Raw genomic sequence first — 57,671 nt, forward strand, 5'->3', positions numbered from 1 at the left:
TGCGCCAAGCCGGACGTGGCGTTCAAGATCATCAGCTGGATCCTCTCCCCGGAGAACCAGGCCCGCGGCTTCACCGACTCGGCGCTGTTCCCCTCCACCCCCGCGACGTACACGGCGCCCGCGCTGACCGCGCCCGACCCGTTCTTCGGCGGGCAGATCACCACCGAGGTCTTCGGGCCGTCCGCGGAGAAGATCCCGGTCCAGTACGAGAGCCCCAACGACCAGGCGGTCTCGGCGCCGTTCCAGACGGAGTTGACCAACGTGGAGTCCAGCGGGAAGGACCCGAACGCCGCGTGGGCCGACGCCGTCGCCGAGGCCAAGAAAATCGGCCAGCGCCTCGGGCTGAGCTGAATTGGCGACGTTGCGGGCGGCCAGGCCGGTGCGGAAACCGGCGGTGGACCCGGACACGGATGTTCGTCGTGTCCCGGGTTCCCGCCGGATCCGGTCGTACTGGCCGCAATACCTGGCGATCTCGCCGTTCTTCCTGATCTTCGCGGTGTTCGGGCTGTTCCCGGTGCTGTTCTCGCTGTACCTGGCGTTCCACCGGTGGGACGGCTTCGGCGAGATGGAGTTCGTCGGGCTTCAGCAGTTCCGCTACGTGCTGGACGACGGCACGTTCTGGCTGTCCATGCGCAACACGTTCATCATCTGGGTCATCTCGACCGTCCCGATGCTGGCCATGGCGCTGGTGATCGCCGCGATGCTGAACTCGACCAAGCGGTTCAGCGCCTTCTACCGAGTCGCCTACTTCATCCCCAACATCACCTCGCTGGTCGCGGTGGCGATCTTCTTCGGTGCCGTGTTCAGCACGAACTTCGGGCTCGTCAACGCGGTCCTGCAGGCGGTGGGCCTGCCGACGGGCCGGTGGCTCACCGACCCGCTCGGCATGAAGATCGCGGTCGCGACCGTGATGACCTGGCAGTGGACCGGCTACAACGCGATCATCTACCTCGCGGGCATGCAGACGATCCCGTCGGACGTGTACGAGGCGGCGAAGATCGACGGCGCCGGCCCCGTGCAAACCTTCTTCCGCATCACGATCCCCATGCTGCGCCCGATCATCCTGTTCACGGTGATCGTCTCGACCGTGAGCGGGTTGCAGAGCTTCACCGAACCCCAGGTCCTGTTCGGCACCAACACCACGCTGAACCCCAACACCGGCGGCCCCGGTCAGGGCGCCCTGACCATGGTCCTCTACTTCTACCACCAGGCCTTCGACAACCGCGACTTCGGCTACGGCGCCGCGATCGCCTGGGTGGTCTTCGCGGTCATCGCGCTCTTCGCGGCCATCAACTGGCGCCTCGTCCAACGGCGTGAGAAATGAGAGGGGCGGCCGTGCGTACCAGGCCCATCGTGGGAGCCAAGCGGCCCCGGGGACTCCTGCGCCACCTGTTCCTGCTCGCCGGCGTGGTCGTCTCGCTGTTCCCGTTCTACTGGATGATCGTGATGGCGACCAACACGACCAGCGCGATCTACCGGTACCCGCCGACGCTGACCATCGGCTCCGAACTGTGGACGAACATCGCGCACGTGTTCGAGAAGATCCCGTTCTTCGCCGCGATGGGCAACACCATCGTGGTCGCGGTCTCCACCACCGTGTTGGTGCTCTTCTTCGACTCGCTGGCGGCGTTCACCTTCGCCAAGTTCGAGTTCCCCGGCCGCCGCGCGCTGTTCGGCCTGCTGATCGCCATGTTCATGCTGCCGGCGCAGCTCTCGCTGATCCCGCAGTTCCTGGTGATGGTGCAGTTCGGGTGGGCGGGGCAGTTGCAGGCGTTGATCGTGCCGGCGGCGGCCAACGCCTTCGGCATCTTCTGGATGCGCCAGTACATCACCGGAGCGGTGCCGGACGAACTGCTCGACGCCGCCCGTCTCGACGGGTGCGGCTTCTTCCGCCAGTACTGGCACGTCGCGCTGCCGGTAATCCGACCGGGACTCGCGTTCCTGGGCATCTACACGTTCATCATGGCGTGGAACGATTACGTATGGCCACTGATCGTGCTGGTCGACCCGGACCGACTCACCCTCCAGGTTGCACTGTCCCAGCTCAACAGGTCCTACGGCCAGGACTACAGCATGATCATGGCGGGTGCGCTGCTCTCGGTGCTGCCGCTGGTGATCATGTTCACGGTGTTCGCCCGTGGTTTCATCGCCGACGCGGTCAAGGGAGCGGTGCGTGGCTGACGTGTCGGACGAAAGGGTGCCCTGGATGAGCGCGTTACCGTATTACGAGCAGCCCACACCCGGCGCGCGCCGCTGCCGGCCGCGTGCGGCGTTCGGCTCGGACGCGGCGTCGCTGTCATTGGACGGGGACTGGAAGTTCCGCCTGCTGCCGCGGGCGGACGTGGCCGACGGCTTCGAGAAGGCCGCCTTCGACGACACGTCGTGGACGGAACTGCCGGTGCCGTCGTCCTGGCCCATGCACGGGCACGGCCTCCCGGCGTACACCAACGACAGGTTCCCCTTCCCGGTCGACCCGCCGCGCGTGCCGACCGAGAACCCGACCGGCGACCACCGCCGCGAGTTCGACCTGCCCCCCGACTGGCCGGACGGGCCCACGTCGTTGCGCTTCGAGGGCGTGGACTCCTGTTTCAAGGTCTGGCTGAACGACCAGCCGCTCGGCCACGGCAAGGGCAGCCGGCTGCCGACCGAGTTCGAGGTCGGCAACCGCCTGCGGCCCGGCCGCAACGTGCTGGTCGTGCGGGTGCACCAGTGGTCGTCCGGCAGCTACCTGGAGGACCAGGACATGTGGTGGCTGCCCGGGATCTTCCGGGAGGTCACCCTGCTCGCCCGACCGGTGGACGGGGTGCGGGACTTCTTCGTGCACGCCGACTACGACCACACCACCGGCCGGGGCGCGCTCCGCGTCGAGACCGATGCCGCTGATGCCTGGCTGACGGTGCCCGAACTGGCGATCGACGGTCCGGCGACGCACGAGCACACCGCGGACGTCGAGCCGTGGAGCGCGGAATCACCCCGTCTTTACGACGGCGTGCTGGCCACCCCGGGCGAACGCGTGCCGCTGCGCATCGGTTTCCGCACCGTGTCCATTGCGGACGACCAATTGCGGGTGAACGGCCGGCCGATCCTGTTGCGCGGCGTGAACCGGCACGAGTTCCACCCGGATCTCGGCCGGGTCGTGCCGGTCGAGGCGATGCGGACCGACCTGGAGTTGATGAAGCGGCACAACGTGAACGCGGTTCGCACCAGCCACTACCCGCCGCACCCCGCCTTCCTCGACCTGTGCGACGAGCTGGGACTTTGGGTCGTCGACGAATGCGATGTGGAGACGCACGGGTTCGGCGAAGTGGACTGGCGGGCCAACCCCAGTGACGACCTCCAGTGGCGGGGCGCCTTCCTGGACCGGATGCGGCGGATGGTGGAACGGGACAAGAACCACCCGAGCATCATCATGTGGTCGCTGGGCAACGAGAGCCACACCGGCCGGAACCTGGCCGCCATGGCGGACTGGGCGCGCGAGCGGGACCCGGGTCGGCCCATCCACTACGAAGGCGACCAGACGTGCCGGTACGTCGACGTGTTCAGCCGGATGTACGCCTCGCACGCTGAGGTGGAGGCCATCGGGATGCGCGCCGAACCGCCGCACTCCGACGCGGCGGACGACCCGGAGCTGGACGCCAGGCGGCGTTCGATGCCGTTCATCCTGTGCGAGTACGGGCACGCGATGGGCAACGGGCCGGGCGGCCTGGCCGAGTACCAGGCGTTGTTCGAGGCCTATCCGCGGTGCCAGGGCGGGTTCATCTGGGAGTGGCAGGACCACGGCATCCGGCAGCGCACCGCGGACGGGCGGGAGTTCTTCGCCTACGGCGGCGATTTCGGTGAGGAGCTGCATGACGGCAACTTCGTCATCGACGGTCTCGTGTTCCCCGATCGGGTGCCGTCGCCCGGACTGATCGAGTTCGGCAAGGTGATCGAGCCGGTCCGGATCGTCCCGGCAGTAGATGCGGACACGGCTGCGGTGACGGCTGCGGTGACGATCGCCAACCGGCACGACTTCGTCGACACCTCGCACCTGGCGTTCTCCTGGCTGCTCCAGCACGACGGCGTCACCGTCGCGTCGGATGGGCTGGACGTGCCCCCGATCGCGGCCGGTGAGACCGTCCGGGTCGCGCTGCCCGAGTCGAGCCGACGTGCGTCGGACACCGGTGAGCTGTGGCTGACGGTGCGCGCCGTGCTCGCCGCCGATCAGCCTTGGGCGCCGGCCGGGCACGAAGTCGCCTGGGGACAGGTGCAGGTGGCGCGCGCGACCCCCGCTGCGGTGGTGGGCGGTCCTGTTGACGTCACCCGCCGCACCCTCGGTTCGGGCACGTTCGACGCGGACGGCCGACTGACCTCGTTGGGCGGGCTCGACGTCGTCGGCCCACGTCTGGACGTGTGGCGCGCGCTGACGGACAACGATCTCCGGGGCGCGGGCTTCAGCGATCGGCCGTTGGGTGATGTCTGGCGTGAGATCGGCCTGCACCGGATGTCGCACCGCATCGACGACGTGAGCTTCGTGGGCACCGAGCTCGTCGTGCGCACGCGGGTAGCGCCGGCGGCCACCGACCTCGGCATCACCACGACGTACCGGTGGGCCGCGGAGGGCGACGGGGTGCGGCTGACCGTGGAGGCGGTCCCCGAGGGCCGGTGGCCCTGCCCGCTGCCGCGGTTGGGCCTGCGGATGGCCGTGCCCGCCGAGCTGGACCGCGTCACGTGGTTCGGCCTCGGTCCCGGTGAGGCGTACGCCGACACCCGACTGGCGGCGAGGGTCGGCAGGTTCCACCACGACGTAGACCAGCTGCAAACCCCCTACATCTTCCCCCAGGAAAACGGCAACCGCGCCGAAGTCCGCTGGGCGACCCTCCTGGACGCCGCCGGCACCGGACTGCGGTTCACCGGCAGCCCCACGTTCGACTTCACCGCCCGCCGCTGGACCAGCGAAGCCCTCGACACCGCAAGGCACACCACCGACCTGGTGCCGGACAACCGAATCCACGTCAACCTCGACCACGCCCAACAGGGCATCGGCAGCGCCGCGTGCGGCCCCGGCGTACTCCCCCAATACCAACTCGACGCCAAACCCGTCACCTTCACCGTGACGCTTCACCCGGTCGGGTCACCAACGGCGTGATGGGCGATCGTCGGTGCCACCGCGCTCGTACGGCGGCACCGACGATCGGTAGCGGGCGTCCGGGCCGTCACCAGCCCAGGTAGACGCCGTTCAGCCAGTCCGGGGGCTCCAGCTTGAAGCCGTCCTGGAGGACCTTCTCCGCGGTGGTCAGTGCGCCCTCGACCCAGCCTTGGACGCCCGAGTACGCCTCACCCGCGATGTAGAGGTTGGCCTCCGGTAGCGGGCGGCGTACGGCGGGCATGACTTCCTGGGGGTTGGCCTGCGGTTCCCAGAAGTTCCAGCCGCCGCCGAACGGGTCGAGGCTCCAGTCGGCATAGGCGCCGAACAGCGGCTGCGGCACCTGCTCGACCGGGATTCCGTGCAGCCTCGCGAGCTGCCGCCGGGCGTGGTCGATCATCGCCTCCGGGGCCTCGTGCAGGACCGGTGGCGGGTCGAACGGCGGGGCCTCCGCCGAGTCGAGGGCGAGCCCGGTGAAGCCGGCGAACACCTGGGCCATCTTGGCAGCCATCCCAGCGTCGTTCCTGGCCACCTCGCTGTCGGGCTGTTCGAGGCCTCGCCAGAAGTCGACCGCGGTCGAGTCGTCGTAGGAGGCCATCACCAGGCCGTACTCCGGACACGTGCCCTGTTCGCATGCGTCGGGCCGCAGGTAGTAGGTCTGCCGGATCGGCATGTCGGTGACCGAGCGGCCGTGCTCGATCCGCACGCCGTTGAAACCGTACTGCTCCCACCAGCGCTGTTCGTGCAGCAGGAACAGCTTGAACGCCGGGTACGGCCGCACCGACGACACGAGTGCGCGCAGCCGCTCGTCGGTGTGCAGGTCGAAGCTCTCGCTGGGGTCCAGCAGTTCCAGCGAACGGCGCGGCAGGCAGAGCACCACGTTGCGGGCGTGCACGTCGCCGGCCGGGCCGCACTTGAGCAGCACCGAGCCGTCGGACTGCGCCTCGAAGCCCCGCACCGGGGTGTCCGTGCGAATATCGCCGTCCAGGCCGCGGACCTTCTCCGCGAGCGTGCGCGGGATCTGGTCGAAGCCCTTGGCCAGGGTCTCGTACGCGGGGTCGGTGGTGAAGTCCAGCGACAGGGCCTGGAACGCCTCGGCCGCGTTCCAGTTCAGCGAGGTCGTGTAGTACCCGAAGGCGTCCACGATGTACCGGTACGCCTCGGGTGACAGCTTGTCGTACAGCAGGTTCCAGTAGCCCACCGTCCACAGCGGACGGCCGCGGTAAGTGAGCTTCGGCTTGAGCTCGTCCCAGCCCTTGCGGGTCGTGGGCACCTCGGTCACGCCGTTGTCCTTCAGCACCGCCTCGATCACGCCGTTCACCAGGTCGGCGGGCGACTTGTCCCGCTCGCCGTCCTCCAGCGCGTAGCGGCTGGACGCGCATTCGATGTCGCCCGCGGCGCAGCGGTTGCCGCGCAGGCTCCAGATCAGGCCCGGACCGGTGGTGTAGAAGGGAATCCGCTGGGCGGTCAGGCCGATCCGGTTGATCACCGCGGTGACCATCTCCTGCTGCGGGAAGAACCGCATACCGCCGAGTTCGGCGCGCAGGCCCGCGTTCTCGCCCGCCGGGTTCCAGGTCAGCAGTCGGCCCCCGATCCGGTCGGACGCTTCGAGTACGACCACCGTCCTGGTGGGGTCGTCGTCCAGCAGCCGCCACGCGGTGTACAGGCCGGAGACCCCTCCGCCGACGATGGCGTAGTCCACTGATTCGGTCATGGGTGCGCTCCTCGTTGCGGGGGGTCAGGGCACGACGACGACTTCGTCGAACCAGGTCCGGGCTTCGCGCGGCGGCAGGTCGGCGGTGGTCGCCACTTCGATGACGTACGACCGGGGCCGGCTGCCGCGCACCTGCTCCAGCCCTCTGGTCAGCGCGGCTTCGAGCTGGTCGGCGGCGGTGACGTGCTCGCCGTCGATCCCGTACCCGGCTGCCAGCTGCACGAAGTCGAGGTCCGGTGGCGGCGGGAGCCGGAGGTAGCCGGCGTTTCCGGTCGGGTACCAGCCGTACGAGTCGCCGATCTCGTCGAGGCCGATGAGCAGCGTCTTGTACGCCTGGTTGTTCAGCACCACGAACAGGATCGCCAGGTCCAGCTTGTCCGCGGTCCACCAGCACTGCGGGTAGAACAGCGCGGACCCGTCGCCGACGACGTTGACGACGGTGCGGTCGCCGTCCGCGAGCGCGGTGCCCAGGGCGGCCGGCATCGAGTAGCCGAGCGATCCGCCCTGGCCGACGAAGTAGCCGGTCGGCCGGTCGAACCGCAGGTGCTTCTGGAAGGCCCCGGAGTCCGACACGGCCTCGTTGACCAGGGTGAGGTTGGGTGCGAGGCCCTTGTCCTGCACCTTCCGCAGCGCCACCGCGACCGCTTCGCCGGGTATCCGGCCGTCCGTGCTCCGGGACGCGGCCTCGGTGACGGCGAGGGCGCGCTGCTCCCGTTCCCGCCGCCGGGTGTCGTCGGCCTCGGCGCGGGCATCGTCGAGGGTCGGTGGCTCGGGCATCAGGGCGGTGATCCGCGGCAGGGTGGCCTTGATGTCGCCGAGGATCGCGGCCTCGCCGTAGAAGTTCTTGCCCAGCTGCCACGGGTCGTTGTGCAGGTAGACCAGTGGCACGCCCGGTGGGATGAGCTGGCCGCGCGCCCAGTTGAACACCACGAGCTGGGCCTGGGCGTTGAACCCGCACAGGAACGCCACGCCGCAACCCTCGAACACCTCCCGCATGCGGTCCTGGAACGGGGGCAGCTCACCCTTCCAGCGCTCGTCGGCGTTGTTGTAGTTCATGAAGCTGCTCAACGGTTCGCTGTAGATGCGCGGGTTGACGAGCTTGTCCGCCAACGCGGACACCTCGGCCCACGCGTCGGCCGCGCCCACCCCGTCACCGACGATGATCACCGGGTTGGGCGCGCCGGAGAGGAGCCGAGCGGCCTTCTCCACCTCGGCCGGGTCGCCGATGAAACCGGGCGCGATGCGCGTGACCCGGCCCTCGCCCTCGTCCCGGGCGGGTTGGATGGTGAACTCCCACGGGATCGACAGGAACACCGGCCCCTGCGGCGGCGCGAGGGCGACCTTGAGCGCGCGTTGCATCGCCGGGCCGATCTCGTCGGGGCCGCGCACCTCGTAGGACCACTTGGTGTACTGCTCGGCGGTGCGGACCAGGTCGGAGGCCAGCAGCGGCTCCTGGATCAGCAGCTCGCTGTGCTGCTGGCCGCACAGCACCACCACGGGGATGTGCGATTTGGAGGCGTTGTAAAGGTTGCCGATCGCGTGCCCGGCGCCGGGCGTGACGTGCAGCTCGACCACACCGGGTTTGCCGGTGAGCCGGGCATAGCCCATGGCCGCGCCGAGCGCGATGTTCTCGTGCAGGCACGGCACGTACGAGACCAGGTTGGACGTCACGTCGGTGCCGTCGATGATCGGCACCTCGTTCGTGCCCGGCACGCCGAACATCTGGTCCACACCAGCGTTGCGCAGGTAGTCGAAGATGACGTCACGACCCAGTCCGGCCGCTGCCACCGTCTCCACATCCTGTTGTTGGGGCAACTTCGTGGTCGTCACGACGGTCCTCTCTCGGTATTCGCGGTGTTCGCGGTGACGCGCTGTTCGCGCTGTTCGGCTAGGACTCGACCGCGCCCAGCACGGTGCGCAGCGCGGTGATGGACGGCGCGAAGAAGTAGCCGCCGCCGGTGGGTGGGTGGCGCGGACAGCGGCACGGTGGTGCCGTCGGCGCGCACGACGGCCGCCGAGCGGGCCCGGTGTTCGCCCGGTTGGCCGTTCTGGCCGATCAGCAGGTGCTGCTCGTGGTACTGGATGATTTCGTCGAACCAGCCGGACACCGTGGTGTTCCACTGCGCGCGCTGGTCGGCGATGTGGTCGAAGTCGGTCATGTTCCCGGGCGGGTCGAACCGCCGTCCATCGGTCATGTCACACCCCTCTCGATCGGCTCGTCCGGCACCGATTCCGACGTCGGCGGCACAGTGGAAGCCGTTTCCGGGCGCGGGTCATCGACGGCTCCTGTCGTGATCGACCGAAAGCGTCGTGCATAATCCGGAGAAAGGCGCGCAGCGCGCTGATGGAGCGCGATCACATTGCGCGGCAGTTCTTCAGCAGCACCATTTCCGATTCGACGCCCCGCGTTTTCCATCGTGGCCACGCCGGAGCGCACTGACAAGGAAGCCGGCGATTAACCACCGAATAGTGGTGGCGAGCCACCCATAATCGCGGTGGCCGCTACGAGGAGCAGCGCTTCCCCGACGACGCCGCCACCTCCCGTCACCTCCGGGAGTGACACGTGCTCCCGCCCATACGGCAGTGGCACGCCTGGTCAGGGTTCAACAGGCCTCGTCGTTCACGGGCAGGACTACGGCGTGATGATCCGTACCGCGTCGGCGACGACGTATCCGTCGGCCGCGTCGGAGAGGGTGACGGTGGCGGTCTGGCCGGCGGTGAGCCAGAAGGAGCCCAACACGACCCATTGACCGCCGCGGTTGCGTTGGTCGACGCGGACGGTGGTGGAGCCGTTGGCGTGGTTCACGACGTACGGCGCATTCGACGCGCGATTGGTGTGCGCCGTGTACCAGACGGCCACCTGGTACATGCCGCTCGTCGGCACGTCCGGTCGCCAACGCGCTACCGCGCTGCCGGTGCCCGCCGGGTGAGTGCGGTAGTTGTGCCCGTAGTAGCCGTCGACTCCGGTCGCCGGGTTCCACTCCCCCGACACCACCTCATAGCCGGCCGCGTCGTTGTCCGTGACGGCACCCCGGTGGGCGAGGCGGATCGCATCGGCGACGACCAGGCCGTCGGCGGCGTCCGAGAGTTCGATCGTGCCCCCACCACCACCGGAGAACGCGAACTCGCCGAGCCGCACCCATCGTCCCCCGCCGGACCGCTGATCCACCCTGGTCGTCACCTGACCCTCAGCGTGGCGGATCGTGAAGGAGGCGTTGGACGCCTGGTTCGCGGCCGCCCGGTACCAGACCGAGACCTCGTACACGCCGCTCATCGGCACATCGGGCCGGAACCGGGCTTGGGCGCTGCCGGTCCCGGCAGGATGTGTGTGGTGGCTTTGGCCGTAGTAGCCCGTGACGCCCGTGACGCGTGTCCAGGAGCCGGAAACCGCCTCGAAGCTCGCGATGGAGTCGTTGTCCGCCACCACGCTCGGCGCGTCGGCCGGGTGCCCACCGGAGGTCAACGTCAGCTGGTCGGCGGCGATGACGCTGCCGCCGCCGCGTCCCCGGTCCGCCAGGGTGAACCGGATCGAGTGCCGCCCACCGGTCAGCGGGATCGTGCCCAGCCGGTAGACCTGGTAGCCCTCGCCGACCGTCATCGTCGGATCGAGCAGGCCTTGGGTCAGGTTCGTGCCGTCGACGCTCACCCGCACCCGTCCCCGGTCGGCACGGCGGTGCAGCCGCACGGCCACCTCGTACTCGCCCGCCTGCGTGACGTCGAACGGGACGTCGACGTGGTCCCCCACAGCGGGAGCCGGGTAGCGCAGCGCCTTGCCGCCACGGGCGTTGGCGTCGGACACGATCGGCACCGACGCCCCCGTGCCGGTACGGGCTTCTGCGGTGGCCAGTTCGTACTCGTGCTGGGAGAGCCCGGGACCGGCGGCGAAGCTGTCCCGTCCCCTGGTCAACCACTCCAGATCGAACCGGGCGATCGCGATCCGCTCGGGGAAGCTCGGCACGTCACCGTCCCGGCCGTAGGCCAGCAGGATCGTGCCGTCGGACAACCGGGCGAGGTCGGAGTAGTAGGACGCGCCGGGGTTGACCACCCTGCTGTACCGGTAGCTCGCGCCGTCGTCGTAGGAGATCGAGACGGTCATGTTCTCCCGGTCCGACGAATCCGGCCGGCTGAACAGCAGCCGGTCGACCGGGCCGCGGCTGTACTGGAGCATGCCCGCGTCGACCGAGACGAACTGCCCGGTGGAGCCGTCGACCACCGGTGCCGACCAGGTCTGGCCGCCGTCGAGGCTGCTCGTGGTGATGCGGTAGCGGGTACCGCCCGCGCCCCACCTGCCGTTGATCACGACCGCTCCGTCGCGGCGTTCGTACGCGCGGCTTTCGTTGATCGGGTAGCCGACGGCGAGCGGCGCCGGAGCACTTCGCCGCCACGACCCGGGTGCGCCGTGGGCGTCGCTGTAGACCGCGTCGATGCCGTAGTTCGGGTCGGGATCGGGCGCGCGGTGGTTGAGGGGCATCAGCAGCCGGCCGTTGCGCAACTGGATTCCGTGGCCGGGGGTGGGGCTGTTGCGGGTCCACCCGTGCGGGTTCGAGGCGAACAACGGGGTCAGGTCCTCGGCGGCGGTCCAACTGGCCCCGGCGTCGTCGCTCCGCTTGACGAAGAGCGATCCGTTGGAGCCCTTGTAGAACAGGCACACCCGGCCCGTCTGCTCGTCCACCACGGGTGTGGCGTTGCCCCAGCTGTGCGCCGGGTCGGACGGCACCACGGGTGCACTGGGCGACCAGGTGCGCCCGCCGTCCACGCTGCGGCGGACGAGCAGGTCCTTCGGTCCGGCGTCGGAGACGGCGAACCGGCCCTCGGTGAACGTGAGCACGACGTCGTCGGGCAGCGGCTGGCCATCCCCGGCCGGTGGCACGGTCCCCTTGGGGATCACCGCCAGACCCTGCACGTGGAAGTTGGCGTACGCGTCGTCGTCGGTCGAGTCCCACAGCTCGGATTCGGCGAACGAACCGACATCGGCAGCGGCCTGGACCGAACCCCCGGCCGGTGCCGCTTCCGCTTCCCGCACCGCCGTGGTCGGCGCGGCCAGGAGCAGCGCGACGATCAAGCACATCGCCGGCGTCCGCAGGGGAATTCCCGGTGAACTTCGGCGATACATCGCGCACCCCTTCACGGAAAACCGTCACCGCATCCGTCCACAGAGGATGGACGCGGACCCGTGACGATCTTACGCAAGCGAACGGCTCGTAACCGGGCACCGGCCAGGTGGTCAGCCGACGGACGCCTCGGCGGACAGGTCGACGTAGACCGGGTAGCCGGGGTTGCGGGCGGTCACGAGGGCGTCGTAGGCGTCGGTGTCGGCGGCGCTGTAGTTCTCGCCTTCGTCCTCGGCCAACAAACCGGCCTCCAGCGCCTCGACGTAGGTGCCCAGCCAGGCTTCGAAGGACGCGTTGGTGATCGGGCGGACGGAGTCGTCGTGCCGGAACTCCACAACCTGACCCGGCTGCCCGCCGATCGCCGCGCCGAGGTCGACGCAGACGTTGTCGCCCCCGGCGCCCGCCAGGAACGGCACCCAGTCCGGGCACCACCAGTTCGCCAGGTCGAACTCGCCACCGGCCGCCATCCCGGTCATGTCGTCCATGGTCTGCCGGATCCGCTGGACCGACATGTAGGTCCGGTTGTCCAGGAAAGCCTCGTCGTCGTTGCCGTTGCGCCACGCGAGCATCTCTCGCAACAGCGGCGGCACCGATTCGCCGATGAGGTGGTCGATCGTCTCCAGGGATGCACCGGGGGCGAGTCCGGCGTAGTAGTCGGCGCGGTTCTCGCGAATCCAACGGTCCAACCTGGCGACGAGCGGGTGCATGGTGAACCCTTCGATCTGATGATCAACGCACGAACTCGGCTTGATCAGGTCGGAGGCAATCACATCATGATCCGGCGAGTCGCCTCCCGGGCCCTCGCGGGTCTGACGCCTGATCGCGCCGGCCCGATCCCGACGACGGCCGGCGGCAGCTGATCTCGCTGAGCCCGGCCGGCCGCGCGGTGTTCGAGGACACCCGGCGCGTGGGCGAGGAGTGGCTGACCCGCGCGATGCAGGAGCACTACTCCGAGGCCGAACAGCAGACCCCGATCGAGGCGATCGCCCTGCTGGAACGGGTGACCGAGCCCTGACCCAGTTCTGACCCGGGTCCGCCACGGCGGGCCCGTCACCGTCGTCGACCCGGAACTGACCGGCGAGGGGCTGGTATCGGCGCTCGTCGGGTATCTCGTCATACAGGTCGTGACGACCGGACTATCACGCAGGGTGAAGAAAGGTTTGTAGATCGTTGCCGATAGCGTGGTCCGGGACCGTCTCGCTGACGATCTGTGACATAGGCCCGGAATAGCACATCGGCATGTCGTCACGGTTGCGGTCTAGGCCGAACGGCCGCACGATGGGGGACAATGACTGCGGTGATTGACGACGAACGTGTGATGCGATGAGGGGCATGCGGAAGTTCGGCATGCCCGCGCGACTACTCTCCGTAGGAATAGGCGCGGTGCTCGTCGCGGTGTTGTACGGCGTGAGCGTGGATGGCACGGCCTTGACCTCGGCCGCACCCCCGCCGGGCGCTTCCGGCCCGGAATCGTCGGGGTCCGGGTCGTCCGTTCCCGAGTCCTCCGTTCCCGGATCTTCCGTCACGGAGTCGGCGGCGCCCGCCCCGCCGGTGGACGCCTGTGCGGGCACGATCGCCGCACTGCCGCCGCGGGCGAGGCTCGCCCAGCTGCTCATGGTCGGGGTCAACCCGCGCGGGCCCGACGAGGCGTTGGGGCTCGTGCAGGGCGAGCAGGCGGGCGGCATCTTCATCGGCGGGGACGACGTCGGGCTGCTGTCCGGTGGGGCGTTGGAGCAGGTGCGCGCCGCCGCGGCCGTGCCGCTGACCGTCGCGGTCGACGACGAGGGCGGGCGCGTCCAGCGGATCGAGGCACTGGACGGTGACATGCCGAGCGCGCGGGAGATGGCCCAGGGCATGTCACCTGACCAGGTGCGGGCGGTGGCTCGGGAACGCGGTGAGGCGATGCGGGCCAGGGGTGTGACCACCGACCTCGCGCCGGTCGTCGACACCGCCAACGGCCCGGACCGCACGGTGATCGGCGACCGGTCGTTCAGCGCCGACCCGCAGGTGGCCGCCGCCTACGCGGTCGCGTTCGCGCAGGGCCTGCACGACGCGGGGGTGACCCCGGTGATCAAGCACTTCCCCGGCCACGGCAACACCACCGGCGACTCCCACCTGGGCGCGGTGCGGTCACCGTCGCTGGCGGAGTTGCGCGGCAACGATCTTGTGCCGTACCAGGACATCGCGCGGTATGGCGAGGCAGTGGTCATGCTGGGCCACATCGACGTTCCGGGGCTGACCGAAGGGCAGCCGGCCAGCCTCAGCCCGGCGGCGTACTCCCTGTTGCGCGACGAGTACGCGTTCGACGGCCCCGCGATGACCGACGACCTGGGCGCGATGCGGGCCGTGACCGACCGGTTCGCCCTGCCCGACGCCGTGGTCGTCGCCCTGAAGGCCGGGGCCGATATCGCACTGTGGACCTCGGGCGGCCGACTGACCGAGGTGCTCGACCGCCTGGAGAGCGCCGTGGCGACCGGCGAACTCCCCGCCGCACGGGTCGACCAGGCCCTGCGCAGAGTGCTCGCCGCCAAGGACGCCTGCTGACCGCCTGCTCTCCCGGCACCCGGCCCGGTCATGGGGGCGAGTCCGGTCAAGAGGTCCCGCGGGCCCGACGCCGGTCGGACGTCTAGTCCGGGTGCAGCCGACGGGAGCCTTCCACGAAGTGGACGTCCGGGTCGTCCGCCGCCGCCGCGAGGGCGGACTCGGCGGCCTCGGCGGTGAACAGGGTGTCGTCGATCCTCTTGCGCACAGTGAAGCCCGGCGGCACGTAACCGGGCTTCCGCACCTTGACGATCACCCGCCGCGGCGCGGAAGCCCGTTGCGGCTCACCCGCGGGTTCGAACCGCAGTGGTTGACGCCATGCTCGTCCCGGACTTGGACGCCACGCCGGCCGTGGTCCGCGAGTCGGCCGCGAGGACACCTTCGCGATGACCGCGACCCTCCCGCCCGTCGCGTCGGCCGCTTCGGCCGTGCCATGCCGCCTGCCGGCGAGGACGTGCTGGAGCCGGGGGTCCATCGCGACGGGGTTGTCGTCCTCGGAACCCGCGATGTCGAAGGAGTAGCGGGGATCAGGCATGTTCCACCTCCAGGGGGGAGCGTCTTACCCCTGGAGGTCGATGCCCGGGTGAAACGGTCAGCCCGAATGGCAACACACGGACAGGTGACCCACCTCAAGTGCCCGGGCGGCTACACGGGGTTGCTGTTCACAAACGTCCGGCTACGACAGGGCGCGCCAGGCGTCGGTCAGCAGTGATCGGAACTGGTCCACCTGCTGCGGCGACAGTTCGCTGATCATGCGGCGCTCCACGGCCGCGACGGCCTCGGCTTGGTCGGCGAGCAGTTTCCGGCCCTCGTCGGTCAGGTGGATCAACAGTTCGCGGCGGTTGGCGGGGTTTCGTTCGCGCTCGATGAGGCCGCGCTTCTCCAGCGCGTACACCATGTCCGCCATGGACTGGGCGGTCACGAACGAGTCCCGGGCCAGGCGTGCGGCGGGCAGGCCGTCGTGTCGTTCGAGCACGGTCAGCGCCGTGTACTGCGCTACCGTGATGCCCGAGGGGCGCAGCAACTCGTCGAGGTGTGAGCGCACCACCAACTCCACGCGCTTGACCGCGTAGAGCAACGAGGTCGCGTGCCGTCCCTCGTGGTGCTCCTCTTGGGCCGTAATGGTCATCCCCAACTCCCCCTCCGTCACCAAGCACAGTAAGCCATTGACAGGAAACCTGCTGATGTTAATACTTCGGCCATCAGGTTTCCTGTCGATTACGGACGGACGGTGGCCATGAGCAGCACGCGCAACGACGACGGCCTGCTCTTCATCGGTGGACAGTGGCGGGACGCGGCCTCCGGTGGCCGGATCGACGTCCTGGACCCGTCCACCGGCAGCGTGATCGGCACGGTCGCCGACGGCGGCGCGGCCGACATCGACGCGGCGGTGACCGCGGCCCGCGAGGCGTTCGGCCCGTGGGCCGCCCTCAGTGGACGGGAACGCGCCCGCGTGCTCAACCGGATCGCCGAGCTGATCCGGGAGAACGCCGACGAGCTCGTACGCCTGGAAAGCCTCGACGTCGGCAAGCCGGTGACGCTGGCCCGGGTCGTGGACGTGGCGACCGCCGTCGAGCAGTACGAGTACTGCGCGGGTCTGGCGCAGGGCATCGACGGCGCCACTCGCAAGACCCCGCTCAACGCCTTCGCCTACACCCGCCGGGAACCGCTCGGCGTGGTCGCGGCCATCACGCCGTTCAACTTCCCGCTGATCCTGTCCAGCACGAAGATCGCGCCCGCGCTGGCCGCGGGCAACGTGGTGGTCCACAAGCCGGCCGACGACACGCCGCTGAGCGCGCTGTTCATGGCCAAGCTGTTCCAGCAGGCCGGTGTGCCCGACGGCGTGGTGAACGTGGTGACCGGCACCGGGTCCGTCGCGGGCGACGCGCTGCTGCGCCACCCCGGCGTGGACAAGGTGGCCTTCACCGGCTCCACCGCCATCGGCAAGCACGCCGCGAGCGTCGCGGGTGAGGCGTTGAAGTCGGTCACCATGGAACTCGGCGGCAACGCCGCGCACATCGTCTTCGAGGACGCCGACCTGGACAAGGCCATCGGCTCCATCATCAAGGGATTCGTCTTCAACACCGGCCAGTTCTGCATGGCCGGCCCCCGGCTGCTCGTCGCCCGGCCGCTGTACGACACGGTGGTGGACATCCTCGCCAACGCCGTACCCGGTGTCCCCGTCGGCGACCCGCGCGACCCGGAGACCGTCATCGGGCCGATGGCCGCCGACCGGCACCTGAAGAAGGTGGAGGAGTACGTCGCCCTCGCCCGGCAGGAAGGCGGTCGCGTGGTCTGCGGCGGTCAGCGCCTGGAACTGAACGGCGGCTACTACTACCGGCCCACCGTCATCGCCGACCTGCCGAACGACTCGCGGGTCGTGCAGGAAGAGGTCTTCGGGCCGGTCCTCACGGTGCAGCCGTTCGACTCCGAGGACGAGGCCGTCGAACTCGCGAACAGCACCCAGTACGGCCTGGCCGCGGGTCTCGCGACGACGAACCTGGCCCGTGCGCACCGGGTCGCGGACCGGTTGCAGGCCGGGATCGTGTGGATCAACGACTGGGCGATGCTCGACCCGGCCGTCCCGTTCGGAGGGGTGAAGAACTCCGGTTTCGGCCGCGAGTACGGCCCCGAGGCGCTCGACTCGTACACCAAGGTCAAGTCCGTCGTCATCTCCCTCGACTGAACCCTCCGCTCGACTGAATCCTCCGATTGGGGAATCCCGCTCATGACCACCACCACAGCGGCGATCGTCGAGTCCGGCGGCGCACCGTTCACCCTGACCCAGATCGAACTCGACGAGCCGCGCGCGGGGGAGGTCGTGGTCCGGATGGTCGCGGCCGGCCTGTGCCACACGGATCTCGGTGTGGCGAGCGGCGGGCTGCCGTTCCCCCTGCCGGGGGTGCTCGGCCACGAGGGCGCGGGCGTCGTCGAGCACGTCGGCCCGGGCGTCACCGAGGTCGTGCCGGGTGACCACGTCATCCTGTCGTTCACCTCCTGCGGGCACTGCCGCAACTGCCGTGACGGCCACCCCGCCTACTGCGGATCCTGGCTCCCGCTCAACCTGCTCGGCGGCACGCGCGCCGACGGCTCCGCCACCATCACCCGTGACGGCACGCCGGTCGGCGGCCACTTCTTCGGCCAGTCCTCGTTCAGCAAGCTCGCCATCGTCGACGAGCGCAGCCTGATCAAGGTGGACCCGGAGATCCCGCTGGAATCGCTGGCGCCGCTGGGCTGCGGCGTGCAGACCGGGGCGGGCGCGGTCTGGCACGTCCTGCAACCACGACCGGGCAGCACGGTCGTCGTGCTCGGCGCCGGCGCGGTGGGCCTGTCCGCGGTCATGGCCGCGACCCTCACCCCCGCGACCACCATCATCGCGGTGGACAAGGTCGGTGAACGGCTCGACCTCGCCCTCGAACTCGGCGCGACGCACGTGGTGGACGGCGGCTCGGCCGATATCGCCGAGGCCATCGCGGAGATCACCGGTGGCGCGGGCGCCGACGGCATCGTGGAGACCACGGGCAGCACCGCGGTGCTGCGCAAGGGCGCCGACGCACTCGCCGCACGCGGCACGCTCGTGATCGTCGGCGCTCCCCCGTTCGGCTCCGAGGTCGGGCTCGACGTCAACGCGATGCTGGGCGGCAAGAAGGTCGTCGGCCTCACCCTCGGCGACGGCGAGACCAGGGCGTTCATCCCGGCCCTGGTGGAACTCGTCCGCACCGGCCGGATGCCGATCGGCAAGCTCATCAACCACTACGCGTTCGAGGACATCTCGTCCGCCGTCCGGGACATGTCCTCGGGCAAGACGGTCAAGCCGGTCCTGACCTTCTGAGCGCGCCGGTCACTCCGGTCGAAGCGAGGTTCTCCCCGCGATGATCAGCCCGTAGCATGCGGGCTGATCATCGCGGTTTGCGGACGGCGCAGTCCTGGCGTCGCACGGGCGCAGGCCGCGTCGGCGAGGACCGAGGTTGCCAGTGGGATTTGTCGACCGGCCCCGGAGGGTCGTCATCGTCGGGGCGGGCCTGGGTGGCACCGCCACCGCCATCCGATTACTCCGCTTCGCCCGAGACCCGTTGCAGGTCGTGCTCGTCGAGCGCCGACCCGAATACCGGAACTCGGGTGTGGCGTACCAGCGGGACAGCAACCACTGGCACCACATCTTCAACATCCAGGCGGGCCGGATGTCGGCGTTCCGGGAAGACGTGGACGACTTCGTGAACTGGGCCAACCACGAGGCGGACCGGACCGGCTGGCCCCCGGAGTGGTGTGACTTCACGTTCCACGAGTCCGGCCCGGCGCCCCGTCGGATCTACCCCGACTACCTCGCGAACCGCCTGGCCGAGGCCGCCCGCGAAGCGTGCGACGGGGTGAGGCTGATCGAGGCCGACGGTGAAGTGGTCGACCTGGAAGTCGGCACGGACGTCGTGCGCGTGATCGTCAGCGGTCCCGGTCTGCCGACCGGCGAGGTCGACACCGACGGGTCGGTCGTCGAAGCCAACGCGTCGGTCGTCGAAGCCGACCACGTCGTGCTCGCCACCGGCCTCGAACAGCGGTACCCGGCGTTCGCCGCCGAGGTGGCCGACCACCCCGCGTTCGTGCGCAACGCGTACTCGCAGGCCGGTATCGAGCGGGTCCTCGGTGTTCGGCCGGACGGCGTCGTCGCCATCATCGGCACGTTGCTCACCGCCTACGACGCGGCGACGGTCCTGCTGCGCCGCGGTCACACCGGCAGGATCCACATGATCTCGCGCTCCGGTCTGACGCCGCGGACCTATCCCGCGGACCACCGGCACCGCGTCATCGACCTGCCGCGCCCTCGACTCCTGGACGACGACACCTACGACGGGCAAAAGGCTTTCGTCCGCCGTTTCACCGAGGAATGGGGACGGGCCCGCGCCGTCATCGCCCGCGACCACCCGGAAGTGTCGCCGGACGTGGTGACCGAACGCATCGCCAAGGCGTGGGAGCCCTACTTACCCGAGGTCCTGGCGAAAATCCCGTCGGCCGAACTCCGCGGCCTCCTCAACCGCTACGGGAGCCTGTTGGCGGTGCTGCGGGTCAGCGCCATGGCGTACACCACCGAAGTAGTCGACGCCGCCATGGGCGAAGGCGGCCAGGTGGTGATCACCACCGGCGGCGTCGAGGAGATCCGCGCCACCGAGACCGGCAGGCTGGTCCTGTCCATCGCGTCGGAACAGGCGACGCAGACCATCGAAGCGGACCTGGTGATCTCGAACTTCGGCCGCGAATCGGATTACCGACGCGTCGACTCGCCGCTCTGGTCGAACCTCCTGCGGAAGAAGATCGCCGTCGCGCACGAGCGCACCGGTCGGGGCGTCGAGGTGGACGTCCGCGGAAACCTCCTCGGGCCGGGTGGCATCCCGTCCGGGCCGATCTCGGTGATCGGCAGTCCGCGTGAGGGCGACGAGATCGTTCGAATCGGCCGGACCGGCGCGTTCACGTTCAACCTCGCGGCGATCAAGAACCATTCCGTGGTCGTCGCCGCCACCGCGCTGCACCGGCTCGAACGCCGCTACGACGAACAGGCCGCCGATGTCGTCGCGATGTCGGCCGATCCGCCGGACGGGGAATTGGCCGACGCGGTGGCGCATTCCGTCGCACTCGACGTGCGGCGCATGGCCACCCGGCGTCGCGACGACCGCGAGGCGCTGGGAACCCGCGTCGAAGAGAGCATCCGGGCGATCCGCGAAATCACGACCCGCGATGACATGACCCCGGTGTCGGATCGCGCGTTGCGGTACGCGGTGAACGCGGCCGCCACGACGAAGTTGACCGATCTGTCCGTGACGCCGCGCGAACTCCGTTCCGTTCTCGGGCTCGACGAACCGGCGGAGTAGTCCGAGCGCATTGCACCGTCCACAGCGGGCACAACGGGATTCCCGCGAGCCCGCACTCGGGAAGATGCACGGTCCGTCGAACGGGTGCGAGGCTCGCCTCATGATCGGCTCCGACTCGGTAGGAGACGCCGTGCACCTTCGGGAAATCACCGGGGTACTGCTCGTCGGTTCGCCGTCGACCAGCGTCAGCGGTCTCTGCAACCACACCGGGAGACCCGTCGAGGGTTCCGTGCTGGTGGTCGAAGCGCTCGGCCCGGAACTCTACGACACCATCGTCGCCTCGGCCGCCGTGATCTGCTCCAGCGGAGGCCGGACCGGCCACATGGAGTCCCTGTGCCGCTCGCGGGGTATCCCGGTGCTCCGGGTGGCGCAGTCCGAACTCGCCGGCATGACCGGTCTGGTCACCGTACGGACCGACCGCCAGTCGGTCACGCTCGGCGAGGCCGACACCCTCGTCCGGGCCGCGCAACTCCCGGCGGTCGCCATCGGCGACCTCGGGTCGATCTGCGTGGTCATCGCCGACGCGACCGACATCCAGTCGACCAACGCGATCGCTCCCCGCGTCGAGCAGGTGACCTCCTTCTTCATCCGCGAGGAGTTCGTGTGCCTGTCGACCGGTCTGAGGCCGCTCGACCTGCTCCGGGAGGGGGTCGAGGGCGCCGAGGGCTACGGGGTCGCCATCGCGGCGGAGCTGTGCTCCTTCGTCAAGGAACTCCTCCCCGGCCAACGCCTGGTCATGAGGCTGCTCGACCTGCGATCGGACGACGCCGCACGGATCACCGACGTGGTCGACGTGGACCACGAGCCCAACCCCGAACTCGGGCTGCACGGCGCGCGGTGGCTGCTGCAAGAGCCCCACTACCCGCGGGCGTTCCAAGCCCTCCGCGCCCACGTGCGGGAACGCCTGGGCCCGGAAGCGGACCGGGTGAGCTTCGCGGTGCCGTTCATCAACGACCTGGACGAGTACCTTGGCCTGCGACAGCGCCTCGGACTGTCCGACGACGAGCCCCTGTCCGTCTTCGTCGAGACCCCGGCCGCCGTGCACTCCACGGCCGAGTTCTGCGCCGCCGGAGCCAGTGAGATCTTCGTCGGGACCAAGGACCTGACCCAGTTCTACCTCGCCGCGGACCGGGGCAACCACCTGGTCGCCGACTCCTACCAGACCCGGCACCCGGCGGTCATGGCCGGACTGCGCCAGGCGGTCGTGGCCGGCCGCAGCGCGGGCGTCCCGGTCCACGTCTTCACGCTCGGCGGCGACGCGGCCCACTACCTCGGGCAGCTCCCGGCGGACCGGTTCATGATGTGCACCGCCGAACTGGCGCAACTCGCCCAGCAGGGCGGACGACTCGCGGATCACCAGGACCGGGGCGAGCACGGTGCCTGCTGCTGCGGACCGCACGCCGGCTGAGCCCGTTCGGGGAGCCCCGATCGAACCGGGCTCCCCGAACCGGTCGGCGATCACGCGCAGGTGAGCTTGGGACTGCCCCAGTCGGCGTGGTCGGAGTCGATGCCGTTGCCGGCGTCGGTCACGACGAGCCGCAGCACGTCCGCGCCGGACACGGCGGCCGACAGCGATTTCGGCGCCGCCGCCCCCGTCAACGTCCCGCTGTCGGCGGTGGTGCGCGGCGGTGGTGCGTTCAGGCGGGCAGGCCCCAGCGGGCGCCCGGTGCGGAGATCGGCACGGGCTTGACGGCGAGATCGGGCGTGACGCCCTGCGGGTGCACGAGCACTTCACCGCCGCGCGCCAGGTCGATCTCCAGCGTCCCGTCACCGCGGTCACGGTGGGGAACGGGATCGCCGGCGGGGGTGCGCACGGTCACCGCACCCGTGATGCCGTGCCGCAGGCCAGCGGCTCGCCCGCCCGGCTGCGCACCAGGACGAACCGCGTGCGCCCGCCACGGCGGACCGCCGTCACCTCGAACGCGCCCTCGGCCAGGTGCCGGTCCAGCGCGACGTCGGCCCACGCGGTCGGCACGGCCGGGAACACCCGCACGATCCCGCCCCAGCTCTGCAACACCATGTCGTGCAACGTCTGCGCGGCCGACAGCGGGGTCTCCACCACCGGGCCGCCTCGGTGTACATGGTGTTCTCCAGCACCGGGTACCGGGTCGAGGTGTCGAACATCTGCACCAGGTACGCCAGGGCGTCGTCACCGCAGAACATTCGCGCGGCGATCGAGCCGGACCCGGAGTAGCTGTAGCCGCGGTGCGCGCCTTCCAGACCCATCCAGTGCTCCAGCGACGTCTCGATCAACGCGCGGTTCTGCGGCTGGTCCCAGTTCACCGTCGCCAACGGGAACACCGCGAGCATGTGCGAGTAGTGCCGGTGCGACTTCTCGAACGGCACGCCGGTGCCCACCATGAACCCGTTGGCGTCCACCGGATACGGCACCAGGGTGTCCAGGACCTCCTGCCACCGCTCGGCGAGCGGGTCGTTGATCTTGAGCAGCTTGGCGGAGTCGATCAGGGTCTGGCAGCCCCACCGGATGAGTTGCAGGTCGTAGTTGCAGTCCGGGGCGTTGCCGTAACAACCTCGTCCAGCGCGAGCCGGGCCGCGCCTAGGGCCACCGACTCGGCGCCGAGGGTCGAGATGATCACCTCGATCGGGAACAACGTCAGCCTGGCCAACTCACGCCGGAACGGCTCAACGATCACGTCACCACCCCTGGACATACCGCCGCCGAGCACCACGGCCTCCGGATCAACGGCCAGCGCGAGTATCGCCGCGCCCCGGGCCAGCACGGTCGCGAACTCGGTCAGCACGGCAATGCTCTCGGGGTCACCGGCAGCGGCCGACGCGATCACCAACTCACCCTCCCGGCCACCTTCCCGACCACCACCGCCGCTGCCGCCCTCACCGCTGCCGGCGGCGGCTAGTTCGGCGCCGCGCGCGTGCAGTCGGGCCACCGCCGCTTCCCATCCGAGTGCGGGCAGCGCGCCGATCTCGCCCGCCGCGCCGTGCCGACCCTCGTGCACCCGGCCGCCGAACAGCACACCTGCACCGGCGCGGTGCCCGGCGAACATGTAGACGAGGTCGGCGTGGCTCTGCGCGGCGCCCTTCCAGTGCTCGGCCAGGGCGGCGAGCTTGACGTCGTTGGCGACGGTGACCGGGCGGCCGGTGCCGGCCGACAGCGTCGCGGCGACGTCGACCTCGGTGAACCCGGGCAGCGAGTAGGTCGCGAGCCCGCCACCGGACCGGCCCGCCGACACGTCCCGTGCGCCGTGCTCGGCGCGCAACGCCCCCGTCACCCCGCACGCGACCGCGGTGACGTCCTCCGGGCGCAGCCCCGCGTCGGCCCAGCACGCCAGCGCGTTGTCGACCGCGTCCCGCAGCCGGCTCGGCGCGTCCTGGTCCGGGTCGAGTTCGCGGCGCCGCAGGGCCAGCGTCTCCCCGCGCAGGTCGGTGACCACGGCCATCGTCTTGTGCGCGCCGATGTCGATGCCACCGACGTAGCCGGACGTCGCGCGGAACCGGAAGTGCCGGGGCGGTCGGCCGGACCCGCGTGCCGCCGCCGGGGGCCCCACCTCCTCGATCCAGCCGCCGTCGAGCAGTTCGGCGAGCAGGTTCTCCGCGGTCGGCCGCGACACCCCGACGGCGGCCCGCAACTCACGCAGCGTCAGGACCGGCGCGTCGAGGAACGCGCTCAACGCCGCGGCGACGTTCAGCCGCCGCAACAGCGACGGGTCACCCGACCGGCCACCCGTCTCCTCGTCCCGACTCATCCGACCATTCCATCCCAAGTCGCGTCGGACGAGAAGTCGGGACACGCCGGAGGAACACACCGGAGGGACACACCACCGGTCTCGCGGCCCTGTCTACCGGGGAAACCTGTTCGCGAACTCGGCTGTCACCCCGTCGGGTGTCGTGGCGCGCGCCGACTACTGGACGGCCTCCTGGAGGTGCCCTACGGTGGGTGCTTGGTAAGCGCTTTCCAGAATCATCGCACCGGCACCGTGTCGCCGCCGCCCGCACGGCCGGTCGCCCTTTGGGCACCGACGCGGGAGGGTTGGCTTCGTGCCGCACAAAGAGTCGAACGGGTGGACACGCAGGTCGTTGTTGCGCGGAATGGCGGTCGCGGGGGTGGCCCCGTTGCTCCCCGGCCTCATGCCGGCGGCGGCCGGAGACCCGGGGCCCGATCGGGGCGCGTTCACCCTGGTGCGCAACGGCGTCGCCGTGGACCTGTTCGTGGACCAGGCGGACGATGCCGCCGTCGCGCGCACCGGAGGCGACCTCGCGGCCGACCTGGAACGGGTCAGCGGCGTGCGGCCGAGACTCCTGCGCACCACGTCAGGACTGTCCAAGCAGGCAGTACTGATCGGCACCATCGGTGCGAGCCCGCTCATCGACCGCCTGATCGCCGACGGCCGTCTGGACGCCTCGGGGGTGACCGGTCGTTGGGAGGCATCGGTCACGCAGGTGGTGGACCACCCACTACCGGGGGTGGAACGCGCCCTCGTGATCGCGGGCAGTGACCGGCGCGGCACGGTCTACGGCATCTACGACACGTCCGAACGGATCGGCGTGTCACCGTGGTACTGGTGGGCCGACGTTCCCGTCGAGCACCACGACACCGTGACGGTTCCGGCGAGCACGTTCAAGCGGCACGAACCGTCGGTCCGCTACCGGGGCATCTTCATCAACGACGAGCAGAACCTCACCACCTGGTCCAACCGCACCCAGGAGACCGACAAGCACATCGGACCCGAGACCTACAAGAGGGTCTTCGAGCTCCTGCTCCGGCTGAAGGCCAACTACCTGTGGCCCGCCATGCACCCGTACACCGACCACTTCAACAAGCACTCGGAGAACGCCCGACTCGCGGACACCTACGGCATCGTGGTCGGCTCCAGCCACCCCGAGGCACTGCTGCGCAACGGCGTGCACGAGTGGGCGCCGTGGGCGGAGGAGCACCGCAACGCCGACGGCAGCCTGCCGGCGTACGACTACACGGTGAACCCCGAGGTCATCGCCGACTACTGGAGAGCACGCGCGCGGCAGAACGCCGCGTTCGAGAGCAGTTGGACCCTCGGCATGCGCGGCCTGCACGACTCCGCCCTGGAGACCCGGTACGCCACCACCATCCCGGAGAAGGTCGTGGTGATGAACCGGATCATCTCCGACCAGCGCCGCATCCTGTCCGAGGAGGTCGGCGCCAACGCCACGCCGCAGATCTTCATCCCGTACAAGGAAGTCCTGGAGCTGTACAACAACGGCGTCCAAGTGCCCGACGACGTCACCCTGATCTGGCCGGACGACAACCACGGCAACATGCGGCAGCTACCCAACGACGCCGAACGCGGCCGCGCGGGCGGCAACGGCATCTACTACCACATCTCGTACTGGGGCCGTCCCAAGAGCTACCTCTGGCTGGACACCACGCAGCTGGCCAAGATCTGGCAGGAGCTGCGCCGGGCCTACGACCACCGGGTCGACCGGATGTGGATCATCAACGTGGGTGACATCAAGTCGCAGGAGACCGGCCTGTCCTTCTGCATGGACATGGCCTGGGACGTGAACCGGTGGGGACCGGACGACGTCGACGAGTTCCTGGTCGAGTGGGCCGGTCGCCAGTTCGGGCGCCGGCACGGCCGGGACATCGCCGCCATCCGCACGGAGTACTACCGCCTGGCCACCGAACGACGCCCGGAGTTCATCGACCGCGGCACGTTCTCGCTGGTCCACCACGGTGACGAGGCGGGTCGTCGGATGGCCGCCTACCGGCGTCTGCTGGACCGGACCGAGACGCTCGGCCGCACGTTGCCCCCCGTCTACCAGGACGCTTTCTACGAACTGGTGCAGTACCCCGTGCACGGGGCGTACCTGATGAACCTCAAGTTCCACTGGGCGGATCGCAACGCCCTCGCCGTCCGCCAGGGCAGAGGGGCGGGGGTGAACCGGTACGCGGAACTGTCCGACGCGGCGCACGCGGAGGAGGAGGCGATCACCCGGCGGTACAACACCGAGATCGCGGGCGGCAAGTGGAACGGGATCGTCAACCCGTACCCGTCGCAGATCCCGAAGGCACCCGGCCGGCCGCAGGTGGTCCGGGTGACACCGCAGGAGACCTCGGGCCTCGGGGTGGCCGCCGAGGGGAACGAGGTCGGGGTGGATCGACCGCTCGCCTTCTCCTCCTACCCGCGTGATCGCCGTTTCGTGGACGTGTTCAACACCGGCTTCCTCCCGTTCGAGTGGACGGCGTCGGCCAGTCATCCGTGGGTGCGGTTGAGTTCGACATCCGGCACGATCACCGACCACACCCGGGTGTGGGTGGGGATCGACTGGCAACGGGTGCCGGAGGGGCGGCACGACGCGACGGTGACGTTTGTCGGCACCGGGCAGAGCGTTTCCGTGCCGCTGCACGTGGTCAACGACGGGGAGCGGGCGCGGAACCGGTCCCGTGGGTACGTCGAGGCCAACGGCTACGTCTCGATCGACGCGGCGCACTTCGACGGCCGCGTGGCGCGCGGTGGCGCCGACTGGCGGAAGGTGCGCGGCTTGGGCCGGCGTGGGGCCGCCGTCGAGGCCGTCCCCTCTACTGCGGCTCCCATCACCACCGATCTGACGACCCGCGCGCCGGAACTGCGATACCGGGTGCGCTTCACCACCGCGGGCACGTTCCCGGTGAAGGTCTTCCGGCTGCCGTCACTGGACGAGCGCGGGAGTCGCCGGGTCGCCATCGCCCTCGACGACGGACCGGCCACCGTCCTGACCGGCCAGGCGATCGCCACCGGCAACCGGGGCGACGCCTGGGCGCGCAACGTCGAGGACGGCATCGAGAAAATGGCCGGCTCGGTGGTCGTCACCGCACCCGGCGATCACGTCTTCCGGTTGCTGATGGTGGACGCAGGCATGGCCGTGGACCAGATCGTCATCGACACCGGCGGACTCCCCGCCACCTACCTCGCTCCCCCGGAGAGCTACCACCCGTCCTTCGCCTCCCAGCCCGGCGCGAACAGCGACACACCGGACTGGGACGCACCAGCCTGGGACGCACCGGACTGGCAGGTGCCGGACTGGGAGATGCCCGACAAGCAGGCGGCGTCAGAGGGCAGCTAAGGCGACGTCCGACCCACCAGCATCACGGCAACCGGCCCGCTGTCTCGTCCGCTGTCTCGTCCGGCAGGGCGTACTGCAACGCGCCCGAGGGGCAACGGCGAACCACCTCGACGACGGCATCGGGCGCGGCAGCGTCCGGCCGCACCCACGGCCGAGCCTTCGGCTCGAAAACTTCCGGCAGGCCACGGATGCACTCCGTGGCGTGCCGGCACAGTGCCGCGTCGAACGAGACGGACACTCGTGCGCCGTGGTACGCCTTCGCCCCCGGTGGCGGGAACTGGCTGTCCATTGGCCGTTCCTCTCGGCTGGTCGTTCCTCGCGCCCGCCCGGCACTCAGTCCACGACCTCGCCGCCCGCCCGGCCCTCCGGGGCCGCGTACTCCGGGGCCGCGTACTCCGGGGCCGCGTACTCCGGGGCTGGGGTCGGGGTCGGTCGGGGGGGGTGGGGTCGGTCGGGGGGTCGGTCGGGGTCCTCGTTGTTTCAACCGACGTTTCAACCGCTTGATAACAGGGTTTTATTAGGTGGTCGGGTCATGATCACCCGATCGTGTATCCGGTCGCCGAGTGAGAACGCCTCGGTTGGCGGTGCGGGGTTGTGGGGCTCGGTGATCAGGTGGTGGGTCCTCCGGGGAGGTCGGTGTGCGGGAGGCGGGTGGCGGGGATGACTCCTAGCCGACCGGCCTGGTAGTCCTCGAAGGCTTGGACCAGTTCCTCGCGGCTGTTCATCACGAACGGGCCGTGGTGGGCTACTGGCTCGCGGATCGGCTGGCCGCCCATGACGTACAGGTCCAGCGTTGGTGTGTGCGAGTCCTGGCGGTGGTTGGCGGTGAAGCGCAGGGCGTCGCCTTCTCCGTGGACGGCTAGTTGGCCCAGTTGCACGGGTCGGGCGTCGGGGCCGATTGTGCCGCTGCCCGCTAGCACGTAGACCAGTGCGTTGTAGCCGGGCTGCCAGGGCAGATCCACCTGGGCACCGGGCTCGACGGTGATGTGGGCGAGGGTGATCGGGGTCTGCGTCGTTCCTGGCCCGTGGTGGCCGGCGACGTCACCGGCGATGACGCGGATCAGCGCGCCACCGTCCGGCGAGGTCAGCAGCGCCGACTGGGCACCGCGGATGTCCTGGTAGCGGGGCGGGGTCATCTTCTTCGCCCGTGGCAGGTTCACCCACAGTTGCGTGCCGTGGAACAGTCCTCCGCTCATGACCAGGCTCTCCGGCGGGGCCTCGACGTGCAGGATGCCCGCTCCCGCAGTCATCCACTGGGTGTCCCCGTTGGTGATGCGGCCACCGCCGCCGTTGGAGTCCCGGTGGTCGATGGTGCCGTCGATCATGTAGGTGACGGTTTCGAAGCCGCGGTGCGGGTGCCACGGCGTGCCCATCGGCTCACCCGGCCCGTACTCGATCTCGCCCAGCTGATCGAGGTGGATGAACGGGTCGAGTTCCGCCAGCGGCACCCCGGCGAACGCCCGGCGGACCGGGAAGCCCTCGCCCTCGTAGCCGGTCGGTGCGGTGATCATGCGGCGCACCGGCCGGTAGGCGGTCGCCACCGGGTCGAGTCGAGGCAGTCCGGGCAGGACGAGCACATCGTCGACGGTGATGGCGGGCATGGCGTTCCTTCGTCCGTGCGGGTTGAGGGTTGCGGGTCGCGGTCCTGGCGGTGAGGTCAGGCGCCGGTCAACGCGCCCTTGTTGTTCTCCAGCCACTGCTGGAACGTCTGGAGCTCCGGGTTGAGCCCACGCGCGAAGTCGACGTCACGCGCGGCGTTGAACTCCGGCACCTCGGCGTAGTACTGGAACATGTTCCCGAACTCCACCGCGGCGGGGAACGGCTGCGCGCGCAGCGTGTCGAACGGCACCGCCACGTAGACCACGTCCTCACCCAGCGCGTCGCTCAGGGTGGCGGCCATCTCCGCACCGGTCAGGTGCTCACCGGCCAGGCTCACCGTCTGCCCGATGAGTTCGCCGCCGCGCTTGAAGATGCCGTAGGCGGTCTTGCCGATGTCCTCCGACGCGACGCCGGCGAGCTTGCTGTCGGCCATCGCCATCGCCAGGACCAGCTTGCCGTCCTCACCGCGCTGCGGCGCGAGCAGGCTGAGCAGGTTCTCCCAGTAGAACGTCGTGCGCAGGAAGGTCGTCGGCACGCCGGCGTCGACGAAGACCTGGTCGGCCTCGGCCTTGGCGTCGAAGTGCGGCACCTTGTACGTGCCCATCAACGTCGGCATGCGGTCGTCGTCGAGCGGGATGTGGTCGCGGGTGTCCTCCAGCGTCGACCAGATCGCGTGATCGACGCCGGCGGCCTTCGCGGCCCGCGCCATGGTGGCCGCGTCCTGCTTCTCCTGCTCCGGCGACTGGTGCTCCCAGAAGTTGGTCATCAGGAACGCGCCGTGCGCCCCGTCGAGCGCCTTGGTCAGGGCCGCCTCGTCGCGGATGTCCACCTCGACCAACTCGGCGCCCAGGGCGGCGAGCTCCTGCGCCCGAGCCGAGGTGACGTCGCGGGTCAGCGCCCGGATCCCGAACTCGCCGCTCTGGTCGGCCAAGGCCGCGCGGGCCAGCCCGCCGCCCTGGGAACCGGTCGCACCGACCACAGCGATGATCTTCTTCTCCACAGCTCTCCACCTCACGATCGAACGTGCATGACATATCATGTACTACACCGATATACATGACACGTCAACTTCTCCGCTAGACTGGAACGCATATGGACGAGATGTCGCAGTGGCTCAGCCCGGCAGAGCAGCACGCCTGGCGCAGCTTCCTCCGGATGCAGGAGAAGCTGGCCGCCCGACTGGGCCGCGAGCTGCTGACGCAGTCCAAGCTGTCCCCCGCCGACTACGGCGTGCTCGTCGAACTCACCGACACGCCCGACGGCCGACGACGCCTCCAGGACCTGGCCAAGGCGCTGGAGCGGGAGCAGAGCCGGATGTCCCACCACATCGCCCGGATGACCAAACGCGGCCTGGTCACTCGGGAGGAGTGCGCCGACGACGGACGCGGGGTCCTCGTGGTCATCACGCCCGCCGGCCGCGCGGCCATCGAGGCCGCCGCACCCCACCACGTCGACACCGTCCGGCGACTGTTCATCGACCGGCTCACCCCGGAGGAGCTCGGCACGCTCACCCGGATCTCGGACCGCATCGTCGCCGAACTGGAGCGGGAACCCGCCGATCAAGCGGACCCCTCGGTGAACGGCTCAGCGGCAGCTCAGGCCGCCGGCCGGCAGCGTGCGCCACGGCGGCCGAAGCCCTGAGCACGGGCGACCGAGCTGCCGGGCCGCCGATAAATGGCGAACCCGACCGCTCGACGAACCACAGAAAACGCACAACCGACCAATTCCGGACGTTCCGCTCAACTCGAAGGTCCGAATAGTCCCGGAAATACCTCTTCCTGTTCACCCCGTGATAGGCGTGCAGGTCCGCGACCAGCTCGGCCACCTCCGACACCAGGCGGTCGTCACCGAGGACGCCGGTCTCGGCAAACCTGTTATCCGGGGCACCCGCCGGCCGTCTCCTGGGGGAAGGCAGGATGAGGTAGGCGAGGAGCGACGCAGTGGGCAACGGACAACCCGGGGCCGCCACGGTGGTGGCGGCACAGGCAGGCGACCAGAACGCGCTGGACGAGTTGGTGGCGGCCTACCTGCCGCTGGTCTACAACGTCGTCGGGCGGGCGCTGGCCGGCCACAGCGATGTGGACGACGTCGTCCAGGAGACGATGCTGCGCGTCGTCGACGGGCTGGCCCAGCTGCGCGACCCCGAGAGCTTCCGGTCGTGGCTGGTCGCGATCGCGCTGCGGCAGGTCCACGACCGGGGACGGCGGGTGGCGCGCTCCCCGCAGGACGAGCTGGCGCACGACGTCGCCGACCCCGGCGCCGATTTCGTCGACCTGACCCTGCTGCGGCTGGAGCTGTCCGGCCAGCGGCGCGAGGTCGCGGAGGCCACCCGTTGGCTGGACGACGGCGACCGTGAGCTGCTGTCGCTGTGGTGGCTGGAGGTGTCCGGCGAGTTGACCCGGGCGGAGCTGGCGGTCGGCCTGGGCATCACGACGGCGCACGCGGCTGTGCGGGTGCAGCGGGTGAAGGCGTCTCTTGCCGCCGCACGGGCGGTCGTGCGGTCGTTGCGGGCGGAGCCGCGCTGCGTCGACCTGAACGTGGTCGTGCGCGACTGGGACGGCCGCCCCTCCGCCACCTGGCGCAAGCGGATCGCGCGGCACACCAGGGACTGCCTGTGGTGCATGGCGGCGTGGCAGGAGCAGGTGCCCGCGGAACGCCTCCTCGCCGGGCTGGCACTGGTCCCCGTGCCGGTCGCGCTGCTGCCGGGCGTGCTGGGCGCGATCCGGCCGGACTTGCTGGGCACGTCGTCGGGCGTGTCGTCGGGCACGTCGGGCACGTCGGGCACGTCGGGCACGTCCGGTTCGTCGTCGGGTATGTCGTCGGGTATGTCGTGGAGCGGCCTGCTCGCGAAGCCGGTGGCCGTCGGTGTCGCGGCCATTGTCGCCGCGGCGAGCGCGATCGTCGTCTACACCTCCAACCAGGCGGAACCGACCCCGCAGGCGAACCTGGCCGAGCTGACCACAACCACGACCTCGGCCGTCACCACCACCCCGTCGTCACCGCCGCCGTCCTCGTCGATCGCGCCCACCACCACAACGACCACGACGACCACCACCACCACGAAGCCTGTTCCGACCGGGCCGCGCTACGGCAGCGTCGTGGACACCGTGGACGCCAAACCCGACCCGCGCACCCCGCCCGCACCCCTGCCCGTCCGACCCGCGGGTGAGGTCACCGCCGTCGGCGGCGTATACGAGAACGCCAAGCGCGGCTACATCGGCGGCAAGTACGTGATGATGCGCCGGGGCGAGCACGTGGTGCTCAGCGGACGCGGGTACTTCCGGGTCCGCTACGAGATCGCCTGGTTCAACCGGCCCGGCGGCATGGTGATGCCGACGTGGACGGGGCTGAAGGGCAAGCTGTTCCACGTCGCGTCCGGTGGTGGGCACAGGATGGACGACTCGGCGCCCGGCACCCCGCCGGAGAACACGTGGATGGGGTCGCCGACCGTGGGCCCCAACGGTCCGGCGTCCGGCTACGTCGGGCTGCCGCCGGGCGCCCAGCAGATGTGGCAGAACGAGTTCTTCTACCTCGACGGCGAGGTCACGCTCGGCAACAACGAGCGGGGCGCGGACTACAACATCACCGCGACGCCAGTGACGTGGGACGAGGTGACCAAGGACATCACCGCCCCGCCGCCGTCCGAACCGGGCGGCAGGGGCCCGATCCGCTATGGGCTGACCCGCGACACCGGCGACGACGGCGCACCCGTCCCCCAGTACCTCACGCGCGAGACCCCGGCCGATCGTGCCGCGGTCCCGCAGCAGTCCGCGGTGAGCTGAACGCCACAGCGCTCCCCCGTCCAGAGCTGTTTCCAGGAGTCATTCAGTGGGTGCATTCCGCTTGATCAGAGCGACGGCGGTGATGGCGGCCGTCGTGGCGTTGGTCGTTCCGCCGACCGCTTCCGCGCAACCCGGGGGCAAGGACGTCACGGCCGACATCAAGGCGAACCGGAACGTGGTCCTCACCGGCGACGCCGTCGTGCGGCTGACCGGTGGCACGACCACCTACACCGGGGTGATCTCCGGTGTAGGCACGTTCACCGTCGAGGGAACCGGCACGCTGGTGGTGGTCAAGAACAGCGACTTCACCCTGCCGGCCGACCGCAGGCGGCAGAAGATCGTCACCGTGGGCGGGAACCACCCGGTGACCACGATCGAGAACCCCGATCCACCCGGCGTGATCGTGCGACGCGGCGCGACGCTCCAGTACGGGCCGGGGACGGGCGGCGACGGTGTGATCGGGCACTTCACCCAGGCGCCCGAGGTGCAGATCAACAACCTCAACCACCAGGTCGACGGCACCCTGGACGTGGCCGTGCACCGGCTGGTGAACCTCGGCATCCTCACTGGCACCGGCCTGGTCAAGCAGCGCAGGTCGACGTGGCCCGGCATCGACCTGCCGGGCGCGCACCCGTTCTCCGGAATCCTGTACGTCGGCACCGGCGCGGGTTACGGCAGCCTGCACTTCGTCACCTCGACGCCGAATCTGCGCAAGGTGCTCAACCTCGGCTCGTTCATCCACCACGCGGCCGACAAGCAAGTGACCGCCAACCGCGCCGACGTGTACTCGCAGGTGTGGGGCAGCGATATCAACTTCCACACCTGGGGCTCGGGCGTGGTGCTCATGTCCGGCGTCTACAGCTGGTCGGACAACGGCTCGGACACCGACCCCGCGCTCGGCGACCCGGCCCGCAACTTCGCCGTGGTGCCGCACAACGACAACAAGCGCGGCATCAACATCGAGGGCGCGACGGTGCAGTGGGGCGACGGCACCCACAACCGGTTCTTCCTGCCGGGCAACGAGAAAACCGTCTACATCAACATGCACGCCGAGCGCAACGGCACCAGGAGCAGGCTGACGCTGGACTACAACGGCCCGGTCACCCTCGATGCCCCCATCTCCGGCGGCATCTACCACGACACCCTCAAGGACGTCGGCCGCGGCGACGTCGTCATCGCGGCCACCCCCGGCAACGCCGTCACCTTCACCGCACCGCAGAACTACGACGGCAGCACGACCATCGGCGCGGGCGCGTCGCTGCGCCTGGGTGACGGCACACCGCAGGGCGACAGTTCGTTGCTCGGTGGCGGGATCGTCGTGGACGGCGAGCTGATCCTCCAGAACGCCGCGCAGGGCGTGCAGCTGTCCGGCGTCGGCGGCGGGGGTTCGCTGACCCAGGCCGGTCCCGCCACCACCACACTGACCGGCGGAATCACCTACCAGGGCAAGACCACTGTCAAAGCCGGGACGCTCGCCGTCACCGGGGGCACTCTCGCGGGCAGCGGCGCGATCGACCTGACCGCGCCGGGCGCGACGCTGGACCTGGCGAAGGCGGGCGACCAGACCATCAACAACCTCGGAGGCTCCGACGGCAGCACCGTTCTGGCGGGCACCGCCCTGACCGTCCACGCCACCGCGGCGACGACCTTCGCGGGCGCGATCACCGCACCGGGCGAGACCGCGGTGGTGAAGACCGGCCCCGAAACTCTCACTCTCACCGGCGCGAACACCACACCGAACGGCCTGTGGACCGTCCGGGAGGGCGTGCTCGGACTCTCCGCGTCACTGCAAGCGCGCAGCCTGACCGTGGAACCCGGCGGGGCCCTGAACGCCGGCGGCACGGTCGAGGGCGCGGTGGAGAACTCCGGGACGGTCACCGCCGACGGCCTGACCGTGCAAGGCCCCTACACCCAGCGGCCGGGCGCCAAGATCGTCGCGGGCCGCATGACAGTCAGCGGCCCGGTGGTGCTCGCGGGCGCGTTCGAACCGGGTCCGGGGGCGTCGGGCGTCGTCATCGACAACACCGGCGCCGACGCGGTGACCGGCACGTTCGACGGACTGCCCGAAGGTGCGCAGGTCGGCGCGCTCCGGATCACCTACCGGGGCGGCGACGGCAACGACGTCGAGCTGACCGACAAGTCCGCCACGGCCGACGAGCTCGCCCAGAGCATCGGCGGATCGCAATCGCTCACGACACCGACGAGCGGGAACGTCCTGCTGTGGTCTGCGATCGCCGGGGTGTCCGCGTTGCTGTGCGGTGTCCTGCTGCTCCTGTTCCGCCGTCGCCGTCGCCGCCGACGTCACTGACGCCATCGGCGTTCCACGGATTCCGGAAGATCTTCCGCCATGTGTCGGGGGGGCCGCTGCCGCTGTGGCTGCCCACTTAGGCTTCGTGGCATGACCGTCGCGATCTTGGGCAGCCGGACGAAGGTCCTCCTCCAGCCCGGCGGGTGGTTCCTCAACAACGCGGGCTGGGTCGTCGGCGACGAGCGCGCCCTGCTGGTGGACACCCAGGCCACCGAGGACCGCAGCCGCCGCCTGCTCGACGCCGTCCGGACCGACACCGGAGCGCGACCGCTGACCGCCGTGCTGACGCACGCGCACGGCGACCACGCCAACGGCGCGCGACTGGTGGTCGAGCAGGGCGGGACGGTGCTCGCCACACCGCAGACCGCCACGACCGTCCACGCCGGTCCGCACACGTACCCGATGGCGTTCGACTGCTCGTCCTGGGGCGACATCACGCCACCGCGGATCACCGACACGGTCGGCGGACCGGTCGAACTGGACCTCGGCGGTGTCCGGGTCGACCTGCTGCCCATCGACGGGACCGCGCACACCGACGGCGATCTGGTCGCGCTGGTGCGCGAGGACGGTGTCCTGTTCGCGGGTGACCTGGTCTTCGCCGGCGTGACGCCGCTGGCGGTGTCCGGCTCGATCTCCGGTTGGCTCACCGCGCTGGACCGGATCGCCGACATCGACCACGCACACCTGGTGCCCGGCCACGGCCCGGTGCTGCCCGCGCACTCGCGGGAGGTCGACGATCTGCGCGCCTACCTGGAGTGGCTGCTGGACACGGCTTCCCGCCCCGACTACGACCACGCCACCGCGACACGGGACGCGAGTGCGCGCTGGGCGCACTGGACCGAAGGCGAACGGCACGCCGCCAACCTCCTCGTCGCCGAGGCGGACCTCAAAGGCGTTCCGGTGTCCCTGATCGCTGCCGTCGGCGCCATGCTCACCGTCACCGGCGGCCGTATCAAGCTTGACTTGTAAGAGAAGTCGCGTCGGTCGTTCGTGACTCAGTCCCAGCGATCCAACCCTTCAGAAGCCCCGGGTCCTCGATAGCTCTCGGGCCAGCGAGATCATGTCGGCCAGGAGCACTTCGCGCAGGTTCGGGGTGAGCCGTGCGGTCAGCAGGGTGACGCTCACCGCGGCCGGGGTCTCGACCTGGCCCGGTAGCGCCACGCTCAAGCACGTGATGCCCTCGGTGTTCTGCTCCTCGTCGACCGCGTACCCGCGCTCACGGGTCATCGCCAGATCGCGGCGCAGCTGGTCGACCGTGCGGTGGGAATTCGGTGTCAGCAGCGGCATCTCGTCCACGAGCGCCAGCCGGGCCTCCAGGTCGTCGGAGGGCAGGCAGGCCAGCATCGCCTTGCCGGGGGCGGTGACGACGGCGGGCATCCGGCGGCCGACGTCGCCGGCGAGCCGGACGGGCTGCGAGCCGTCGTGGCGGGCGAGGTAGACGACGTCGGTGCCGTCCAGGACCGCCAGCAGCACCGTCTCCCGCCCTCCCACGCACAGCGCCGCGACGGCACGCCGGAACTCCTGGACCACGTCCGTGCCGGCCAGGAACCCCTGCCCCAGCTCCACGACCTTGTGGCCCAACGCCCAGCGGCCGTCCACCCGGCGGATCATGTGGGTGGCTTCCAGCGCGGTGCACAGGTTGGCGATCGTCGACTTGGCGAGGTCGAGCGAGCGCGCGAGTTCGGCGAGCGCGACCGGACGCCGGGCGCGGGCCAGTTCCTCTAGCAACGCGACGGCGCGGGTCACGGCGGGCGATCTGCTGTCGACCGCGCGCAGCGACCGCTGCGGCGGCACAGCGCCCGAAGCCGGCATCTCGTCCCTCACCCTCGTTCAGCCCCGGTCGACGAAGGCGCGGATGGCGTCCTCGCCGACCGTTCGACGTAGATGGAACCGCGTTCCGCATACTGCACGCAAATCCCCAGGCCGCAGCTCGTCAAAGTGCCAGATACCCCCGACACCGCGCGATCAACATCACCGCTGGAGAGCATTGTCGGGTCGGTTCACCCGCAGCACGCCCCGAGGGCCGGAAGTCTGGGTGATCAACCAGGCCCGCTGCCGAAGGCGAAGTGAGCACTTGCGGTGTTCACGACAGGTGCGTCAGCAGGCGTGCCCGACTATGACGTGCTGCCCGAACCGCGCTAACGGGTGGTCCTCGGCGGGCACGCACACGAGCGGTTCGAAACCGGCGACCACGAGTTCCCGCCGCCAGTCGGCCGCCGTCGGCAGCATCCGGTCCGAGCCCGCGCGGAAGTCGGCGAACCCGGTGGACGGCGTCCCCGCAGGGGGCGACAGCAGGAACCGCGTGGAGGTCGTCGTCCGGTAGTGCTCGCGGGTCGTCTCGATGAACACGAGGATGCCGCCTGGTGCGAGCAGGGTCCGCAACGCGGTGAGCGCCCGGCCCACGTGTCGGGCGTCGTGCAGCACGTCGGTCACGAGCACGATTTCCGCCGTGCCGGCCGGACGTCCCGGCGAGTACCCGGTGACGCCGTCGACCTCGACCACCTCGGTCCCGACGCCCTGCTCCTGGACGAGATCGGCGATCAGGGCGGCCACGGCCGCGGCGCAGTACCGGCCGGCCACGTCACGCCGGTGGACGTCGACCATGTCGGCGGCGAAGTGCAAGGACCACGGATCGATTTCGTCGCGCAGGAGCTCCGGCAGGTACGCGAGGGCGGTGTCGAAGAACCGGACGAACCCCGGGCCGTGCTCGACCGCCGCGCCGGCGGTCGTGATCCGGCGGCGAGCGTGATCCAGGTCCGCGTCCGAGAAGTCCGCCAAGCGCCGGTAGCCGGCGGTGCCCTTGGTGAGCAGGCCCTCGGCCACCAGGATGTCCAGCCACCGGCGCACGATCGGCCGGTGTCGCGGCGCGACCCTGGGCGCGGCGTAGATCTCGGCGAGCCCGTAGGTGTAGCCGGGGGTGGTGAACAGGCCGTGGCGGCGCAACGTGCGGGCGATCGCGATCAGGGCTGCGCGGTCGAGTTCATCGGCGAGCCGCACGGCTCCCGCGAGGTCCGCGTCGCGCACCGCGTCCTCGCCCGCCTGCTCGGCGATCTTCTCCAGGGTTCCGAGCGACACCACGCCCGCCTTCCAGCCGACCGCGAGATCGGCGTTCATTCGACTCGGGTGTCCGCGCGCCACACCGCCCGCTGCGACATTCCTCCCGTTCGCCCGAATAATCCGAGCGTGGATTCCCGGACATCGGACGTCGGGGTTGCGCAGAAACGTGCACCTGCGATGTCCGCACCTATTGTCCGGATTTCGGAGCCGGTCCCGGCCACACCAAATCATGAAAGTGAAAGAAATTCATAACAGGCCCGCGACTCACCGCGTGGCGTCGACGATCATGGCCGCGATGAGCACCTGGGCCCCGCGTCCGCTGGTCGGGTCGAAGCCGGTGATCTGCTGGACGCGCTGGAGCCGGTAGTCCAGGGTGCTGCGGTGGATGAACAGGCTCTTCGCCGCCTTGTTGCGGTTGTAGTCCGCGTCGATCAGGGCGGTGAGCGTCTCCCACAGCACCGGGTGCGACCGCAGCGGCTTGATCACCGAGGCGAGGTTCGCGGCGACTTCCTCGTGCTGGGTGACGGCGTACTCGACCAGCACGTCGGCCAGGCTGTAGACACCGCTCGGCCGGCGGCCGGCGACCACGAGTCGCAGCACCTCGGAGGCCTCCGCGAACCCGGCCGCGATCTCCGCACGCGCGCGCCGGGCCGTCGCGATCCAGCCCGATCCGGCCAGCCACCGCGACAGCTGCCCGACGGCCCGCTCGGTGTGCTCGTCGCCGATGTCCGGCGCCAACAGCACCAGCACGCCCTCACGGGTGGTGACGAGCGCGTCCGGACCGGCGGCGTCACGCAGCGCCACCGCGCCCTGGTCGGGCGCCCGCACCACGGTGACCAGGTAGTTGGCCGCCATCCCGTCCAGCACGTCCTGGGCGATCGGGCGTCCGTCGATCAAATCGCCCACGAGGTCGCGCGGCGGCACGCCCACGCTGTCCTGGCGCACGGCCTCGTTGTGCCGGAAGCCGTCGAGGAAGTCCTCCACCAGCTGTCCGCCGACCCGGACCAGGCGCGCCAGCTCGGGATCACCCGCCGCCGCCTTGGCGAGCAGTTCGACCAGTTCACCCGGCCGTCCGCCGCCGACCCACCCCTCGCCCGCCGCCCGGACCTTCGCCCGGAACTCCGCGATCCTCAGGTGGTCGGTGTTCACCGGGTGCAGCCCGCGCCTGCGCGCGAAGTCGTCCGGGGATTCCCACCTGGCCGCTGATTCGATCATGTCCGTCACCGCCTCCCTCCGCTCAGGCCTGCTTGACGAAGTCGGGCTGGACGCGCGGCGGCCAACTGCCGGGATCGAGGATGCCCAGCGTGTACGCCCGGGAGACGAGCGCGGCGCGGTTGGCCGCCTTGAGCTTCCGCAGCATCGTGCCGACGTGGTAGTCCACGCCCTGCCTGCTCAGGTAGAGCCGGGTGGTGATGCGGACGGTCGACTGCCCGAGCGCGATCGCTTCGAGGATCCGGGCGTCGATGTTGCTCAGGATCCGCTTGCTGCCGTCGGCGGGGCCGGCGGACTTCACGGTCACCATGAGCCCGGAACGCACGGCCATCACGACCACTTCGACAGAGCGCGGTCCGCGGTCGTCCACGATCTCCGCGCTGTGCGCGAACCCGCCCTCGCCGTGGGCCAGCAGGCGCACGCACTGACCGCGCAGGTCGGACCGCGACTCGCCGTGGAAGAGGTCCGTGAAGTCCCGGCCGAGCAAATCGGCCGGAACCGCGCCCAACCGGGCCGCGAATTCCCCGCCCGCCTTGCGCAGCACCAGTTGGGCGTCGACCAGGCCGGCATTCGTCGCGTGCAGGTCGAAAAACCGCTCGACCACGTCCGCGGTCGGCTCCACCGGGAAATCGTCCTGGTCCCTCAGCAACGACAATCCGGTCATCGAGGACATCGTCGGCCCCCTCCCCAACTCATGCACAAGAACGCATACCGGCATACTGGTTACGCATGAAACCACCCGGTTCGGATGACACATCTAGTGGTTTCTCTGTGAATAATCCTAGGAAGTCGGAGATCACAGGGTCAACGTGGCGTACCAAATACTGTGGTGCCGTTCCGTTGATGGTTCGGTCGGTGCGGTCGGGGCCACACTGACGGACTGTGATGGTTCGGTCGGGCTGAGTGACAGAAATGCGCAGGTCGGGTCGATTCGCCCGGCGCGGGCCTACCGGGCGGTCACCCGGTGCAGGGCGCCCGCGAGATCGGCGCGCCCGCGCACGCCCAGTTTCCGGTAGGTGTTGGTCAGGTGCTTCTCCACCGCGCGGGACGTCACCGACAGCTCGTCCGCGATCTCCTGGTTGGACCGGCCGCCCGCCGCGAGGGCGGCGACCTTGCGCTCCGACGGCGTCAGCCGGGGACCGGACGGCGCCTGCCCGCCGAGGGCCTGGCGGGCCCGGTCGGCGATCGTGGTCGCCCCGCACTCGACCGCGACCTCCAGGCAGCGCCGCCACACGTCGCCGCGGGCGGACATCTCGGCCAACTGGCGCAGCGCTCTCGCCAGTTCCAGCCTGTTCGCCGTGCCTTCCAGCACCTCGACGGCCCGTTGCGACAACTCGACGCCGTGCCGTTCGGCCGAGAGCCGGCCCAGGACCCGCCACGCCCGTCCGATGCCGGCGGGCGCGCCCCACTCCTCGGCGATCAGGCGTTCCTCCTCGGCCAGCGCGAAGGCGGTGCTCGTGTCGCCGAGCTCGTTCTTGATCAACGCGGCCGACGTGCGCCACGGGAACAGCACCGGGTTGCGCCACCCGGCGTGGTCGAGTCGGTCGCCGCATTCCAGCACCACCGCCGCCGCGCCGGCCAGGTCGCCGCGCGTCACCGCCGCCAAGCCGCGCAGCAGCTCGACGATCACGGCGAGGCACCCGCTCACCGGCTGGTCGCCCAACGTGGTCAACAGCTGCTTGGTCAGGACCGGATCGCGCAGTTGCAGCGCCACCGCGCCGGACACGACCGCCGTGGTGCGGCTCGCGGTGTTCCAGTTCAGCGCGCCCATCCCGTACGCCTCGGCCGCGGCCGCACTGGCCTCGGCGAGCCGTCCGGACATCAGGTAGGCCAACGACTGCTCGGTGCGGATCATGGCCTGCTCGACCGCGTCACCGCACACCCGTGCCGACTCGTACGCCTCGTCGAGCCAGCCGGTGACCACGCCGGGAGAGTCGGCCGCGGCGAGCATGGAGACCAGCAACGGCGTGGCGGTGTGCACGTGGGCGGACGTCGCGGGCTCGTGTGCCAGCACCTGCTCGGCCAGGCTCGCCACCTCCGCGGCCGGACGGCGGGCGGTCAGCATCGCCCCGTGCAGCAGCACGGTCAACAACTCGCGATCGGCGCCCGTGGCCATGGGCGGTTCGGCGCCCAGGCCCGACAGCCGGGTCAGGGTGTCGGCCAGCTCGTACCGGTCGGCCTCGCCGAGGTGGCGCAGCCGCGCCTCGACCCGCAGCGCGAGATCGCGGTCGACGCCTTCGAGCTGGTCGGGGTCGCCCAGCTCGGCACCGATCCGGCGCAGCATCGCGGCCACCGGTTCGGGGGCGACGCCCATCACGGTCGGCGCCAGCCGGATCGCCGCCGCGGCCCGGTCGCGCGGCCGGGCGAGCAGGGCGGTCGCGTACCGGATGTGCCGCACCGCGGCGTGCACGTCGAAGCCACGCTCGACCGTCGCCAGGTCGACCAGCACCTTCGCCCGGTCCTCGCCGTCCACCGACGTCTCCAGCAGGGCCCGGCGCAGGTAGCGCGCCGCGACCTCGTTCGCCCCGCCGCGCACGGCGTTGTCGGCGGCGACGCGCAGGATGCCGACCACCCAGTCGCCCTGCGGGGTGGTGACGTCGATCAGCAACGTCGCGACCTGTTCGGCGGGCCAGCCGCGGTCGTGCAGCAGCCGTGCCGCGCGGAGCTGCGCGTCCTCCCGTTCGGCGGTGGACATCATCTCCTCGACCGCGTGCCGCACACCGGGGTGGGCGAACCTGTTGCCCGCGACCAGACCGAGGGTGCGCAGCACGCCCAGCGCCTCGGCGGTGGTGGTCTCGTCCAACCCGGCCAACAGGCCCGCGATCGCGGTGTCGCCGCAGTCGGCCAGCACCACCAACGCCTCCGCCAACGCCCGGACGGGCTCGGGCTGCGCCCGCAGGCAGGTGATCAGGCGGTCACGCGAACGACCCGGCCGCAGCGTGCGCACCACGTCGGCGTGGGCGGCGGTCGGAGCCTGGTCGCCGAGCGCCCAGTCCAGCGCCAGCGCGGTCAGGAACATCGGGTTGCCGTCGGTGGCCTCGTGGCACGCCGACCCGAACTCCTCGTCGCACTCGGGCCCGAGCCGTTCCCGCATCAACTCCAGCGAACCCGCCGGCGACAGGAAACGGGGACGCAGCTGGTGCACGGCCCTGGCCACGACCGCCATGACCTCCGGCCGGTCGGCCAGCGGGTCGCCCTCGCGCACGGCCGCGACGAACACCACGGGCCGCGCCCCGACGCACGCCGCCAGGTCCACGAGCAGGCGCGCCGACAGGTCGTCGGCCCATTGCAGGTCGTCGACCAGCACGAGAACGGGCTCGTCCCCGACCAGGTCGAGCGCCAGCGACTGCGTGCCGAACCGCACCGCCTGCCGAACGTCCACCTTCCCGAACGCGGAGTCGACCCCGCAGGCGGAGAACAACGGACGGGCCAGCGCGGCCGGTCCTCTCCACACGTCGGCGTCCGCACCGGCCAACACCGGCTCCAGCAGCTGGCGAACCACACCGCCGGCGAAGTCGCACTCGAACGGCGAGGCGGTCGCCCGCAACACCCGGAACCCGTCGGCCTCGGGCAGGTTCCCGAGGGTGTGCAGCAGCGCGGACTTGCCGTTGCCCAGCGGTCCGCCGATGACGATCACACCGCCGGTCCCCTCCGCGGCCAGCCGGAGGGCACAGCTCACCACACCGAACTCGTCCTCGCGTTCGAGCAGCACTCTTCGTCCACCTCCTTGCCTCAGGCGTCGGGGGTCCAGCCGAGCCGGCGCGCGCGCTCGACCAGACCGTTCGCGTGGTTGGCCAGCGCGATCGCGGCCGCTTCGCGCGCGAGGGGCGCGGCCCGCACCGGATCGCTCGCCTCGGCGAGTTCGAGCAGGGCGGTCGCGTAGCGGATCCGGTACGACGAGTGGCGCAGCGCCCGGACCGCGGCCCGCCGATGCCGGTCCGCGACGGCGCCCGTGTGCACCAGCGCGCTGCCGAGGTGGGCGCCGCCCAGGGTGCTCAGCGCACCCCACCGCCGCGCGAGCAGGACTTCCTCCTCGACGAGCCGCTCCGCGCGCCGGGTGTCGCCGGTGGCCCGCAACGCCATCGCCGCGACCGTCCGCCACGCGAGCACGGCAGGGTTGACCCACTGCCGGGAGAGCAGGCGGCGCCCGCATTCCTGGAACTTCGCGGCCGCCGACCACGCGTCGTCGGACAGCAGGGCGAGCAACCCGCGCGAGAACAGCAGGTGGATCCAGGCGAAGCCGCCGACGGCCTCCGCGTCCGCCGGCACGGTGTCCGACAGCTCCGCCGCGCGGTCCACCATGCCGCGTTCCAGGTTCAGCACCATGTCCAGCGCGACGATGATCGCGTGCGACTTGGGGTGCCAGCTCCGTCGCGGCAGCTCGACCTCCACCCGTTCCAGGTCCACGGTGGCCTCGTCCAGCCACCCCCGCCGCGCCTTCACCTTGGCGCGGGCGACCAGGGCTTGCCCGGCGACGGCGGTCAACCCGCGGCGGCGCGCCAGGGTCACGGCGGCGTCGAGCCCGGCGGTCGCCTCGTCCAGGTCGTCGGTCAGCATCAACGCCCGGCACGCCTGGATGCGCGGGGTCAACGTGGTGGAATCGCCCGTCAACGCCGCACGCGCGAGAGCGCGGGTGCCCTGGATGTCGACGCCGCGCACCGCGCACAACCACGCCGCCGCGCCCGCCTGGGCCGGGTCGGTCGGCGACTCGGGCAGCTCGGGCGCCTCCAACAGGCCCAACCCCGGCTCCTCGTGCGGCGCGTCGTCGGCGATCCAGTACAGCGCGGTGAGGGCATCGCGTTCGGCGCCCGTGGCCGACACCGCGCCGAACGTGCGCCGGGCCAACGCGCTGTCGCCGCGGGCCAGCAGCTGTTCGGCGGCGTCGAGGCGTTCGGCGGTGAACCCGGCCAGCTCCGGGTCCAGCAGCATCCGGGTGAGCAGGCGGTCGCCGATATCCGGGGCGTGGCGGGCCTCGGCCACACCGAGTTCCACGATCAGGCGCGCTTTCAGCTCCGGGGCGACCGGTTCGCCCAGCGCGTGGCCCAGGTGGCAGGCCGCCTCGCGGGACCGGCCGCCCTCGCGTTCACGTTGCGCCGCCGCACGCAGGAGCGGCACGACCCACGGCTTACCCGACGGCGGCGCGCCCACCAGCAGCCGCGCGACCGCGGACTCGGCGACGGCACTGCGGTAGCCCAGTTCCGCGGCACGGGCGTGCAGCTCCTGGCGCTGTGCCGTGGACATGCCCGCCAGCACGCGGTCCACCCCGATGTGCGCGGCCAGCTCCGGCCGCTCCCGCGAGGTGATCAGACCGGCGCCGAACAGCAGTTCCAGCGCACGGGCGGGGGTCAGCGCGCGCAGCCGGGCCAGTGCGAAGACCAGGTCGAGGTCGAAGTCCGGCCGGCAGACCGCGATGACCCGCAACAGCTCGACCGCCTCCGCCGGCAGCGTCCGCAGCGCTTTGGCCACGACCTCGCCGACCACCTCCGCGGTGCGGTCGGTCAGGTCGGGGACGTACTCGGCGCGCGGACCGAGCCCGGTCGCGGCCAGCCGGTCGAGCACCGGGCGCAGCAGCACGGGCCGGCCGCGGGTGTGCGCGGCGAGGGCGTCCAGGAACTCGCGATCGGCCGGCTCCCCGAACCGGGCCGCCACCAGCTCGGCGACGGCCGTGGCGCCCAACGGGCGCAAGGTCAGCACCGTCGCGCCGTCGAGGACCGTTCTCAGGCCGTCGGACGTCACGACGATCATGATCGGCGTGTCCCGACTCCACCGGGCCAGCGCGGCGAGCCGGGCCCGTGACGCGTCGTCCAGCCACTGCGCGTCGTCCACCACCAACAACAGCGGTGCGCTCCGGGCGTTGGCGGACTCGGCGGCCGGTTCGCGTGACGGCGGGCGTTCGAGCCAGGACAACAGGTCGGCCAGGACGTCACGCTCGGGGTCGGTCCCGTCGGGCGACGCCGTCATCGCCAGCACCACGACCCCGGCCGTGGCTCCGCTCGCCGAAACGTGGCGCGCCACCGCGCTGCGGCCCGCCCCGGCCGGGCCGACGACTTCGAACAGCGACGACCCGCCGGCGGCCAGCGCCCGGACGGCGTCGTCCAGGGCGGCCAGCTCGGCGTCCCGCGCCACGAGCCCGATCGTCACGGTCATCCGAGGTGTCCCACCAGACCGGTCCGGGTCTGCACGCCGAGCTTGCGGTAGGCGTTGGACAGGTGGCTCTCGACCGTGCGCACGGTGACGAACAACGCCGCCGCGATCTCCCGGTTCGTCCTGCCCTCGGCGGCCAGCACGGCGACGCGGCGCTCGCTGCCGGTCAGCATGTTCGCCGGCGCCGCGGTCAGGCCGGGCATCCGGCCGCCGGCGCGCATGAGCCCGGACCGGGCGGCGGCCGCCGCCGAGAGGTCACCGCACCGCACCGCGAGGTCCACCGCGGTCCGGAAGTGCCTGCGGGCGGGCTTCTCCCGGCCCTCGGCCAGCAGCGTGTGGCCGAGCACGGTCCGCGCCTCGACCTCGTACAGCCGGGCGCCGGACCTGGTCAGCTCACCTACCGCCGCCTCAAGCACGTCCGCTCTCGCCCGATCGGACGTGATCAGGCCCTGGGCCAGCAAGGCGTACCCGCGGGCGGCGGTGGTGTCCCAGCTCGCGGCCCACTCCGCGCCGCGCTCGACCAGGTCGACCGCGTCGGCGGGCCGGCCGAGGTCGGCGAGCAGCGTGGTCGCGTCGAGCCACCACGGCACCAGCACCGGGTTGCGCACGCTCATCGCGTCCAGCTCCCGGCCGCACCGCAGCAACACCTCCAGCGCGCCCTCGCAGTCGCCCGCGGCCACCAACTCGCGACCGCGCCCGATCATCTCGATGCCGTACTCCAGCACGCTGCGCGGCTCTCCGCCCGAGTCGGGCAGCCACTGCGCCGCAGCGCCGTTCCCGTCCCGGCGCACGCGCGCCGCGTCCACGACGGTCCGCGCCCACGCGTTGTTGACCTTCCACCCCGCCGCCTCCACCACGCCGAGCGCGTGTTCGGCGTCCGCCTCGGCGTCGGCCAGCTCGCCGGTGTCGAGTCGGAGGGACGCCCGCGCGACGAGGGTCAGGTAGTGGCTCCAGGCGTCACCGCGACGCGAGGTGTCGGTCAACGCCGTGTCCAACAGGGCCAGCGCGGCGCCCGGATCGCCGGCGAAGTGGAGCACGATGCCGGGGTACACGTCCCACCAGTCGTGCGGCTCGATCCGCCGGTCCGCGCCGAGGCCGATCAGCTCCAGCGCGCGGCGCGGCGAACCGCCGGACAGCATCTCGGTGCGCGCCAACTGGTGCGCCAGCCGCCGTTCACTCGTGGTCCGACCGGCCGGCGCCGCGGTCGCGCGACCACGCACCACCGCCTCGGCCGTCGTGCGGAGGTTGCCGAAACCGAGCACCAGCGCGGTCAGGTCGACCAGCACCCGCAGGTCGGCGTCGGCGTCGGCGGGCAGGCCCGTCAACGCGTCCAGGATGACCGAGACCGAGTGCGCGGACCGCCGCGCACCGAGGGCGACCATCGCGTACCGGACCGCGAGGGACGCCTTCACCACGGGCTCGGCGATACCCGCCAGTGCCTCGGTGAACGCGGTCAGCGCGGCGGCCGGGTCCGTCTGCGCGAGCACCATCGCCAGCTCGACCCGCGTGTCCACCTGGTCCGGCACGGCGTCGAGCACGCGGCGCAGGTACTCCACCGCGACCTCCGGCGTGCCGGCCGAGGCCGCCGACCGGGCGGCTCCGCTCAACGCCGACAGCATCCACGGCTCCGCCGGCGTCGGCACGGCCACGAGCTGACGCGCGATCTCCTCGTCGGGACGCCCCAGGTCGGCCAGCAACCGGGCCGCGCGCACCCGCAACGCCGCCATCTCCGCGGGGTCCAACGCGGCGAGCAGGCTGTCGCGCACGGGTTCGGTGCGGAACTCCACGCCGCTCGGAGCCAGGACGCGGAAGTACACCAGCGCGGCGCGTGCGGCCGACGCGACCGCCGTGGACATCCCGAACAGCGCCGCGATCACGTCCGGCGACGCGGCGTCGTCGAGCAGCGCCACGCCGGTGGCGTACTGGCGGATCGGTTCGCTCTGCACGCTCAGCCACGTCTCCGTGCAGGCGATCGCCCATTCGGAGCCCACCCGGGCGACGTCCGACGCGGACGTCCCGGCCGCCAGGTCCTCGGCTTGCAGGCCCTCGGCCCGCAGCCGGGTCAGCAGCCCGCGCATCATCATGGCGTTGCCGGCGGTCAGTTCCATGCACACGGCCACGAGTTCGTCGTCCGGCTGGATGCCGAGCTCCTGGGCGATGAACTCGGCGATCTCCTCGGCGCTCAGCGGAGCCAGGTGGACCAGGGTCGTGTGGATGGCGCCGTCCAGGTCGGTGAACCGCACGTCGCCCACGCCGTGTTCGCCGGACGGGAGCGCCAGCACGACGAGCAGCGGCAGGCCGGCCGCACGCCGGAGCAGGAAGTCGAGCCAGCGCGCGGTGGCGACGTCGCAGTAGTGGGCGTCGTCCACCATGAGCACGACGGGACGCTCGGCGGCGAGTACCGCCACGTGCCGGTAGAGGCGGTGCAGCAGCGCGTAGTCGTCCGGGCGCGCCTGGTCGGACGGCGGGGGCAGCAGGTCGTCGGCCCCCGCGCCCAACAGGGCCCGCAGCGGGGCGAACAGCGGCGCACCGGGCATGCAGATGGCGTGTGCGACCACGACGTCGTAGTTGTCACGCAGGGCGTCACGGGCGCGTTCGAGGACCGTCGAGCGACCGATGCCCAGCGGGCCGGTCAGCAGCAGCGCGCCGCCCGGCGCCCGGAACGCGACCTCCTCGACCCTGGCGCGGATCGTCGCGACCGCGGCGTCCCGCCCGACCGGTGCCCCGACGACCGCGCTCCGGCGTTCCGCCATCACCGCTCCCCGGCTCCTGCTGCGGACTCCACTCGCCCCGTTCCCGGTCGGCGTCCGAGCAGCGAGAGGATGTCACTGGTACGCAAGGGTTCCGGAAAGTCCACAAAGGCCGACAGTCCACCGTCGCCAGACTTCACCAGGCTCACGTCCGTTCCACAGGTGGTACAGCGTTCGATATGAAGAACAGACTAGTAGTGATGAAGTCCACTCCAACTCCACCTGCGCAAGACTGCGGTTCACACCGTGGATCGCGACGGACACGCTCTGAAGTCAGCTTAGCCCAATCGGAAGAGCAGTCTCAAAGAACGACCACGAACCCTACGATCGGCGGGTGCCCGACGGCTACGCTCCGTAAATCCGGAGTATGCCGGAGAACGATCGGCCCTGTCGAACGGGTGTCGAACGCAACGCGAGGGCGGCTCAGAAACGGGTCGGCCGGGACAGTTCGCCGGCCAACGCGGTGAGGTCCGAGACGAGGCCCACACGCAGCTCCGGCGTCAGCCGCGCGGTCAGCAGGATCGCGGCGACCGAGGTGGGGGTGTCGCGTCCCGGCACGGCGACGGCGAGGCACGTGACGCCCTCGGTGTGCTCACCGTCGTCCACCGCGTACCCGCGTGCCCGGGTGTCGTCGAGGTCACCGCGCAGCGCGTCGAACGTGCGGTGGGACTGCTCGGTGAGCACGGGCAACTCCCTGACCAGGGCCAGCCGGTCGTCGAGGTCGTCCGGCGGCAACGCGGCCAGCATCGCCTTGCCGACCGCCGTCACGACCGCGGGCATCCGCTTGCCGATCTCGCCGGCCAGCCACACCGGCTGCGAGCCGTCGTGGCGGGCGAGGTGCACGACCTCGACGTCGTCGAGCACGGCGAGGAGCACCGTCTCGCGCGACACCACCGTGCAGGTGTCCACGGCACGGCGGAACTCCCCGACGACGTCGGTGCACGCCAGGAAGCCCTGCCCCAGTTCGACCACCTTGTGGCCGAGCGCCCAGCGCCCGTCCACCCGTCGGATCATCCGGGTGCCTTCGAGCGCGGCGCACAGGTTGGCGACGGTGGACTTGGCCAGGTCCAGCGAACGCGCCAGTTCGGCGATGCCCAGCGGCCGGCCCTGCCGGGCCAGCTCCTCCAGCAGGGCGACCGCACGGGTCACCGCGGGCGCTCTGCTGTCCACCGAACGCCAAGAGGGCGTCTCGCCGACCGCCACGGAATTCTCCCTCGCATTCGAACCAGCCCGCGGAAACTACCCCGGGATCGTGAAGTCGAGCAGGACCTTGCACGAGCGCGCCGGGTCCCCGGCCAGCTCGAACGCCTCGGCCACGCGGTCGACCGGCGGCACCGCGCTCACCACCGGGTCGACGTCCAGCTCGCCGAGCCGGGGCAGCACCTCGTCCAGCTCGCCGTCGAACCGGAACGACCCGACGACCCGCAGTTCCCTGGTGACGATCAGGTTCGCCGCGACCGGCGCGTCACCCGGCGGCAGGAGCCCCAGGCCGACCACGGTCCCGCCGCGGCGCACCGAGCGCAGGCACGTCGAGAACCCGGCCGGGCTGCCCGACGACTCGATCGCGACGTCGGCCTCCACCTCCACCGGCTCCCCCGCCGGGAACGTGTGCGGCGCGCCGACCGCGCGGGCCACGTCGAGGGGGCGCGAGTGCACGTCGATCACCACGACCTCGGCGGCCCCGGACGCCTTGAGCACCGCGACGACGAGGCAGCCGAGGCGACGAGGCCTTCGGCCAGGCGCGCCCCGATCCCCTTGCCCGAACCGGTGACCAGCGCGAGCCGGCCGGTGAGGTCGAACAGGGAGGTCATGCGGCGACCTTTCCGGTGTGGTGGGGGCATCAGAGCGGCGCGGTCGGAGAGGTGCCCGTATATGGAACAGCGTCCCACTCGCTGGACGCAACCGACGCACCTTGCCAAAGCGCCATTCGTCGCGAAATACCGCGATACACGGAAAAAATTCCGGGCCGCTTCCGAATCCCGCGCAAATCCACTCCGCCAAGGCGTCCGGCACACCGCCATGTGGCGCAATGGCGCGGTGATCGAGTTGAAGCTGTCCCCGGAGAACCACACGGTCACCACACCCGACGGCGCCCGGGCGCGACTCACCCCGGCGGAGTTCCGCGTGCTGGCGTACCTGCTGGCCAACCGCGGCAGGGTGCTGACCGTCGAGGAGATCACCACCGCGACCGGGGTGCGCTGCATCCGGTCGGCCGTGAGCAAGCTGCGCTACAAGCTCGGACCCGCCCGTCTGCTCATCCACGGCGTCTACGGCATCGGGTACCTGCTGCGCGAACACGTCTGACCTCGGCGGCGCGCGACTCTAGGTGTCGGCGATCGTCCACAACGAACTCGGCGTGACCGCCAAGGCGTCGTCACGCGGCGGTCCGATCGGCAGCAGCGCCCGGACCGGGTGCGGTCTGCGGCCCGACTTCGGGGGACACCGCGCCGAGTGGTCCACCGCGGACAGGACGAACACGTCGTCCGCGTACACCTCCACGTAGTCGCCGACGGCCAACACGCGCAACTCCGCGGCCGGCTCGTCCAGCACGACCTTCCGGTCACCGAACGAGATCCGGCGCGCGCCCTCGGTCCAGGTGAGCGAAGGACCGTCGGCACGCAACACGACCTCGCCGGGACCGTCGCAGCCGATCCCGAGGAGCCCGTCGGTCGGCCCGGTCCGCGTCTGACCCGAGAGGTGGTCCTCGGTGCCGCACCACCAGCGCAGCCGGGGCCGGCCTCCGGTCGTGTCGAGGACCTTGGGTTGCGCCAGCACGCCGTCGGTCGAGCCGCCCCGCCTGGACACGGTGTGCAGCAACAGCATTGCGCCGTCGGCGTCGCGGACCAATCGCGGTGCGTGGCAGCCTTCGGGCGCGATCGGACCGCAGGGCTCCCACGGTCCGCCTAACTCCGGCGCGGCCCATGCCTCGATCCGGCGGGGCCGACCGACGACGGCCAGCAACAGCCACCCGTCCGGTGTCCGCTCCACCACGGGACCGCCGAGCCCGTCGAGGTCACCGGGCGGCTCCAGCGGAGGACGCACCTCCCACTCCACCAGATCGTCGGACACCGCGAGACCGATGACGCCGGCCCGGCTGTCCCGCCCGGTCGCGCCCACCACCATCGCCCAGCGCTCGGCGTCCCCGTCGACCAGGAACGGATCACGCCAGTCGTTCACGCCGTACCACCGCGGATCGGGTCGTACCACCGGGTCCGCGGACACCCGCAGCCAGCCCGAGCCGTCGCCGCTCGCGGTGAACGCCAACCCGGTCCCCTCGGTCCGCCGACCGTCGGCCAGTCCCGTGTAGAGCATCGCGGTCTGCACGCCCAACCCGAAGACGTGCGGGCCCCGGATCGCCGCGCTGTCGAACGCGCCGGGCCCGGCGACGCCGAAGCACGGGCCGCGCGTCTCCCACGACACGAGGTCGGTCGACACCGCGTGCCCGAACGACGTGAAGCCGGCGCGGTCACCGTGGTCCAGCGCTCGCTGGGCGTGCACGAGGTGGTAGTGAGCGCCGCGGCGCAGCACGGTGAAGCCGTCCAGGAGCGAGCCGGGTGGCGCGTAGCGCATGTGCTGAGCGTCTCGCCAGTGCCGCTAGGGAAATACCCACACTGTGTCTCAATTGGACGTTACTCGGCACGAGCAGCCGTTGGTGCGGGACGAAGACCGACGTGATCCGCCCCGCACCAACGGTTCATCCCGATACCAGCGCCAGGGGGCGCGGAAACGGCGCGGGTATCGGCGACGCCGTCCCCCAGATGTTCACCGAGGACGGCGGGCTTTGGTGTTTCCCGGCTGGACGGTTCGGCGCCGGCACCCGAATGTGACGCCGGCGCCGAACCAGTCCCACCGATCTCCGGATCGTCCGCCGGCGACCGAAGACGGCTGGCACCACCCTGCGTGCCACCCCCAACCTAGAGGCGGACCGCGGACGGGTTGAGCTGTTTCCGACCGATGCGCAGATTCTTCCGCGTTCGTCGCAAACCCGCTCTCACCGACGCGTCGACACCCGATGCCGCACAGACTGGGCTTGTCCTCGTAAATACCGACGCGCCCGCTGGAACTGCCTGGCAGATTCCCCGGTGCCGATTCCGGTACATGTCAAGCACACCGGACCGAACTTCGTGCGACGACACAGGAAGGCTCGCCGATGCCAGGAACCGCGACCGTGGAGAGCGAAGCCGCACACCTCTCCGGCACTCGTGACGACGGCAAGCCGCGTGTTCCGGTGAGCGCGCTGATCCGGCTGGCGGGCCTCCCGGTCTGTCTGCTCGACGCGGGCCGGACGCCGGAGATCCACGACGAGGACGCGGCACGGCGTGAGCACGACCGGATCTGCGCCCTCCCCTGGCGCATCCTGACGTCCTCGCCGTGGGCGGCCGAGGTGATCGGCTCCGTCGCGGCCGACGTGGTCGCCGAGATCCACGAGCGACTGGCGAACGGCGAGAACTGGACCGACAAGCGGCTGCGCCAGCGTGGCGACTACCTGTGGCGGGTGCTCGGCCGGGCGGCGGGCAAACCCGTACCGCGCGGCTGGCTCGGGCACGTCGGGCTGGTGCCCGTGGCCCCGCACGACGGCGGCGGGCTGCTCGCCGGGGACCTGCTCGCCACCGGCCACACCGCGCACCACGTCGAAAACGTCTGGCAGTTGCGCCAAGGCCCGGACGCCCACCGGCTGGGCCTGACCGCGCTGCACCACATCACCGACGAGCACGTGTGCTTCACCGACGCACAGGGCCGCCAAGTCCGCCTGCGGCTCAGCCCGGCGCTGCGCGTCGTGTGCGAGGCGCTGAGGGCCGGTCTCTCGGATGTCGACACCATCGGCGACGCGCTCGTGGCACAGCGGGCGGTCGGATCGGTCGATCTGGCCGACGACTTCCTCCAGCGGCTGGAAGTCGTCGGACTCCTCCAACGCTCACGCCCACCCGAGACCAGGCTGGTCGGCCGTGCGGCTCCGACGGCTGCTGCCCCCGAAGACGGGTTCACCGACGTCTACCGCACGATCCGGGCCGTGGTCCCGGAAAACGCCGTGGCCAGGGTGCGCCGCGCGGTCGCCTCGCTCGGGCGGGTCGCGGAGTTGATGCGGGCGGACCTGCCGATGGAACCCGATCCGGTGGCGGACGTGATCGGCGACGTGCCACGCTCCCTGCCCGAGTTGGTGGACGAGCTGAACCGGCACGCGCCCGCCCGACACGATCGCGGTCTCGGCTGGCGTCCCGCGAACGACCCCACGTCCGGCTACGGCCGGCTGCTGGCGTTCGTCGAGAGCCGGCTGGACGAGCCGGTGGTGGACCTCGCTCCGGGCTTGCCCGACGCGGCGGACGCCGGCTGGGACTGGCCCGTCGACTGCCTGATCCGCCCGCTTTCCGGGGCCGCGCCGCTCGGCGTGCTGGAGGCGGTCACCTCCGCCGGCGTGCTCGACGCGCGGTTCGCCGAAGGTCTCACCCTCGGGCACGGCGAGCCGCCGCAGGTGGCCGCGTACCGGCACTTCCTCCGCCAGGCCGCGGCCGAGGCGGGCGCCGAGCCGGTCGAGGTGATGGCGCCGCCGGTGGACGGGTCGGCGGCCAACGCCGTCCGCAGGCCGCGCTACACCGACCGGTGGACCGGCGATCCGGACGCGTCGGCGTACTGGCCCGCGTCCTGCGGTGAGCCTGCCGGTGGTTACGTGCCGCCGCACGAGATCACGTTGCGGCGCGTGGACGGTCGGGTCGTCGCTGAGTCGGCGGGCCGGGAGTTGTGGCTGCTGCACCACTCGACCCGTGTCGTGGCCGGGCCGTGGCGGCACCTGATGGCGTTGGCGCGGCATGCGTTCCCGGTGCGGACGCTGCCGGCCATGGAGTTCGGCGGGCTGCTCGGGGCGTTCCCGGACCGGGACCGCACTCCACGCGTCACCGTGGGCGGCGAGTTGGTGGTGTCGTGCGCGCAGTGGCGCGTCGAGGCCGACGCGTTGTGGCCGGCGGGCGGCTCACTCGCGGTGAAGTTCCGGACGCTGTCGGACCTGCGCGACGCACGTGGCCTGCCGCGCTGGGTCTTCGCCCGCGCCGAGGCCGGTGGCAAGCCGATCCCAGTGGACCTGGAGAGCCTGACCGCGATCCGCCTGCTGGACCGGGTCCGCCGATCGGGCGGCCCGCTGGTGCTGGAGGAGATGCTGCCCGCTCCCGACCAGCTGGTGATCCGCGACGAACGCGGGCTCCTCGCGGCTCAGGTGCAGTTGCGGCTGCCGCCCAACCCCTGAGCGCCTAACCCGCTGCCGTCCAACCCTTGAGTGCTCGGCCCGTGAACGCCTGGTGGAACCGCGCAGCGCCCGGCGAACTGGGGGTTCCGCCGGGCGCTGCGCGTGATCGGGGTGGACGGGGGCGGCGGCTCCGCCCACTCCGACATTCAGGCTCCCAGGAGAAGCCTCTGACCAGGGCGTCCGAACGGGACGCGGTCCCACTCGGCCAGGACGTGCACGGCATACACGGTGCCGGCCACGGGGTGCGCACTTTCCGGCATGGTGGCCAGTTCGCCACCGCACCGCGCCCACAGCGCACCCACCGCACCTATCGCACGCACCCTCGCGGTGATATCGACCGCCCGGAGATCGTCCCGGACGACCGCCGCCGCATCGACCGAAAGCACCTGGCGACGACCACCGCGGGCGTCGTCACGACGACTTCGCTTCCCACCATGTGCGCCTCCGGCTGCTTTCCGGCGAATTACCGGAACAACAGTGCTGCGATGCCCGACACCATTACACCGGCCCGACCGCGACCGAGCCACTGTTCCGGTCGAGTTCTGGTGATGCACCCAGAAAACGCGCCGGCCCTGAACGATCCCGCCGCCTTTCCACCGGACCGGTCACGTCACCGGTCGACGGGCGCGACATCCACGACCGGCCCTACATCCACAACGGGCGGTACACCCACGATGGGCGCGACGGCCTCGATCAACGCGCGGACCGCCGCCGGCTCGGGACGGAGTCGGTAGGTCCCCCGGAATCCGCGTTCCACCACGCCGGAGTCGAGCAGGACGTTGAGGTGGTGGTAGAGCCGCCCCGGCGAGGTCAGGCCCGCGGCCTGCTGGAGGTGCACCGCCGCCCGCGGTCCTACCTGGAGCAGGTGGGCGACCACGGCCATCCGCACCGGGTGGCCCAGGGCCGCGAAGACCTTGACGGAAGAGGCTGCCGCCCCGGACAGCGCCACATTCCCACGGGCCGCCGTTGCCACGGCGGACACGACCTCGTCAGCGAAATCCACCGGTCGATCCTCCCCAGGGACGTCACCGACTCCAACGGCTTTCCGCGCGGCGCGGAAATTGATCCGAACTCCACGGACAAATGGGATGCCGGTTTCCGCCCGGTTTCGGGCATATGGGTGTGACGTAGCCGACTTCGGGCCAAAAAATGACTGTCCGCAGTCGTTTTCGGCCGACCTCCCGTTCCACAGTGGACCCCCACACCACCCGATCGAGCAAGGACCCTGACCATGCGCAACCGCCACCTCACCCGAACCGCCGCCGGCCTCGCCCTTGTCGCCGCGCTGGCCACCGCCGGGTGCTCCGCACAGGCGGTCGGAACCACCAGCGAGCAGTCCACCCCCGCGTCCGCCGCGGCGCTCGCCAAGCCGACGTCCCAGGAGATCGCCGGCCTCTTCACCACCTGGAACGACGCGCTGGCCACCGGGAGCGCGGAGCAGGTCGCGGACCTCTACGCGCCCGACGCGGTGCTGCTGCCCACCCTGTCGAACGAGGTCCGGTCCGACCGCGCCGGCATCGTGAACTACTTCGAGCACTTCCTGCTCAACAAGCCGTCCGGGACGATCGAGCGTGAGATCATCAACGTGTTGGACGAGAACACCGCCGTCAACGCCGGCGTGTACGTCTTCACGCTGCACAAGGACGGGCAGGAGAGCAAGGCCCGCGCCCGCTTCACGTTCCTGTACGAGCGCATCGACGGCAAGTGGCTGATCACGGACCACCACTCGTCCCTGATGCCCGAGAGCTGAGCCGGACCGCGGCGCGTCGGTGACCACGGGCCCCGGCTGACGGAGGAGAACGTCATGGCCCAGGTTTCCGTGGTGACCGGCGCGGGTTCGGGAGTGGGGCGCGCGGTGGCCCGCGCGCTCCTCGAAGCAGGCCACCGGGTGGCGCTCGCCGGACGACGGGCCGAAGGGTTGGTCGAGACGGCCGCCGGTGCACCGGCGGCCGACGTCCTGATCGTGCCGACCGACGTCACCGTCGAGGCGTCGGTCGACGCGCTGTTCGGCGCGGTGCGCGAGCGGTGGGGTCGCGTCGACGTGCTGTTCAACAACGCCGGCACCAACGTCGCGGCCACACCGCTGGAGGACTTCACCGTCGAGCAGTGGTCGAAAGTGGTCGACACCAACCTGACCGGCTCGTTCCTGTGCGCCCGCGCCGCCTTCCGGGTCATGCGCGAGCAGACGCCCCAGGGCGGGCGGATCGTCAACAACGGCTCGATCTCCGCCCAGACCCCGCGGCCCAACGCCATCGCGTACAACGCGAGCAAGCACGCGATCACCGGCTTGACGAAGTCGATCTCACTGGAGGGCCGCCGCCACCGCATCGCCTGCGGGCAGATCGACATCGGCAACGCCGCCACGTCGATGACCGACCGGATGAGCGACGGCGTCCTCCAGGCGGACGGCTCGATCGCCGCCGAGCCCACGATGGACGTCGCGCACGTCGCCGACGCGGTCCGCTACATGGTGGAGCTCCCCCTCGACGCCAACGTGCAGTTCATGACGGTCATGGCGACGACAATGCCGCTCGTCGGTCGCGGTTGACCTGCTCCAGCCGGTAACCCACACCTCGTACGGCCTCGAACCGCACGGTATCGCCCAGCTTGCGGCGCAACGCCGAGACGTGCACGTCCACCGTCTTGGTAGGACCACTCCACCGCGGATCCCAAACCGCATCCATGATCCGCCGCCGCCCCACCACCGCGCCCAAGTCGGTGGCCAGCAGGGCGAGCAGGTCGAACTCCTTGGTGGTCAACGCCACCGGCTCCCCCGCCACCGCAACCCGCCGCGACCGCCTGTCGATCACCACCGCACCGCACTCCTGCACCGCCGGCACACCCGCCAACCGATACCGACGCATCACCGCGCGCATCCGAGCCACCAACTCACGCGGCCGGACGGGCTTGTCGACGTAGTCGTCGGCACCGATCTCCAACCCGGCCACCACGTCGGACTCCGACCGCCCATCGGCCAGGATGACGACCGGGACCTCCCCGCGTGCGCGAATCTCCCGGCACACATCGACGCTGTCCGGCATCCCGAGATCCAACAGGATCAGGTCGTACGCCCCGAGCCCGTCCAGCACCCGAGCCCCGCTCGACGCCCACTCAACCCGGATTTCGAAGTGCCGCAACGTGTCCATGACGAAGTACGCGCCAGAACGATCGACCCCGAT

46 protein-coding genes and 1 pseudogene (2 of these 47 cut by a window edge) are annotated in these 57,671 nt (G+C 70.9%); 18 read left to right on the forward strand and 29 right to left on the reverse strand.

What is annotated here, in order from left to right; all coding sequences use genetic code 11:
* The 4 genes in view from ALI22I_RS30540 to ALI22I_RS30555 are tightly spaced (at most 29 nt apart) and all read left to right on the forward strand, a layout consistent with a single transcriptional unit that may run on beyond the window.
* Positions 1-351, forward strand: partial view of an ABC transporter substrate-binding protein gene (locus ALI22I_RS30540; RefSeq protein ID WP_077008980.1) — the 3' end only. Its footprint begins 942 nt before the window's first position; the window shows 351 of its 1,293 coding nt (coding positions 943-1,293); the start codon falls outside the window, past its left edge; the stop codon is at positions 349-351.
* 1 nt (position 352) lies between these two features.
* Positions 353-1,324 carry a carbohydrate ABC transporter permease gene (locus ALI22I_RS30545; protein WP_077008981.1) on the forward strand — a complete coding sequence of 324 codons (972 nt, stop codon included), beginning with the start codon at positions 353-355 and terminating at the stop codon, positions 1,322-1,324.
* A 29-nt stretch (positions 1,325-1,353) separates the two neighbouring features.
* Complete coding sequence (locus tag ALI22I_RS30550) at positions 1,354-2,181, forward strand: carbohydrate ABC transporter permease (protein WP_202971105.1); 828 nt, start codon at positions 1,354-1,356, stop codon at positions 2,179-2,181.
* A 25-nt stretch (positions 2,182-2,206) separates the two neighbouring features.
* Entirely contained in the window at positions 2,207-5,128 is a 2,922-nt protein-coding gene (locus tag ALI22I_RS30555) for a glycoside hydrolase family 2 TIM barrel-domain containing protein (protein ID WP_077009329.1), read from the forward strand.
* 67 nt (positions 5,129-5,195) lie between these two features.
* Here the strand turns inward: ALI22I_RS30555 and ALI22I_RS30560 are convergent, their stop codons facing one another.
* The 5 genes from ALI22I_RS30560 to ALI22I_RS30580 all read right to left on the reverse strand — a co-directional run bounded on the left by ALI22I_RS30560 (position 5,196) and on the right by ALI22I_RS30580 (position 12,657).
* Complete coding sequence (locus tag ALI22I_RS30560; RefSeq protein ID WP_077008983.1) at positions 5,196-6,839, reverse strand: flavin monoamine oxidase family protein; 1,644 nt, start codon at positions 6,837-6,839, stop codon at positions 5,196-5,198.
* Between the two features lie 24 nt (positions 6,840-6,863).
* Entirely contained in the window at positions 6,864-8,669 is a 1,806-nt protein-coding gene (locus ALI22I_RS30565; protein ID WP_143532514.1) for a thiamine pyrophosphate-binding protein, read from the reverse strand.
* A complete protein-coding gene (locus ALI22I_RS49740; protein WP_077008984.1) occupies positions 8,666-9,034 on the reverse strand; it encodes a hypothetical protein in 369 nt (122 codons plus the stop codon). Before ALI22I_RS49740 ends, ALI22I_RS30565 begins: the two co-directional genes overlap by 4 nt.
* A 437-nt stretch (positions 9,035-9,471) precedes the next feature.
* Positions 9,472-11,907: a golvesin C-terminal-like domain-containing protein gene (locus ALI22I_RS30575; protein WP_077008985.1), complete on the reverse strand. Its 2,436-nt coding sequence runs from the start codon at positions 11,905-11,907 to the stop codon at positions 9,472-9,474.
* Between the two features lie 156 nt (positions 11,908-12,063).
* Positions 12,064-12,657, reverse strand: coding sequence for an SMI1/KNR4 family protein (locus tag ALI22I_RS30580; protein ID WP_077009331.1), 594 nt, complete (start codon positions 12,655-12,657; stop codon positions 12,064-12,066).
* A 616-nt stretch (positions 12,658-13,273) separates the two neighbouring features.
* Here ALI22I_RS30580 and ALI22I_RS30585 point away from each other — a divergent pair.
* Positions 13,274-14,494 (forward strand): glycoside hydrolase family 3 N-terminal domain-containing protein, encoded by a 1,221-nt coding sequence (locus ALI22I_RS30585; protein ID WP_238598656.1) that lies wholly within the window; start codon positions 13,274-13,276, stop codon positions 14,492-14,494.
* An 82-nt stretch (positions 14,495-14,576) separates the two neighbouring features.
* Here ALI22I_RS30585 and ALI22I_RS30590 read toward each other — a convergent pair whose 3' ends face one another.
* Together ALI22I_RS30590 and ALI22I_RS30595 are read right to left on the reverse strand one after the other, a co-directional pair.
* A complete protein-coding gene (locus ALI22I_RS30590; protein WP_077008987.1) occupies positions 14,577-15,026 on the reverse strand; it encodes a hypothetical protein in 450 nt (149 codons plus the stop codon).
* A 141-nt stretch (positions 15,027-15,167) separates the two neighbouring features.
* The gene (locus tag ALI22I_RS30595; protein ID WP_077008988.1) at positions 15,168-15,620 is read right to left on the reverse strand and encodes a MarR family winged helix-turn-helix transcriptional regulator; all 453 of its coding nucleotides are present in this window, start codon (positions 15,618-15,620) and stop codon (positions 15,168-15,170) included.
* A 108-nt stretch (positions 15,621-15,728) separates the two neighbouring features.
* On the opposite strand from ALI22I_RS30595, the gene ALI22I_RS30600 reads away from it, so the two are divergent.
* The 4 genes from ALI22I_RS30600 to ALI22I_RS30615 all read left to right on the forward strand — a co-directional run bounded on the left by ALI22I_RS30600 (position 15,729) and on the right by ALI22I_RS30615 (position 21,757).
* Complete coding sequence (locus tag ALI22I_RS30600; protein WP_077008989.1) at positions 15,729-17,177, forward strand: aldehyde dehydrogenase family protein; 1,449 nt, start codon at positions 15,729-15,731, stop codon at positions 17,175-17,177.
* 42 nt (positions 17,178-17,219) lie between these two features.
* Positions 17,220-18,323 carry an NAD(P)-dependent alcohol dehydrogenase gene (locus ALI22I_RS30605; protein WP_077008990.1) on the forward strand — a complete coding sequence of 368 codons (1,104 nt, stop codon included), beginning with the start codon at positions 17,220-17,222 and terminating at the stop codon, positions 18,321-18,323.
* A gap of 142 nt (positions 18,324-18,465) precedes the next feature.
* The gene (locus ALI22I_RS30610) at positions 18,466-20,349 is read left to right on the forward strand and encodes an FAD/NAD(P)-binding protein (protein WP_077008991.1); all 1,884 of its coding nucleotides are present in this window, start codon (positions 18,466-18,468) and stop codon (positions 20,347-20,349) included.
* Between the two features lie 130 nt (positions 20,350-20,479).
* Positions 20,480-21,757 (forward strand): putative PEP-binding protein, encoded by a 1,278-nt coding sequence (locus ALI22I_RS30615; RefSeq protein WP_238598657.1) that lies wholly within the window; start codon positions 20,480-20,482, stop codon positions 21,755-21,757.
* A 50-nt stretch (positions 21,758-21,807) separates the two neighbouring features.
* Here ALI22I_RS30615 and ALI22I_RS30620 read toward each other — a convergent pair whose 3' ends face one another.
* The 5 genes and pseudogenes from ALI22I_RS30620 to ALI22I_RS30635 form a co-directional block, all read right to left on the reverse strand.
* On the reverse strand, positions 21,808-22,005 hold the full coding sequence (locus ALI22I_RS30620) for an NPCBM/NEW2 domain-containing protein (RefSeq protein ID WP_083752138.1): 198 nt from the start codon (positions 22,003-22,005) through the stop codon (positions 21,808-21,810).
* Positions 21,987-22,169: a hypothetical protein gene (locus ALI22I_RS30625; protein WP_077008993.1), complete on the reverse strand. Its 183-nt coding sequence runs from the start codon at positions 22,167-22,169 to the stop codon at positions 21,987-21,989. Before ALI22I_RS30625 ends, ALI22I_RS30620 begins: the two co-directional genes overlap by 19 nt.
* On the reverse strand, positions 22,166-22,411 hold the full coding sequence (locus ALI22I_RS30630) for a hypothetical protein (protein ID WP_077008994.1): 246 nt from the start codon (positions 22,409-22,411) through the stop codon (positions 22,166-22,168). The genes ALI22I_RS30625 and ALI22I_RS30630 overlap by 4 nt, the downstream gene beginning before the upstream one ends.
* 83 nt (positions 22,412-22,494) lie before the next feature.
* Positions 22,495-22,845 (reverse strand): annotated as a pseudogene (locus tag ALI22I_RS55715) (glycosyl hydrolase family 95 catalytic domain-containing protein); the annotation flags it as partial.
* Entirely contained in the window at positions 22,812-24,071 is a 1,260-nt protein-coding gene (locus ALI22I_RS30635; protein ID WP_077008995.1) for an ROK family protein, read from the reverse strand. The pseudogene ALI22I_RS55715 and the gene ALI22I_RS30635, both read right to left, overlap by 34 nt.
* A gap of 292 nt (positions 24,072-24,363) precedes the next feature.
* Between ALI22I_RS30635 and ALI22I_RS30640 the strand changes: the two genes are divergently transcribed.
* The gene (locus tag ALI22I_RS30640; RefSeq protein WP_238598659.1) at positions 24,364-27,405 is read left to right on the forward strand and encodes a glycosyl hydrolase 115 family protein; all 3,042 of its coding nucleotides are present in this window, start codon (positions 24,364-24,366) and stop codon (positions 27,403-27,405) included.
* A gap of 22 nt (positions 27,406-27,427) precedes the next feature.
* Here the strand turns inward: ALI22I_RS30640 and ALI22I_RS30645 are convergent, their stop codons facing one another.
* From ALI22I_RS30645 to ALI22I_RS30655, 3 genes are all read right to left on the reverse strand, one after another.
* A complete protein-coding gene (locus ALI22I_RS30645; protein ID WP_077008996.1) occupies positions 27,428-27,694 on the reverse strand; it encodes a (4Fe-4S)-binding protein in 267 nt (88 codons plus the stop codon).
* 319 nt (positions 27,695-28,013) lie between these two features.
* On the reverse strand, positions 28,014-29,006 hold the full coding sequence (locus tag ALI22I_RS30650; RefSeq protein ID WP_077008997.1) for a pirin family protein: 993 nt from the start codon (positions 29,004-29,006) through the stop codon (positions 28,014-28,016).
* Positions 29,007-29,062: 56 nt separating this feature from the next.
* Complete coding sequence (locus ALI22I_RS30655) at positions 29,063-30,004, reverse strand: NmrA/HSCARG family protein (protein WP_238598660.1); 942 nt, start codon at positions 30,002-30,004, stop codon at positions 29,063-29,065.
* Positions 30,005-30,096: 92 nt separating this feature from the next.
* Between ALI22I_RS30655 and ALI22I_RS30660 the strand changes: the two genes are divergently transcribed.
* The 4 genes from ALI22I_RS30660 (at position 30,097) to ALI22I_RS30675 (ending at position 36,063) form a co-directional block, all read left to right on the forward strand.
* Complete coding sequence (locus ALI22I_RS30660; RefSeq protein WP_077008999.1) at positions 30,097-30,645, forward strand: MarR family winged helix-turn-helix transcriptional regulator; 549 nt, start codon at positions 30,097-30,099, stop codon at positions 30,643-30,645.
* 299 nt (positions 30,646-30,944) lie between these two features.
* Positions 30,945-32,786 (forward strand): RNA polymerase sigma factor, encoded by a 1,842-nt coding sequence (locus tag ALI22I_RS30665; RefSeq protein ID WP_077009000.1) that lies wholly within the window; start codon positions 30,945-30,947, stop codon positions 32,784-32,786.
* A 46-nt stretch (positions 32,787-32,832) separates the two neighbouring features.
* Positions 32,833-35,094, forward strand: coding sequence for an autotransporter-associated beta strand repeat-containing protein (locus ALI22I_RS30670; RefSeq protein WP_238598661.1), 2,262 nt, complete (start codon positions 32,833-32,835; stop codon positions 35,092-35,094).
* Positions 35,095-35,184: 90 nt separating this feature from the next.
* Positions 35,185-36,063: an MBL fold metallo-hydrolase gene (locus tag ALI22I_RS30675; protein ID WP_077009001.1), complete on the forward strand. Its 879-nt coding sequence runs from the start codon at positions 35,185-35,187 to the stop codon at positions 36,061-36,063.
* A 48-nt stretch (positions 36,064-36,111) separates the two neighbouring features.
* Here the strand turns inward: ALI22I_RS30675 and ALI22I_RS30680 are convergent, their stop codons facing one another.
* From ALI22I_RS30680 to ALI22I_RS54035, 10 genes are all read right to left on the reverse strand, one after another.
* Positions 36,112-36,918 (reverse strand): IclR family transcriptional regulator, encoded by an 807-nt coding sequence (locus tag ALI22I_RS30680; protein WP_143532515.1) that lies wholly within the window; start codon positions 36,916-36,918, stop codon positions 36,112-36,114.
* A 273-nt stretch (positions 36,919-37,191) separates the two neighbouring features.
* A complete protein-coding gene (locus ALI22I_RS30685) occupies positions 37,192-38,208 on the reverse strand; it encodes a hypothetical protein (protein ID WP_077009003.1) in 1,017 nt (338 codons plus the stop codon).
* A 207-nt stretch (positions 38,209-38,415) separates the two neighbouring features.
* On the reverse strand, positions 38,416-39,366 hold the full coding sequence (locus ALI22I_RS30690; protein ID WP_083752191.1) for a PucR family transcriptional regulator: 951 nt from the start codon (positions 39,364-39,366) through the stop codon (positions 38,416-38,418).
* 22 nt (positions 39,367-39,388) lie between these two features.
* The gene (locus ALI22I_RS51355) at positions 39,389-40,027 is read right to left on the reverse strand and encodes a helix-turn-helix transcriptional regulator (protein ID WP_179118421.1); all 639 of its coding nucleotides are present in this window, start codon (positions 40,025-40,027) and stop codon (positions 39,389-39,391) included.
* Positions 40,028-40,309: 282 nt separating this feature from the next.
* Positions 40,310-43,075, reverse strand: a complete 2,766-nt coding sequence (locus ALI22I_RS30700) for an AAA family ATPase (RefSeq protein ID WP_077009005.1) — start codon at positions 43,073-43,075, stop codon at positions 40,310-40,312.
* A gap of 20 nt (positions 43,076-43,095) precedes the next feature.
* Complete coding sequence (locus ALI22I_RS51360; RefSeq protein WP_077009006.1) at positions 43,096-45,510, reverse strand: AAA family ATPase; 2,415 nt, start codon at positions 45,508-45,510, stop codon at positions 43,096-43,098.
* The gene (locus ALI22I_RS30710) at positions 45,507-48,260 is read right to left on the reverse strand and encodes a helix-turn-helix transcriptional regulator (RefSeq protein ID WP_077009007.1); all 2,754 of its coding nucleotides are present in this window, start codon (positions 48,258-48,260) and stop codon (positions 45,507-45,509) included. Before ALI22I_RS30710 ends, ALI22I_RS51360 begins: the two co-directional genes overlap by 4 nt.
* 420 nt (positions 48,261-48,680) lie before the next feature.
* Positions 48,681-49,460 (reverse strand): IclR family transcriptional regulator, encoded by a 780-nt coding sequence (locus tag ALI22I_RS30715; protein ID WP_083752142.1) that lies wholly within the window; start codon positions 49,458-49,460, stop codon positions 48,681-48,683.
* Positions 49,461-49,496: 36 nt separating this feature from the next.
* Entirely contained in the window at positions 49,497-49,955 is a 459-nt protein-coding gene (locus ALI22I_RS48030) for a zinc-binding dehydrogenase (RefSeq protein ID WP_077009009.1), read from the reverse strand.
* Positions 49,919-50,068 carry a hypothetical protein gene (locus ALI22I_RS54035; RefSeq protein WP_238598662.1) on the reverse strand — a complete coding sequence of 50 codons (150 nt, stop codon included), beginning with the start codon at positions 50,066-50,068 and terminating at the stop codon, positions 49,919-49,921. Before ALI22I_RS54035 ends, ALI22I_RS48030 begins: the two co-directional genes overlap by 37 nt.
* A 226-nt stretch (positions 50,069-50,294) precedes the next feature.
* On the opposite strand from ALI22I_RS54035, the gene ALI22I_RS51365 reads away from it, so the two are divergent.
* Entirely contained in the window at positions 50,295-50,561 is a 267-nt protein-coding gene (locus ALI22I_RS51365; protein ID WP_077009010.1) for a winged helix-turn-helix domain-containing protein, read from the forward strand.
* 18 nt (positions 50,562-50,579) lie between these two features.
* On the opposite strand, the gene ALI22I_RS30730 is transcribed toward ALI22I_RS51365, so the two are convergent.
* The gene (locus tag ALI22I_RS30730) at positions 50,580-51,827 is read right to left on the reverse strand and encodes a hypothetical protein (RefSeq protein ID WP_077009011.1); all 1,248 of its coding nucleotides are present in this window, start codon (positions 51,825-51,827) and stop codon (positions 50,580-50,582) included.
* 580 nt (positions 51,828-52,407) lie between these two features.
* On the opposite strand from ALI22I_RS30730, the gene ALI22I_RS30735 reads away from it, so the two are divergent.
* Positions 52,408-54,492, forward strand: a complete 2,085-nt coding sequence (locus tag ALI22I_RS30735; RefSeq protein ID WP_077009012.1) for a lantibiotic dehydratase — start codon at positions 52,408-52,410, stop codon at positions 54,490-54,492.
* A gap of 146 nt (positions 54,493-54,638) precedes the next feature.
* Here ALI22I_RS30735 and ALI22I_RS30740 read toward each other — a convergent pair whose 3' ends face one another.
* Positions 54,639-54,878: a hypothetical protein gene (locus ALI22I_RS30740; RefSeq protein ID WP_077009013.1), complete on the reverse strand. Its 240-nt coding sequence runs from the start codon at positions 54,876-54,878 to the stop codon at positions 54,639-54,641.
* 224 nt (positions 54,879-55,102) lie between these two features.
* Positions 55,103-55,495, reverse strand: coding sequence for an ArsR/SmtB family transcription factor (locus ALI22I_RS30745; protein ID WP_077009014.1), 393 nt, complete (start codon positions 55,493-55,495; stop codon positions 55,103-55,105).
* A gap of 228 nt (positions 55,496-55,723) precedes the next feature.
* Here ALI22I_RS30745 and ALI22I_RS30750 point away from each other — a divergent pair, with 228 nt between their 5' ends.
* Together ALI22I_RS30750 and ALI22I_RS30755 are read left to right on the forward strand one after the other, a co-directional pair.
* A complete protein-coding gene (locus tag ALI22I_RS30750) occupies positions 55,724-56,242 on the forward strand; it encodes an SgcJ/EcaC family oxidoreductase (protein ID WP_077009015.1) in 519 nt (172 codons plus the stop codon).
* 54 nt (positions 56,243-56,296) lie between these two features.
* Entirely contained in the window at positions 56,297-57,040 is a 744-nt protein-coding gene (locus ALI22I_RS30755) for an SDR family oxidoreductase (RefSeq protein ID WP_077009016.1), read from the forward strand.
* Here the strand turns inward: ALI22I_RS30755 and ALI22I_RS30760 are convergent.
* Positions 57,003-57,671: the 3' portion of a response regulator transcription factor gene (locus ALI22I_RS30760; RefSeq protein ID WP_077009017.1), read on the reverse strand. Its footprint extends 15 nt past the window's final position; only the last 669 of its 684 coding nucleotides appear in the window; its start codon lies beyond the right edge, outside the window — the gene reads right to left on this strand; the stop codon is at positions 57,003-57,005. The genes ALI22I_RS30755 and ALI22I_RS30760 overlap by 38 nt on opposite strands.

It is taken from the genome of Saccharothrix sp. ALI-22-I, assembly GCF_001984175.1.
Lineage (GTDB): Bacteria > Actinomycetota > Actinomycetes > Mycobacteriales > Pseudonocardiaceae > Actinosynnema.

What these genes read in the sequence shown, in the direction of transcription:
- ALI22I_RS30730 (WP_077009011.1), bottom strand. Translation starts at nt 51,827, where the DNA reads ATGCGCTACGCGCCACCCGGCTCGCTCCTGGACGGCTTCACCGTGCTG.
- ALI22I_RS30675 (WP_077009001.1), top strand. Translation starts at nt 35,185, where the DNA reads ATGACCGTCGCGATCTTGGGCAGCCGGACGAAGGTCCTCCTCCAGCCC.
- ALI22I_RS30590 (WP_077008987.1), bottom strand. Translation starts at nt 15,026, where the DNA reads ATGCCTGATCCCCGCTACTCCTTCGACATCGCGGGTTCCGAGGACGAC.
- ALI22I_RS30650 (WP_077008997.1), bottom strand. Translation starts at nt 29,006, where the DNA reads ATGCCCGCCATCACCGTCGACGATGTGCTCGTCCTGCCCGGACTGCCT.
- ALI22I_RS30690 (WP_083752191.1), bottom strand. Translation starts at nt 39,366, where the DNA reads ATGATCGAATCAGCGGCCAGGTGGGAATCCCCGGACGACTTCGCGCGC.
- ALI22I_RS49740 (WP_077008984.1), bottom strand. Translation starts at nt 9,034, where the DNA reads ATGACCGATGGACGGCGGTTCGACCCGCCCGGGAACATGACCGACTTC.
- ALI22I_RS30710 (WP_077009007.1), bottom strand. Translation starts at nt 48,260, where the DNA reads ATGGCGGAACGCCGGAGCGCGGTCGTCGGGGCACCGGTCGGGCGGGAC.
- ALI22I_RS30595 (WP_077008988.1), bottom strand. Translation starts at nt 15,620, where the DNA reads ATGACCATTACGGCCCAAGAGGAGCACCACGAGGGACGGCACGCGACC.
- ALI22I_RS30645 (WP_077008996.1), bottom strand. Translation starts at nt 27,694, where the DNA reads ATGGACAGCCAGTTCCCGCCACCGGGGGCGAAGGCGTACCACGGCGCA.
- ALI22I_RS30555 (WP_077009329.1), top strand. Translation starts at nt 2,207, where the DNA reads ATGAGCGCGTTACCGTATTACGAGCAGCCCACACCCGGCGCGCGCCGC.
- ALI22I_RS30585 (WP_238598656.1), top strand. Translation starts at nt 13,274, where the DNA reads ATGAGGGGCATGCGGAAGTTCGGCATGCCCGCGCGACTACTCTCCGTA.
- ALI22I_RS51355 (WP_179118421.1), bottom strand. Translation starts at nt 40,027, where the DNA reads ATGACCGGATTGTCGTTGCTGAGGGACCAGGACGATTTCCCGGTGGAG.
- ALI22I_RS30755 (WP_077009016.1), top strand. Translation starts at nt 56,297, where the DNA reads ATGGCCCAGGTTTCCGTGGTGACCGGCGCGGGTTCGGGAGTGGGGCGC.
- ALI22I_RS30580 (WP_077009331.1), bottom strand. Translation starts at nt 12,657, where the DNA reads ATGCACCCGCTCGTCGCCAGGTTGGACCGTTGGATTCGCGAGAACCGC.
- ALI22I_RS51360 (WP_077009006.1), bottom strand. Translation starts at nt 45,510, where the DNA reads ATGACCGTGACGATCGGGCTCGTGGCGCGGGACGCCGAGCTGGCCGCC.
- ALI22I_RS30635 (WP_077008995.1), bottom strand. Translation starts at nt 24,071, where the DNA reads ATGAGTCGGGACGAGGAGACGGGTGGCCGGTCGGGTGACCCGTCGCTG.
- ALI22I_RS30735 (WP_077009012.1), top strand. Translation starts at nt 52,408, where the DNA reads ATGCCAGGAACCGCGACCGTGGAGAGCGAAGCCGCACACCTCTCCGGC.
- ALI22I_RS30660 (WP_077008999.1), top strand. Translation starts at nt 30,097, where the DNA reads ATGGACGAGATGTCGCAGTGGCTCAGCCCGGCAGAGCAGCACGCCTGG.
- ALI22I_RS54035 (WP_238598662.1), bottom strand. Translation starts at nt 50,068, where the DNA reads ATGACCTCCCTGTTCGACCTCACCGGCCGGCTCGCGCTGGTCACCGGT.
- ALI22I_RS30750 (WP_077009015.1), top strand. Translation starts at nt 55,724, where the DNA reads ATGCGCAACCGCCACCTCACCCGAACCGCCGCCGGCCTCGCCCTTGTC.
- ALI22I_RS30560 (WP_077008983.1), bottom strand. Translation starts at nt 6,839, where the DNA reads ATGACCGAATCAGTGGACTACGCCATCGTCGGCGGAGGGGTCTCCGGC.
- ALI22I_RS30600 (WP_077008989.1), top strand. Translation starts at nt 15,729, where the DNA reads ATGAGCAGCACGCGCAACGACGACGGCCTGCTCTTCATCGGTGGACAG.
- ALI22I_RS30605 (WP_077008990.1), top strand. Translation starts at nt 17,220, where the DNA reads ATGACCACCACCACAGCGGCGATCGTCGAGTCCGGCGGCGCACCGTTC.
- ALI22I_RS30575 (WP_077008985.1), bottom strand. Translation starts at nt 11,907, where the DNA reads ATGTGCTTGATCGTCGCGCTGCTCCTGGCCGCGCCGACCACGGCGGTG.
- ALI22I_RS30685 (WP_077009003.1), bottom strand. Translation starts at nt 38,208, where the DNA reads ATGAACGCCGATCTCGCGGTCGGCTGGAAGGCGGGCGTGGTGTCGCTC.